Source organism: Paraburkholderia phosphatilytica (assembly GCF_003443895.1).
Classification (GTDB): domain Bacteria; phylum Pseudomonadota; class Gammaproteobacteria; order Burkholderiales; family Burkholderiaceae; genus Paraburkholderia; species Paraburkholderia phosphatilytica.
In genome coordinates, this window is sequence record NZ_QQOA01000010.1 from 169,322 (window position 1) to 226,387 (window position 57,066).

General features: G+C 65.2%; 50 protein-coding genes and 1 tRNA gene (2 of these 51 only partly in view). 26 read left to right on the forward strand and 25 right to left on the reverse strand.

The window, feature by feature from the left end:
* The 3 genes from trhA to DVS29_RS13430 form a co-directional block, all read right to left on the reverse strand.
* Positions 1-42, reverse strand: partial view of a PAQR family membrane homeostasis protein TrhA gene (gene trhA / locus DVS29_RS13420; protein WP_118180947.1) — the 5' end (the start) only. It extends 579 nt beyond the left edge of the window; 42 of the gene's 621 nt are visible here — the first part of the coding sequence; its start codon is at positions 40-42; the stop codon falls past the left edge of the window.
* A 129-nt stretch (positions 43-171) separates the two neighbouring features.
* The gene (locus DVS29_RS13425; protein WP_118180948.1) at positions 172-1,470 is read right to left on the reverse strand and encodes a c-type cytochrome; all 1,299 of its coding nucleotides are present in this window, start codon (positions 1,468-1,470) and stop codon (positions 172-174) included.
* Positions 1,471-1,491: 21 nt separating this feature from the next.
* Entirely contained in the window at positions 1,492-2,223 is a 732-nt protein-coding gene (locus DVS29_RS13430; protein ID WP_118180949.1) for a c-type cytochrome, read from the reverse strand.
* Between the two features lie 456 nt (positions 2,224-2,679).
* On the opposite strand from DVS29_RS13430, the gene DVS29_RS13435 reads away from it, so the two are divergent.
* Positions 2,680-3,612, forward strand: a complete 933-nt coding sequence (locus tag DVS29_RS13435; RefSeq protein ID WP_118180950.1) for a copper resistance D family protein — start codon at positions 2,680-2,682, stop codon at positions 3,610-3,612.
* A gap of 179 nt (positions 3,613-3,791) precedes the next feature.
* On the opposite strand, the gene DVS29_RS13440 is transcribed toward DVS29_RS13435, so the two are convergent.
* Both DVS29_RS13440 and dgoD read right to left on the reverse strand, forming a co-directional pair.
* Entirely contained in the window at positions 3,792-4,094 is a 303-nt protein-coding gene (locus tag DVS29_RS13440) for a hypothetical protein (protein WP_118180951.1), read from the reverse strand.
* Between the two features lie 256 nt (positions 4,095-4,350).
* Positions 4,351-5,499 carry a galactonate dehydratase gene (dgoD, locus tag DVS29_RS13445; protein WP_118180952.1) on the reverse strand — a complete coding sequence of 383 codons (1,149 nt, stop codon included), beginning with the start codon at positions 5,497-5,499 and terminating at the stop codon, positions 4,351-4,353.
* Between the two features lie 101 nt (positions 5,500-5,600).
* Between dgoD and DVS29_RS13450 the strand changes: the two genes are divergently transcribed.
* Positions 5,601-6,338: a FadR/GntR family transcriptional regulator gene (locus tag DVS29_RS13450; RefSeq protein WP_420816106.1), complete on the forward strand. Its 738-nt coding sequence runs from the start codon at positions 5,601-5,603 to the stop codon at positions 6,336-6,338.
* 192 nt (positions 6,339-6,530) lie between these two features.
* On the opposite strand, the gene DVS29_RS13455 is transcribed toward DVS29_RS13450, so the two are convergent.
* A complete protein-coding gene (locus DVS29_RS13455) occupies positions 6,531-6,842 on the reverse strand; it encodes a hypothetical protein (protein WP_118180954.1) in 312 nt (103 codons plus the stop codon).
* Positions 6,843-7,143: 301 nt separating this feature from the next.
* On the opposite strand from DVS29_RS13455, the gene DVS29_RS13460 reads away from it, so the two are divergent.
* The 4 genes from DVS29_RS13460 (at position 7,144) to recD (ending at position 17,967) form a co-directional block, all read left to right on the forward strand.
* Positions 7,144-7,971 (forward strand): SIR2 family NAD-dependent protein deacylase, encoded by an 828-nt coding sequence (locus DVS29_RS13460; RefSeq protein ID WP_118181014.1) that lies wholly within the window; start codon positions 7,144-7,146, stop codon positions 7,969-7,971.
* Between the two features lie 65 nt (positions 7,972-8,036).
* Positions 8,037-11,816 (forward strand): exodeoxyribonuclease V subunit gamma, encoded by a 3,780-nt coding sequence (gene recC / locus DVS29_RS13465; RefSeq protein ID WP_240655577.1) that lies wholly within the window; start codon positions 8,037-8,039, stop codon positions 11,814-11,816.
* Between the two features lie 8 nt (positions 11,817-11,824).
* Positions 11,825-15,754, forward strand: a complete 3,930-nt coding sequence (gene recB, locus DVS29_RS13470) for an exodeoxyribonuclease V subunit beta (protein ID WP_118180956.1) — start codon at positions 11,825-11,827, stop codon at positions 15,752-15,754.
* A gap of 173 nt (positions 15,755-15,927) precedes the next feature.
* Complete coding sequence (gene recD, locus DVS29_RS13475) at positions 15,928-17,967, forward strand: exodeoxyribonuclease V subunit alpha (protein ID WP_205962448.1); 2,040 nt, start codon at positions 15,928-15,930, stop codon at positions 17,965-17,967.
* A gap of 57 nt (positions 17,968-18,024) precedes the next feature.
* Here recD and pstS read toward each other — a convergent pair whose 3' ends face one another.
* Both pstS and DVS29_RS13485 read right to left on the reverse strand, forming a co-directional pair.
* Positions 18,025-19,104 carry a phosphate ABC transporter substrate-binding protein PstS gene (gene pstS, locus DVS29_RS13480; protein WP_118180958.1) on the reverse strand — a complete coding sequence of 360 codons (1,080 nt, stop codon included), beginning with the start codon at positions 19,102-19,104 and terminating at the stop codon, positions 18,025-18,027.
* A gap of 64 nt (positions 19,105-19,168) precedes the next feature.
* Complete coding sequence (locus DVS29_RS13485) at positions 19,169-20,653, reverse strand: MFS transporter (RefSeq protein WP_118180959.1); 1,485 nt, start codon at positions 20,651-20,653, stop codon at positions 19,169-19,171.
* A gap of 657 nt (positions 20,654-21,310) precedes the next feature.
* Between DVS29_RS13485 and DVS29_RS13490 the strand changes: the two genes are divergently transcribed.
* Positions 21,311-21,493, forward strand: a complete 183-nt coding sequence (locus tag DVS29_RS13490; RefSeq protein WP_124800633.1) for a hypothetical protein — start codon at positions 21,311-21,313, stop codon at positions 21,491-21,493.
* A gap of 143 nt (positions 21,494-21,636) precedes the next feature.
* Here DVS29_RS13490 and DVS29_RS13495 read toward each other — a convergent pair whose 3' ends face one another.
* From DVS29_RS13495 to DVS29_RS13515, 5 genes are all read right to left on the reverse strand, one after another.
* Complete coding sequence (locus DVS29_RS13495) at positions 21,637-21,984, reverse strand: DUF1493 family protein (protein ID WP_118180961.1); 348 nt, start codon at positions 21,982-21,984, stop codon at positions 21,637-21,639.
* 95 nt (positions 21,985-22,079) lie between these two features.
* On the reverse strand, positions 22,080-23,429 hold the full coding sequence (locus DVS29_RS13500; protein WP_240655579.1) for an MFS transporter: 1,350 nt from the start codon (positions 23,427-23,429) through the stop codon (positions 22,080-22,082).
* Positions 23,430-23,449: 20 nt separating this feature from the next.
* Positions 23,450-24,451, reverse strand: coding sequence for an amidohydrolase family protein (locus tag DVS29_RS13505; RefSeq protein WP_118180962.1), 1,002 nt, complete (start codon positions 24,449-24,451; stop codon positions 23,450-23,452).
* 87 nt (positions 24,452-24,538) lie between these two features.
* Entirely contained in the window at positions 24,539-25,573 is a 1,035-nt protein-coding gene (locus DVS29_RS13510) for a porin (protein ID WP_420816104.1), read from the reverse strand.
* Positions 25,574-25,692: 119 nt separating this feature from the next.
* On the reverse strand, positions 25,693-26,556 hold the full coding sequence (locus DVS29_RS13515; RefSeq protein WP_118180964.1) for an amidohydrolase family protein: 864 nt from the start codon (positions 26,554-26,556) through the stop codon (positions 25,693-25,695).
* 129 nt (positions 26,557-26,685) lie between these two features.
* Here DVS29_RS13515 and DVS29_RS13520 point away from each other — a divergent pair, with 129 nt between their 5' ends.
* Positions 26,686-27,648 (forward strand): LysR family transcriptional regulator, encoded by a 963-nt coding sequence (locus DVS29_RS13520; RefSeq protein WP_118180965.1) that lies wholly within the window; start codon positions 26,686-26,688, stop codon positions 27,646-27,648.
* 92 nt (positions 27,649-27,740) lie between these two features.
* Here DVS29_RS13520 and DVS29_RS13525 read toward each other — a convergent pair.
* The 4 genes from DVS29_RS13525 to DVS29_RS13540 form a co-directional block, all read right to left on the reverse strand.
* Positions 27,741-27,817 (reverse strand) — tRNA-Met (locus DVS29_RS13525).
* Positions 27,818-27,908: 91 nt separating this feature from the next.
* Complete coding sequence (locus tag DVS29_RS13530) at positions 27,909-29,567, reverse strand: MFS transporter (protein WP_118180966.1); 1,659 nt, start codon at positions 29,565-29,567, stop codon at positions 27,909-27,911.
* A gap of 231 nt (positions 29,568-29,798) precedes the next feature.
* Positions 29,799-31,391 (reverse strand): sensor histidine kinase, encoded by a 1,593-nt coding sequence (locus tag DVS29_RS13535; RefSeq protein ID WP_240655581.1) that lies wholly within the window; start codon positions 31,389-31,391, stop codon positions 29,799-29,801.
* A 9-nt stretch (positions 31,392-31,400) separates the two neighbouring features.
* Positions 31,401-32,123 (reverse strand): response regulator, encoded by a 723-nt coding sequence (locus tag DVS29_RS13540; protein WP_118180967.1) that lies wholly within the window; start codon positions 32,121-32,123, stop codon positions 31,401-31,403.
* 263 nt (positions 32,124-32,386) lie between these two features.
* Between DVS29_RS13540 and recA the strand changes: the two genes are divergently transcribed.
* From recA to DVS29_RS13585, 9 genes are all read left to right on the forward strand, one after another.
* Entirely contained in the window at positions 32,387-33,460 is a 1,074-nt protein-coding gene (gene recA, locus DVS29_RS13545) for a recombinase RecA (RefSeq protein ID WP_118181016.1), read from the forward strand.
* Between the two features lie 10 nt (positions 33,461-33,470).
* Positions 33,471-34,199 (forward strand): recombination regulator RecX, encoded by a 729-nt coding sequence (recX, locus tag DVS29_RS13550; RefSeq protein ID WP_118180968.1) that lies wholly within the window; start codon positions 33,471-33,473, stop codon positions 34,197-34,199.
* Positions 34,200-34,325: 126 nt separating this feature from the next.
* Entirely contained in the window at positions 34,326-35,120 is a 795-nt protein-coding gene (locus DVS29_RS13555; RefSeq protein ID WP_118180969.1) for a DUF2889 domain-containing protein, read from the forward strand.
* The gene (gene sucC, locus DVS29_RS13560; RefSeq protein ID WP_118180970.1) at positions 35,095-36,264 is read left to right on the forward strand and encodes an ADP-forming succinate--CoA ligase subunit beta; all 1,170 of its coding nucleotides are present in this window, start codon (positions 35,095-35,097) and stop codon (positions 36,262-36,264) included. The genes DVS29_RS13555 and sucC overlap by 26 nt, the downstream gene beginning before the upstream one ends.
* 126 nt (positions 36,265-36,390) lie before the next feature.
* Entirely contained in the window at positions 36,391-37,272 is an 882-nt protein-coding gene (gene sucD / locus DVS29_RS13565) for a succinate--CoA ligase subunit alpha (protein ID WP_118180971.1), read from the forward strand.
* Between the two features lie 223 nt (positions 37,273-37,495).
* Positions 37,496-38,236 (forward strand): TerC family protein, encoded by a 741-nt coding sequence (locus tag DVS29_RS13570; RefSeq protein WP_118180972.1) that lies wholly within the window; start codon positions 37,496-37,498, stop codon positions 38,234-38,236.
* Positions 38,237-38,512: 276 nt separating this feature from the next.
* The gene (locus DVS29_RS13575) at positions 38,513-39,070 is read left to right on the forward strand and encodes a pilin (protein WP_118181017.1); all 558 of its coding nucleotides are present in this window, start codon (positions 38,513-38,515) and stop codon (positions 39,068-39,070) included.
* Between the two features lie 175 nt (positions 39,071-39,245).
* Complete coding sequence (locus DVS29_RS13580) at positions 39,246-41,048, forward strand: PglL family O-oligosaccharyltransferase (protein ID WP_118180973.1); 1,803 nt, start codon at positions 39,246-39,248, stop codon at positions 41,046-41,048.
* Between the two features lie 102 nt (positions 41,049-41,150).
* Positions 41,151-41,378, forward strand: coding sequence for a hypothetical protein (locus DVS29_RS13585; RefSeq protein WP_118180974.1), 228 nt, complete (start codon positions 41,151-41,153; stop codon positions 41,376-41,378).
* Between the two features lie 21 nt (positions 41,379-41,399).
* Here DVS29_RS13585 and moaC read toward each other — a convergent pair whose 3' ends face one another.
* The 7 genes from moaC to DVS29_RS13620 all read right to left on the reverse strand — a co-directional run bounded on the left by moaC (position 41,400) and on the right by DVS29_RS13620 (position 46,742).
* Positions 41,400-41,879: a cyclic pyranopterin monophosphate synthase MoaC gene (gene moaC, locus DVS29_RS13590; protein WP_118180975.1), complete on the reverse strand. Its 480-nt coding sequence runs from the start codon at positions 41,877-41,879 to the stop codon at positions 41,400-41,402.
* Between the two features lie 74 nt (positions 41,880-41,953).
* Positions 41,954-42,586, reverse strand: a complete 633-nt coding sequence (locus tag DVS29_RS13595) for a DUF2946 family protein (protein ID WP_118180976.1) — start codon at positions 42,584-42,586, stop codon at positions 41,954-41,956.
* Positions 42,579-43,640 (reverse strand): hydrolase, encoded by a 1,062-nt coding sequence (locus DVS29_RS13600; protein ID WP_118180977.1) that lies wholly within the window; start codon positions 43,638-43,640, stop codon positions 42,579-42,581. Before DVS29_RS13600 ends, DVS29_RS13595 begins: the two co-directional genes overlap by 8 nt.
* Before the next feature lie 48 nt (positions 43,641-43,688).
* Positions 43,689-44,135 carry a nuclear transport factor 2 family protein gene (locus DVS29_RS13605; RefSeq protein ID WP_118180978.1) on the reverse strand — a complete coding sequence of 149 codons (447 nt, stop codon included), beginning with the start codon at positions 44,133-44,135 and terminating at the stop codon, positions 43,689-43,691.
* Between the two features lie 135 nt (positions 44,136-44,270).
* Positions 44,271-45,296: a lipopolysaccharide heptosyltransferase II gene (gene waaF, locus DVS29_RS13610; protein WP_118181018.1), complete on the reverse strand. Its 1,026-nt coding sequence runs from the start codon at positions 45,294-45,296 to the stop codon at positions 44,271-44,273.
* Positions 45,297-45,529: 233 nt separating this feature from the next.
* The gene (locus DVS29_RS13615; protein ID WP_090528136.1) at positions 45,530-45,724 is read right to left on the reverse strand and encodes a zinc-finger domain-containing protein; all 195 of its coding nucleotides are present in this window, start codon (positions 45,722-45,724) and stop codon (positions 45,530-45,532) included.
* Positions 45,725-45,818: 94 nt separating this feature from the next.
* On the reverse strand, positions 45,819-46,742 hold the full coding sequence (locus tag DVS29_RS13620) for a branched-chain amino acid transaminase (RefSeq protein WP_118180979.1): 924 nt from the start codon (positions 46,740-46,742) through the stop codon (positions 45,819-45,821).
* Between the two features lie 340 nt (positions 46,743-47,082).
* Between DVS29_RS13620 and DVS29_RS13625 the strand changes: the two genes are divergently transcribed.
* From DVS29_RS13625 to DVS29_RS13665, 9 genes are all read left to right on the forward strand, one after another.
* Positions 47,083-47,850 (forward strand): AzlC family ABC transporter permease, encoded by a 768-nt coding sequence (locus tag DVS29_RS13625; RefSeq protein WP_118180980.1) that lies wholly within the window; start codon positions 47,083-47,085, stop codon positions 47,848-47,850.
* Entirely contained in the window at positions 47,847-48,170 is a 324-nt protein-coding gene (locus tag DVS29_RS13630; RefSeq protein WP_118180981.1) for an AzlD domain-containing protein, read from the forward strand. Before DVS29_RS13625 ends, DVS29_RS13630 begins: the two co-directional genes overlap by 4 nt.
* A 283-nt stretch (positions 48,171-48,453) precedes the next feature.
* On the forward strand, positions 48,454-49,650 hold the full coding sequence (locus DVS29_RS13635) for a phosphoglycerate kinase (RefSeq protein WP_118180982.1): 1,197 nt from the start codon (positions 48,454-48,456) through the stop codon (positions 49,648-49,650).
* Positions 49,651-50,065: 415 nt separating this feature from the next.
* Positions 50,066-51,502: a pyruvate kinase gene (gene pyk, locus DVS29_RS13640; RefSeq protein ID WP_118180983.1), complete on the forward strand. Its 1,437-nt coding sequence runs from the start codon at positions 50,066-50,068 to the stop codon at positions 51,500-51,502.
* Between the two features lie 285 nt (positions 51,503-51,787).
* Positions 51,788-52,852: a class II fructose-bisphosphate aldolase gene (gene fba, locus DVS29_RS13645; protein WP_118180984.1), complete on the forward strand. Its 1,065-nt coding sequence runs from the start codon at positions 51,788-51,790 to the stop codon at positions 52,850-52,852.
* A gap of 207 nt (positions 52,853-53,059) precedes the next feature.
* Positions 53,060-53,950, forward strand: coding sequence for a phosphoribosylaminoimidazolesuccinocarboxamide synthase (locus DVS29_RS13650; protein ID WP_118180985.1), 891 nt, complete (start codon positions 53,060-53,062; stop codon positions 53,948-53,950).
* Between the two features lie 35 nt (positions 53,951-53,985).
* A complete protein-coding gene (gene purE / locus DVS29_RS13655; protein WP_118180986.1) occupies positions 53,986-54,513 on the forward strand; it encodes a 5-(carboxyamino)imidazole ribonucleotide mutase in 528 nt (175 codons plus the stop codon).
* Between the two features lie 89 nt (positions 54,514-54,602).
* A complete protein-coding gene (locus tag DVS29_RS13660) occupies positions 54,603-55,799 on the forward strand; it encodes a 5-(carboxyamino)imidazole ribonucleotide synthase (RefSeq protein ID WP_118180987.1) in 1,197 nt (398 codons plus the stop codon).
* 13 nt (positions 55,800-55,812) lie between these two features.
* Positions 55,813-56,859 carry an L-threonylcarbamoyladenylate synthase gene (locus tag DVS29_RS13665; protein WP_118180988.1) on the forward strand — a complete coding sequence of 349 codons (1,047 nt, stop codon included), beginning with the start codon at positions 55,813-55,815 and terminating at the stop codon, positions 56,857-56,859.
* 93 nt (positions 56,860-56,952) lie between these two features.
* On the opposite strand, the gene DVS29_RS13670 is transcribed toward DVS29_RS13665, so the two are convergent.
* Positions 56,953-57,066 carry the final stretch of an acylhydrolase gene (locus tag DVS29_RS13670; protein ID WP_118180989.1) on the reverse strand. The gene runs 1,221 nt beyond the window's last position, so 114 of the gene's 1,335 nt are visible here — the last part of the coding sequence; its start codon lies off the right edge, out of view; the stop codon is at positions 56,953-56,955.

The following is a 57,066-nucleotide window of genomic DNA, read 5'->3' on the forward strand; positions in this document are numbered from 1 at the left end:
GACGAGATGGGTCACGCTGTTCAACCGCTCACCGATCTGCACGATACGTTCCTCGATCCTGCCGGTTGCGTTGCTCAGTTGAGTTGTCTACGCAACCGCGCGACACACAAAAACAAAGGGCGCGGCCTTGCGAGCTTCCGCCGGCCGCGCCCCTGAGGCTTTCGTGTTCGCTTAGTCGAGCGGCGCCGAGCGCAGATCGCTGACCTGCTGTGGCGACACGGCCGCACCGTTGTTGCCCCACGACTGACGCACGTACGTCACGACCGCGGCCACTTCCTGGTTCGACAGCGCCTGCGCGAACGGCGGCATGCCGTACGGATGCGGGTTGCCGTCCGTGCTCGGCGGGTAACCGCCATTCAGCACCATGCGGATCGGGTTGACTGCCGACGGCATCTGAATGGACTGGTTGTTCGCGAGCGGCGGATAGTTCGGCGGCATGCCGAGACCGTTGTCCTGGTGGCACTTCGCACAATGATCAGCGTAGATCTTCGCGCCTTGCTGCTTCAGTTCGCTTCCGAACGCGGTCGACGTTTCCAGCTGCAGCTGTTCCGGTGCTTCCTTCTTCTGCGGGATCGTCTTCAGGTACGTCGCCATCGCGTGAATGTCGTCGTCCGACAGATACTGCAGGCTGTTGTGCACCACTTCCGCCATCGGGCCGAACACCGCGCCGCGCTCCGACACGCCGTTCTTCAGCAGCGATGAAATATCCTTGATGTCCCAGTCGCCGAGGCCGGCTTCCTTGTTCGACGTCAGCGACGGCGCATACCAGTTCTGCAGCGGGATCAGACCGCCCGCGAAGGCTGCCGAGTTCACCGGGCCGCCCATCGCGTTGATCGACGTGTGGCACATGCCGCAGTGGCCGAGGCCTTCGATCAGATACGCGCCGCGGTTCCATTCCACCGACTTGGTCGGATCCGGCTTGTACTCGCCTTCACGGAAGAACAGCGTGCGCCAGCCGATCAGCAGGTTGCGGTTGTTGAACGGGAACTTGAGTTCGTGCGGACGGCTCGGCACGTTCACCGGCGGCACCGAACGCAGGAACGCGTAGATCGCGTCGGAATCCGCGCGCGACACCTTCGTGTAGCTCGTGAACGGGAAGCCCGGATACAGCAGGCTGCCGTCCTTCGAGCGGCCCGTGTGCATCGCGCGGTAGAAGTCGTCCGAGGTCCACTTGCCGATACCGTATTGATCGTCAGGCGTGATGTTCGGGGTGTACATCGTGCCGAACGGCGTAGCCATCGGCAGGCCGCCCGCGAATTCCTTGCCGCCGCGCACCGTGTGGCACGCGATACAGTCGCCGGCGCGGGCGAGGTACTCGCCCTTCTTGATGAGTTCGGTCTGCTCGGCCGGCGTGGCGGCCATCGCGGCGCCGTTATGCAGGTTGTCGCCGCCGGACCACAGCACCGGAACGAGCGCTGCGGCTGCAACCACGACCACAGCCGACAGGGCGAAGAGGGACTTGCGTTTCATTTGGTGATCTCTCCCGGTGCCTTATTGCGGTTCGCTGCCGCAGGCAAGCGGAGTCTTCAACGATTTTGCCGGAGCCGGCACGGGGTTCTGCGGCGCGCGCTGCTGCGCCAGCCAGGCCGCGACGGCGTTCACGTCGTCATCGGTCAGGCGGGTGGCGATCTCGTGCATGCAGTCCGGCGCGATGGCGTGACGCGAGCCCGAGCGCCAGGCGCCGAGCTGCGCGCTGATGTAGTCGGCGTGCAGGCCGACCAGACCCGGAATGGCCGGCTCCATGCCGGTCAGCGCCTTGCCGTGACAGGCCGCGCAGGCCGGCACGTTCTTCGACGGATCGCCGTTCAGGACGATATTGCGGCCGCGTTCCAGCGTGCTGTTCGACACGGTGGGCGCCGCCGGCGTCGGATACGGCGGACGCTGCTGCGAGAAGTACGTCGCGATCTGATGCAGATAGTCGTCAGAGAGATACGTGACGAGGTAGTTCATCGGCGGATACTTGCGACGACCCGCGCGGAAATTTTCCAGCTGGTTGTACAGATAGTCCGCCGGTTTGCCGGCGAGACGCGGGAAATAGTCGTTGTCGGTGCCTTGCCCATGCGAGCCGTGACATGCCGTACAGCCTTGCACACGTGCTTCCATCGTGTCGGGGGCTTTGGGCTGGGTCTGCGCTTGCGCAGCGCTGTAGACGCCCGCGGCGCCAATCAGCAGAACGGCGAGCAATGGGCGGAAAATGCGTCTTGAAGACACGCGTAACTCCATCAATATCGGGGACCTGACCGAACTTCGAGCGGCTCGGTGTGAAGGCAGCCGACCTGGGCGCGAACGCGGCCGGCGCTGCGGCGACGCAGCATTCTATCATCGATGGGTGATGGTGACTATTTGCCCCATGCGACGTGGTTCCGCACTGAAGCGCCGATGCGACAACTTGCCGCACATGTGGCGGCGCCGGGCGGCGAACGGCTGTCTCAAGATTCGGAGACAGCCGATTTTTTTATGCGGCGAGCGTGAACCGATGCGCATCGCGCCCTTCGAAGTACACTCGCGGTGGCGCGTCGACCGCGCCGCCTGTCACTCAGTATTTTTCAGTCTGCCCATCACGACCCAACGTCTCATGAATCGACCTGGCTTCATCCATCCGTCGCCGAACCGCGCGACTTTCTGCGTTGCCGCAAACCTCGTTCCGTCTACGCAAGGCCATTGCGCCTTCACGATCCGATGAGGGCGGACGGCTTGTGGATCGGGCAGGTCGCAATGGCCGCGCTGATGGATGTCGCGTTCGCGTTCGCGGTCGGCTCCGCGCTGCTCGGCGCCTGGCTCGCGCGCGATGCGCAGGTTGCGGTCGCGCCGGCACGGCCCGCGTGGCTGCGGGCACAACGTTCGACCAGCATTGCCGCGCTGGTGCTCGTGCTGACCGATCTCGCATGGCTGCTGTACGAAACGGCCTCGATGGCCGGCGTGCCGCTGTCGGGCGCATTTGCTGAGCTGCCAACCGTGCTGACGCAGACGCATATCGGGTTCGGCTGGTGCGTCGCGTTCGGCGGCGCGCTCGTACTGCTGCTCGTGTCGCTGTCGCATGGCGCGAGCGCGCTGCGCCATGGCGTGCTGTGGCTCGCGGTGCTCGTGATCGCCGCGGGCAAGGCGTCGCTGGGTCATGCGGCGGATGCGGGTTTCGTGTCACCCGCGCTCGGCATGCAGACGCTGCACATCCTGACCACCGCCGTGTGGGCCGGGCTCGTGCTCGCGTCGGGCTTGTCGGTGCTGTCGGCGCTCGGTGCTTCGGTGGCGCGCGGCGTGCTGATCCGCGTCGCGGGCCAGATCTCGAGCACGTCGCTGGTCGCGTTCCTGCTCGTGATCGCGACCGGCGTGTTCAACGCATGGCGCGGCTCGGGCGGCTCGCTCGACGCGATCGCGGTCAGCAACTGGGGGCATGTGCTGATGCTGAAGGCGACGCTCGTCGCGCTGGCCGTGGTGCTCGGTGGGATGAACCGGCTGTCGGCGCTGCCGCGTCTGCGCCGCACCGCATCGACCGTCGATGCGCACACGTTCACGAACCTGCTCTATCTCGAAGCGCTCGTGATGATCGGCGTGTTCGTCGCGGCCGCCGCGCTCTCGCACAGCGTGCCGGCATCGGCGGCGATCGGCGCGTAGCGATATCAATGCGCGTGGGCGAGACGCCAGCGCGCACGACGATCGCCCGCGTAAAAATGCGCCGCACAGCATGACTGTGCGGCGCGAACACACACGGCACGCCGCTCGCGGGAGCGGAGCTGTCCGTTACTGCCTGCCTCACTGCGCGTTGCGGCTGCGTCGATGCCGATCGAAGCGCCTCATTCGTAGCCGAGCTTGTGACCGACGATCGGCGCGCAGAAGAGCGCGATCGCGCAGCCGGTGACCTTGCCTTCGAGCTCGGCGAGCGCCGTGCGCGAAACATAGAGCTGGGTCAGCAGATCGACGAGTTGCGGCACGCAGTACAGGAACGCCGCGAACAGAAACCAGCGGCCCACGGCTTCGATGCGCCACTGCCGGCCGCATGCGACGCCCGCGGCGATCACGCGGAGCACGCCGAATGCGACCAGCGCGCCGACGGCGGCCTGCTCGCGGATCAGATAGTCGGGAAGAAATCCGCCCATGGCCCTCTCGCTTTTTTCGTTGGTGTTGGCGCAACGAAAACAGCAAGGAGTGGGCCAGTCGAACGGGCGTTGAGGTTGCCCGAGGGTCGAAGCCTTATCGGGCAATGCGTTGAGGCGAATGGCGCGCGTGCACGCGTGATTCAACGAGCGCTATTGAGGCCCGCTTTGCAGCCCGGCGTAACGTAACCGCTCAAGGGGCGATTCGCGCGCGTCACGTAACGCACGTGACGCGCGCGAATCGCAGAACAGCGCTATCTCACCACTCGGCGACGCTGCCATCCGCGTGACGCCACACCGGGTTGCGCCAGCGATGGCCGGTCTTCGCCATCTCGCGGACCTTTTCTTCGTTCACCTCGATTCCGAGGCCCGGGCCCTGCGGAATCGTCACCATGCCGTCTTCGTACTTGAAGACTTCCGGGTTCTTGATGTAGTCGAGCAGGTCGTTGCCCTGGTTGTAGTGGATGCCGAGGCTCTGCTCCTGGATGAACGCGTTGTAACTGACCGCGTCGATCTGCAGACAGGTGGCGAGGGCGATCGGTCCGAGCGGGCAGTGCAGCGCGATGGCCACGTCATATGCTTCGGCCATCGAAGCGATCTTGCGGCACTCGGTAATACCGCCCGCGTGCGATGCGTCCGGCTGCAGGATGTCGACGAAGCCGTTCGCGAGAATGTGCTTGAAGTCCCAGCGCGAGTAGAGCCGCTCGCCGAGTGCGATCGGCGTGCTCGTCTGGTTCACGATGTCGCGCAGCGCCTCGACGTTCTCCGACAGTACCGGCTCTTCGATGAACATCAGCTTGTACGGGTCGAGCTCTTTCGCGAGCACCTTCGCCATCGGCTTGTGCACGCGGCCATGGAAGTCCACGCCGATGCCGACGTTCGGGCCCACCGCTTCGCGCACCGCCGCGACGTTGTTGATCACGCCCTGCACCTTGTCGAACGTGTCGATGATCTGCAGCTCTTCCGAGCCGTTCATCTTCACCGCCTTGAAGCCGCGGTCGACCACCGCGCGCGCGTTGTTCGCGACATCGCTCGGACGGTCGCCGCCGATCCACGAATACACCTTGATGCGGTCGCGCACCTGGCCGCCCAGCAGCGCATGCACCGGCACGCCGTGATGCTTGCCCTTGATGTCCCACAGCGCCTGGTCGACGCCGGCGATCGCGCTCATCGAGATCGGGCCGCCGCGGTAGAAGCCCGCGCGGTACATCACCTGCCAGTGGTCTTCGATCAGCAGCGGGTCCTTGCCGATCAGGTAGTCGGCGAGTTCGTCGACGGCGGCAGCGACCGTATGCGCGCGCCCTTCGACGACCGGCTCGCCCCAGCCGACGATGCCCTCGTCGGTGGTGATCTTCAGAAAGCACCAGCGCGGCGGGACGATAAAGGTTTCGAGCTTCGTGATCTTCATGCGGGAATCTCCGGTGAATCGCATAGCGAACCGGCCTATCCTATCGCAATTCGACCTGGAAAGTAGTATTAATAGTATTATTCGCGTGAGATTCCTGGATACTGGGTAATCCGCAACATGACGGCTGCGACCAACGCCTTCGTCACCTCGGGAGAACGGCCATTCAGCACGATCTGCACGGACGCGTCGCGTACGAACTGGGCACGGCGATCCTGCGCGGCGACTACGCGCCCGACGCGATCTTGCCGCGCGAAGCGGAATTGATGGACGCGTTCGGCGTGAGCCGCACGGTGTTGCGCGAGGCGCTGCGCACGCTGACGTCGAAGGGGCTGATCGAATCGCGGCCGCGCGTCGGCACGCGGGTGCGGCCGCGGCATGCGTGGAATCTGCTCGACGTCGACGTGCTCGACTGGTACGCGCGTGTCGCGCCGCCGGTCGCGTTCGCGCTGAAGCTGCAGGAAATGCGCGAGATGATCGAGCCGTATGCCGCCGCACTCGCCGCGCAGTCGCACGACGATGATGCGCTCGCGAAGATCGGTGCCGCGCATGCGGAGATGGTGGCCGCGCGTCACGTCGATGAATGGGTGCGCGCGGATCTGCGCTTTCATCTGAGCGTGCTGGCTGCGTGCAGCAACGAGTTGCTGATTCCGCTCGGCACGTTGATCGAACGGACGCTGGAAGCGCAGTTGCGGTTGAATGCGCGGCGCGCGGACGTCTTCAACGCGTCGCTCGCCGAACATACGGCGGTGTACGACGCGATCCGCCTGCGCAATGCGCAGGCCGCGCGCGAGGCAATGGAAGTGCTGCTTGGCGTGACGCGCAGGCGCATCGAGACCTGAACGCGAGGGACGACCGGCCGCAGCCTGAACGCGCTTAAAGACGCGCACAAAAATACGCCCCGGCCGGGAGTGATCGATACGGCACGGGGCGTCCAACTCGCTTGGTCACTCTCATGGAGCGATTTCAAAGTACTGCCGCCAAAATGGCCGGGCAATCGATCAAAAAAGTTTTTTGAGTGCGCCGCTCACGCGCTATTTTTGCGTCTGCGGCGCGGGCGCATTTTGCGGCGCCGTCGAATCGTAGGGCTCGACGAGTTCGCGACAACTGAACGGATTGGCGCTGCCTGACGAGTCCGTGCCGCGCGCGTTGCGCGGTTCGGGGCATGACATCACGTTGGTGTCGCGCTGCAGATAGTAGGTATGGTCCGTCACCGCGATCACGTGATAGCCGCTCTGCACGAGCGTCGCGAAAGTGGTGGTGGCGGGCTTCCATTGCGTGTCCGGTTCGGCGTGCGCGGTACAGGTCACGGCGAGGCCGAGCAGCGCGGGAATGAGTTTTTTCATGGCGTTCAGTCCTCGAGTCGTTGAAACGGAACGACGCCAACGCGCGGGCGGCGCCAACGCCGCGCACGCATTCGCGCCGTGCTTATTACTTTGCGACACGCGAAGCGCGCGACGGTTCGGGCAGGTTGTTTCGAAGTGTATCGGCGGGGCATGCCGGTACGCTGCGCAATGCAGTGCAGCAGCGGGAAAGCAGGCGATTCGGACGTTGCATCGCACGATGCCCGGTTCGCGGAACAACGGTACATTCGGCGGTACGATGATGCGCAATCTCGTCGGCGGGGACGGCGCAATGAATACGGACATGGATTCGACAGATCACCTGGAACGGGCGGCGGCCTGGCTGCGCGACGCGGACGGCATGCTCGTCACGGCGGGCGCCGGCATGGGCGTGGATTCAGGCTTGCCGGATTTTCGCGGCACCGAAGGCCTGTGGCATCACTATCCGGCGCTCGCCCACGCGCGTCTCGATTTCACGGCGATCGCGAACCCGGTCGCGTTCTCGTGCGATCCCGAACTCGCGTGGGGCTTCTACGGGCATCGTCTGCAGCTGTATCGCGAGACCATCCCGCATGCGGGCTTCGCGGTGCTCGCCCGCTGGGCCGAACGGATGCCGCAAGGCGCGTTCGTGTTCACGAGCAATGTCGACGGCCAGTTCCAGCGCGCGGGTTTCGCGGATGAACGCGTCGCCGAGTGCCACGGCTCGATCCATCATATGCAGTGTACGCGGCCGTGCTCGCGCGACATCTGGCCGGCCGCCGCGTTCGAGCCGCAGGTGGATGCGAAGGCGTGCCGCCTCGTCAACGCATTGCCGCGCTGCCCGAATTGCGGCGAGATCGCGCGACCCAACGTGCTGATGTTCGGCGACGGGGAGTGGCTCCCCGCCCGCACCGACGAGCAGGAAACGCGGCTCGCGCGCTGGCTGCAGGGCGTTAGCCGATTGGTGGTGGTCGAACTCGGCGCGGGGCGCGCGGTGCCGACCGTGCGGCGCTTCAGTGAACGCTTCGGCCCGCGCGTGATCCGCATCAATCTGCGTGAGCCGCAGATACCGGCATCGATCGGTATCGGCTTCGCGCAACGCGCAACCGATGTGCTCGTTCAGCTCGACGAGGCGCTGGGCCCGCGCGCTTAGTGCTAAATCCGCTCGCTTGATGTGGAACCCGCGCGCTTGATGCTGGATCCGCGCGCGTAATGCGCTTGACCTTCGCAACACTCGTCGCACACGATGTGCACCATCAGACGATACGAGGACTCGATCTTGCCGCCGCGCCGCTTAAACAAGATTCGCCCGATCCGCCCGAACCCGCCCGCATTCCCGCATCGCCTGCATGGGAGCGCTGCGTGACGGCTCGTGCGTTGCCGCCAGGCTTGATGCTCGTGCACGGCAACCGGCCGGAGCGGTTGCGCGACCTGATGGTGCACTGGATCCAGCAGCATCCGCTCGCGCCGCTCGAAAAGGAAGTCGTGCTCGTGCAGAGCAACGGCATCGCGCAATGGCTGAAGCTTGCGTTCGCTGCGGACCCTCAGGACGGCGGCTGCGGCATTTCTGCCGCGATCGAGATGTCGCTGCCGTCGCGTTTCCTGTGGCAGGTCTATCGCGCGGTGCTGGGCCACGATGCCGTGCCCGCGATGTCCCCATTCGACAAGACGCGGCTCGTGTGGCGTCTCACGCGGCTGTTGCCCGAGCTGCTCGGCGAGCCGGTCTATGCGCCGCTCAAACGCTTCATGGCGCACGATGCCGATCAGCGCAAGCGCTTTCAGCTCGCGCAGCGTATTGCCGATCTGTTCGACCAGTACCAGGTGTATCGCGCCGACTGGCTCGCCGCGTGGGCAGCCTCGCAGGACGTGCTGATCGATGCGCGCGGCGGTCGCACGCCGCTGCCCGACGAACACCGCTGGCAGGCGGCGCTATGGCGTGCGCTGCGCGACGACGTCGAAGCATCCGCATCGAACGATGTCACGGGCGGCGACAGCACGGCGTCCGCGTCGGGACGTGCGGGCGTGCACGCCGCGTTCATGCGGCGCGCGTCTGAGTGGAAGGAAGGCGCGCCGCGACCCGCCGGTTTGCCGTGCCGCGTGATCGTGTTCGGCATTTCGAGCCTGCCGCGCCAGTCGCTCGAAGTATTGGCCGCGCTGTCGCAATGGGCCCAGGTGCTGATGTGCGTGCACAACCCGTGCGCGCACTACTGGGCCGACATCGTTGCCGATCAGGACTTGCTGCAGGCGCGGCATTCGCGGCAACACCGCCGCGCCGGCGTGCCCGCGGTGATGACCGACGCCGCCATGCATGCTCACGCGCAGCCGCTGCTCGCCGCGTGGGGCAAGCAGGGGCGCGACTTCATCAGCCTGCTCGACGAGTACGACAACGACGAAGAACGCTCGCGTTACGCGCCGCTTTTCACAGGCATCGGCCAGCGCATCGACCTGTTCGAAGCCGACGATGCGTCGACGATGCTGCAGCAGTTGCAGGACGACATCCGCGATCTGCGGTCGCTGCCGGAAACGCGGGAGCAGTGGCCGGACGTGGACCCGTCGTTCGACACGTCGATCCGTTTTCATGTCGCGCACAGCGCGCAGCGCGAAGTGGAGATCCTGCACGATCAGCTGCTCGCCGCATTCGCCGCGGACCCGACGCTGCGGCCGCGCGACATTATCGTGATGGTGCCGGATATCGAGGTCTATACGCCGCATATTCAGGCCGTGTTTGGTCTCTTCGATCACGACGATCCGCGCTCGATTCCGTTCAGCGTCGCCGACCGCGGGCAGCGCGATTTCGATCCGCTGATCGGCGCGCTCGAAACGCTGCTCGGCTTGCCGCAGTCGCGCCTCGCCGTCAGCGACGTGCTCGATCTGCTCGAAGTGCCCGCGGTGCGCGCACGCTTCGATATCGCCGAAGACGATCTGTCGACGCTGCGCAACTGGATTGCCGGCGCGAACATTCGTTGGGGACTGCATGCGCGGCATCGCGAGAATCTCGGGCTGCCTGCAGCAGACACCGATGCCGCGCCGAACAGCTGGGTGTTCGGCCTGCGCCGCATGCTGCTCGGCTACGCGACGGGCGACAGCTCGGGCGCGTGGAACGACATCGAACCGTATGCGGAGATCGGCGGGCTCGACGCGGTACTGCTGGGCCCGCTGTTGCGGCTCATCGATGCGCTCGATACGACCTGGCGCACGCTGCGCGAACCCGCAACCGTCGATGCATGGTGCGAACGGCTACGCACGATGAAGGCCACGTTTTTTTCCGCCGAAGGCGCAGACGCAAGCGACGATGCGTACACGCTCGAACGCCTCGACGCCGCACTCGAAGCCTGGCGCGACGCGTGTCACGACGCGGCGCTGACGGGCGAATTGCCGCTGTCGATCGTCGCCGATTACTGGCTGTCGCAGTTCGAAGCGGGCGGCCTCACGCAGCGCTTCTTCGCGGGCGCGGTGACATTCGCGACGCTGATGCCGATGCGCGCGATTCCGTTCCGCTATGTGTGTCTGCTCGGCATGAACGACGGCGACTATCCGCGCAGCCGCACGCCCGTCGACTTCGATCTGATGCGGCGGGATTACCGGCCCGGCGACCGCTCGCGTCGCGAAGACGACCGCTATCTGTTCCTCGAGGCGCTGCTGTCGGCGCGCGAGCATTTGCATATTTCGTGGATCGGGCGCAGCGTCAACGACAACACGCCGCGGCCGCCGTCGGTGCTGGTCGGGCAGTTGCGCGATCATCTGAAGAACGGTTGGCGGCTCGAAGATGCGGAAGGCGTGGACGATCACGAACGCGACGCGCTGCTCGATGCGTTGACAGTCGAGCATCGTTTGCAGCCGTTCAGTCCGCTATATTTTCCGCTGCGAACTGATGCTTCGCCGCTCTTCACGTATGCCGCCGAGTGGGTTGGCGCAGCGTCGACGGCGCGTGGTGATGACGTCGCGCAAGACACCGCGCCGCTCGACACGCTGGAGCGCGACGAACCGCTGACGCTGCGCGAGCTCGCGGATTTCCTGCGCGATCCCGTACGCGGGTTCTTCCGCCAGCGGCTGCGCGTCGGCTTCGATGTGCATGATATTTCCGCGGAAGATCACGAGCCGTTCGAAGTGGGACCGCTCGACGCATGGCGCCTGCAGAACGAGCTGATCCGCGCGCAGATGACCGCGCTCGAACAAGGCCACGACGATCTCGACCAGGCGGCGCGCGCTCGGCTCGAACGGATGCATCGCAGCGGCGATCTCGCGTCGGGCGGCTTCGGCGAGGTGATCGCGGAAGAGTTGATGGAGCCGATGCCGGGCCTGTTCGACCGCTATCGCACTGCGCTGCAACGCTGGCCGACACTGCTCGACGAGCGGTATGAAGTGCGACTCGAAGCCACGGTCGGTGAGCGGACATTGACGATCGATGACTGGATCGATGGCGTGCGCGCAGGGCCGGACGGCGCGCGCGCGCGCGTCGTGCTCGACGCCGGCACGCTCGTGAAAGACGGCAAATATCGCGGCGAACGGGTGATCGCGTATTGGGTCGCGCATCTCGCCGCGCAGCTCGCGGTCGGTCCGACGACGACGCTCGCGGTCAGCAAGGTCGGCGACGTCGAACTCGCGCCGCTGCCCGAGGACGTTGCACGCGCGCATCTGCTCACGCTGCTGCGCGCATGGGACGAAGGGATGCGCAGGCCGCTGCCGCTCGCGGTCCGGACTGCGTTCGCCTGGCTGCGCAAGTTGCCTCCAGGGTTCGACATCGCGCACATCGAAGCGTCCGACGATGCATGGAACGCCGCGCGAGTCGCGTACGAAGGCACCTCGCATACGGACGGCGAGCGCGACACCAGCGCATATCTGTGCCGCGCGTGGCCGGATTTCGAAGCGCTGAGAGTGGGCGGAGAGTTCGCGTCGCTGGCGGCCGCGTTGCTGTTGCCGCTGCAACGCGCGATGCCTGCGGAGAAATCGCGCAGTCGCGCTGACGACAATGCGAAGCGCGCGGGGGCCGCGGAATGACTCACGACATGACCTTATCTGCCGTGCCGCCGCCGAAGAATCTCGAACCGCTGCGTTTTCCGCTGACGGGCAGCAGCCTGATCGAAGCGAGTGCCGGCACCGGCAAGACATTCACGATCGCGATGCTGTACGTGCGGCTCGTGCTGGGCCATCGGCATGTCGATGCGGGTCCCGATGTGGATATTGCCGACGATGCACCCGAGCCGCTGCGCGCGCTGACGCCGCCCGAGATTCTCGTCGTCACGTTTACCGATGCGGCGACGAAAGAGCTGCGCGACCGGATCCGTGCGCGCCTGATCGAAGCCGCCGACTACTTCCATGCGGACCCGGATGAAGTCGAATCGAGCGAGCCGGAAGCGAACCTGCTGTACGAACTGCGCGCCGACTATCCGCACGATCAGTGGGCAGGCTGTGCGCGCCGTCTCGAACTCGCGGCGGAATGGATGGACGAGGCCGCGGTCTCGACGATCCACGGCTGGTGCAACCGGATGCTCAGCGAGCATGCGTTCGATAGCGACAGCCTGTTTTCGCAGACGCTCGAAACCGATCAGACCGAGCTGCGCGCGGACGTCGCGCGCGACTACTGGCGCACCTTCATGTCGCCGCTCGATGCGCGCTCGGCGGCCGAGGTGCGTCAATGGTTCACGCAGCCCGACGCGCTGGAAGGCGCGATACGCGGTCTGTTCGCGCATGCGAGCCTGTTGCCCGATGCGCCGCCGCCGGCCGAAGCGCTGGAGGACGCGCGACAGAAGCAGCGCGCGCACCTCGACGCGCTGAAGGCGAACTGGCCGGCCTGGTGCGACGAACTACAGGCGCTGTTCGACGCCGCGCGCGCGAAGAAGCTGTTCAACGCGGTCAAGCTGAACACGAAGAACTGCGAGACGTGGCTCAACAAGCTGCGCGACTGGGCGACGAATCCCGAACTGCTGCGCCCCGCGTTCGACGACAAGGCCGCGGTGTGGGAGCGTCTGACGCCGCGCGGTATCGCCGAGATCTGGAACGACGGCAATCCGCCGTCGCACGCGGCATTCGATGCGATGGTGACGCTGCGCGAACAGCTGGCCGCGTATCCCGTCGCGCGCAACGACATCCTGTGCCATGCGGCGAAATGGATCGCGGCGCGCTTCGAGATCGAGCAGGGCCGGCGTTCACAGATGGGTTTCGACGATCTGCTGACGCGTCTGCGCGCCGCGCTCGAAGGTCCGAACGGCGAGCGTCTCGCGCAGGTCATTCGCGCGCAGTATCCGGTTGCGCTGATCGACGAGTTCCAGGATACGGACCCGGTGCAGTACCGCATTTTCGATGCGGTGTACCGGATCGGGCAGAACGATCCGGCCACCGCGATCATCCTGATCGGCGACCCGAAGCAGGCAATCTACGCGTTTCGCGGCGCCGACATCTACACGTATCTCGAAGCGCGCCGCGCGTGCGCGGGGCGGCTCTTCACGCTGAAGAAGAACTTCCGCTCGACGGTGCAGATGGTGGCCGCCGTCAACCGCTGCTTCGAAGCGGCCGAGACGCGTGAAGCGGGCGCGGGTGCGTTCCTGTTCCGCGATGAACATGCGGATGCCGATCACGCAGCGGCGAGCAATCCGTTGCCGTTCATTCCCGCCGACGCGAATGGCCGCGACGATGTGCTGCGTGCGGATCGTGTCGATCTGCCTGCGCTGAATGTATGGTGGCTGCCGCAACCCGACGACGGCAAGCCGCTCGGCAAGGATGCGTATTTCCGCGCGATGGCCGCGAGCTGCGCGAGCGAGATGGTGCGGCTGCTCGATCTCGGACAGCGTGGGCTCGCGGGTTTCGTCGGCGGTGAAAGCGCAGACGATGCGGATGGCGAATCACGGCTAAAGCCGCTCGAACCCAAACATATGGCGGTGCTCGTCAACAACCGCACCGAAGCGCATGCGATTCGCGCCGCGCTCGCGGAGCGCGATGTGCGTAGCGTCTATCTGTCCGATCGCGATTCGGTGTTCCAGACCGGCGAGGCGAGCGAACTGCGTCAGTGGCTTGCCGCATGCGCGGATCCGGACGACGGGCGGCTCGTGCGTACCGCGCTCGCCACCAGTATCCTCGGGCTCGACTGGAATGCGCTCGACACGCTCAACCGAGACGAGCTCGCATGGGAAGCGCGCGTGCTGCAGTTCCGCGGATACCGCGAACTGTGGCGCAGGAAAGGCGTACTGCCGATGCTGCGGCGCCTCTTGAACGACTTTCAGGTGCCGCAGCGGTTGCTTGGCCAGGCGGCTGCCGCCGCCGCGCTCGGCGAGCGCACGTTGACGAACGTGCTGCATCTTGCCGAACTGCTGCAGCAGGCGAGCTCGCAGCTCGATGGCGAGCATGCGCTGCTGCGCTATCTCGACGAAGAAGTGCGCGATGGCGGCGCCGGCGGCGACGCGCAGCAGCTGCGGCTGGAGAGCGATGCGGGGCTCGTGCAGGTGGTGACGGTGCACAAGTCGAAAGGCCTCGAATATCCGCTGGTGTTTCTGCCGTTCGCGTGCGCGTTCCGCGAGGTGAAGGCGAGCGACATGCCGCTCAAGTGGCACGACAAGGCGGGGCAACTGCATATCACGCTGAGCGATGAAAGCGCGGTGCCGCAAGCCGATCGCGAACGGCTCGGTGAAGACCTGCGCAAGCTGTACGTTGCGCTGACGCGCGCGCGTTACGCGACGTGGATCGGCGTCGCGCCGATCCAGAGCGTCGAACTCGGCGCGCTTGGGTATCTGCTGTCGGGCGGCCAGCCGATTGATGGCGGTACGCTGCCGGCGCTGCTCGCGCGATTGCAGGGCCCATGCAGCGACATCGTGGTCGAAGCTGCACCGGAGCCGACGCGCGAGGTGTTCGAGATGCGCGGGCCGCAAGTCGCGCGCGGCGCCGCGCGCACGATGCCGCGCCATGCGCGCGAGCCGTGGTGGATCGCGAGCTATTCGAGCCTGCGTAAGGTGAACGATGTGATCGGCGGTGCGGCGAATGCAAGTGCAAGTGCAAGTGCAAGTGCAAGTGCAAGTGCAAGCGACGGCGCAAGCGGGACGGGCGTAGTGCGTACCGGCGAAATGACCGCGCGCGATACGCGCAGCGAAGACGTCTTCCACGAACTGCTTGATGCCGCGTTGATCGATGCGTTCGACGACGCGGTGCCTCCATCGCCAGCAATTGCGACCACGCATGTCGACGCCTCGCTGCACGGCTTTTTTCGTGGCGCGGATGCGGGTAGCTTCCTGCACGAACTGATGGAATGGGCGGCAACCGAAGGCTTCGCCACGGTCGTGCAACAGCCTGACGCGTTGCGTGACGTGGTCGCGCGGCGCTGCAATCTGCGCGGCTGGGCACGCTGGATCGAGCCGCTCACCGCGTGGCTGTTGCAGCTGCTCGGCACGCCGCTGCGTCTGCCCGCTGTCGATGGCGAAGCGGTGCAGCCGGTCGTGCTCGCGAAGCTCGATGCGTATATGGCGGAAATGGAGTTCTGGGTCGCGGCGCACACGGTGGATACGCGACGCATCGACGAACTGGTGACATCGATGACGCTCGACGGTGCCGAACGACCCGCACTCGAACCCGCGACGTTGAACGGCATGCTGAAGGGTTTCATCGACCTTGTGTTCGAGCACGAGGGCCGCTACTACGTCGCGGACTATAAATCGAACTGGCTGGGCCCCGATGACGCTGCCTATACGGCCGCGAAAATGCGTGCCCAGATTCTCCACTCACGTTATGAGCTTCAGTACGTGCTGTATCTGTTCGCGCTGCATCGGCTGCTGAAAGTGCGCCTGCCGGATTACGATTACGACACGCATGTCGGCGGAGCGGTGTATCTGTTCCTGCGTGGCGGGCGCGCGCCTGGCCAGGGTCTGCATATCGAGCGGCCGCCGCGCGAGCTGATCGAGGAACTGGACCTGCTGTTCGCGCAGCACGACGATGCGGCAAGGGCAACGCTATGAGCGGACGTCGACAGAAACCGGACGGGTTGACGGGCGATCTATTTGCGGCAGCGGATGCTGATCCCGCTCGCGAGGCTGCACCGTCGCGTAGCGAGGAGGGCGCGAAGGCTGCTGGCGTTTCCACTGCGGTGTCGACACCCGTTACCGCAGTGCAGATTGATACAGCACCACGCATGCTGGACGTGCTCGATCGATGGGTCGAACGCGGCTGGCTGCGTTCGCTTGATGCGGGCTTCGCGCGATTCCTGTCGAACGAAGTGCCGCACGCGCCGCCGTTGCTGCTGCTCGCGGCGGCGCTCGCGAGCCATCAGCTCGGACGCGGACACGTGTGCCTCGATCTGCAGGCGACCATCGACGACCCGACCTTCGTGCTGTCGCTACCGCCCGAGGAGCCGAATGCATGGGCGCGGCCCGATGCAGCAGAGCCGCGCGCGCTGCCGCCGACGCCATCCGAAGTGCTTGCGGGCACCACGCTCGATCATTGGTTGCAGGCGCTGGATGAGCGAACGACCGTGGCGGACGGCGCGGGCAGCACGCCGCTCGTGCTGATCGATGCGCGGCTCTATCTGCGGCGCTACTGGCAGTACGAGCAGGATGTGCGCGCGGGCATCGAGCGACGGTTGGCGGCATCGACGAAGTTGCAGTCCGCGTTGCCGATGGACGCGGTGCGTCGCGCGCTCGACGTGCTGTTTCCGGCTGCAGCGAATACCGGTGCACGTACCGACTGGCAGAAGCTCGCCTGTGCGCTCGCCGCTCGCAGCGGCTTCAGCATCGTCACGGGCGGACCCGGCACCGGCAAGACGACGACCGTCGTGAAGCTGCTGGCGCTGTTGCAGGCGCTCGCGTTGCATGCGCCTCGTATTTCGTCGGATGCGTCATCGATGAACACGGCGCGGCCGTTGCGCATCCGTCTCGCGGCGCCAACCGGCAAGGCCGCGGCACGGCTCAACGAATCGATCGCGGGCGCGGTGGCGCGTCTGCCTGTCGATGCGTTGCCCGATGGCGAGGCCGTGCGCGCCGCGATTCCGAACGTGGTGACGACGCTGCATCGTGTGCTGGGGACGCTGCCCGACACCCGGCGCTTCCGGCACGACGCGGGCAATCCGCTGCCCGTCGACGTGCTGGTGATCGACGAGGCGTCGATGGTCGATCTCGAGATGATGGCCGCTGTGCTGGCCGCATTGCCGCCGTCGGCGCGACTGATTCTGCTTGGCGACAAGGATCAGCTCGCATCGGTGGAAGCGGGTGCGGTGATCGGCGAATTGTGCGCGCGTGCTGCCGGCGGCCACTACACGTCGCAGACCGCCGCGTGGCTCGAAGCCGCGACCGGCGAACGCATCGATGCCGCGATGATCGATGCCGACGGCACGCCGCTCGATCAGGCGATTGCGATGCTGCGGCACAGTCACCGCTTCGCGTCGGATAGCGGCATCGGCCTGCTCGCGTCGTTCGTCAATGCGGGCGATGCCGATGCGGTCGATCGCATCTGGGCCGACGCGCACGCGGACCTTGCGCTCGTGCGATGTCCAGCAGGAGACGACGCCGCGTTCCGGTCGCTGGTGATCGACGGCGGTGCTTCACACGGCGACGGCCGTGCTGAACGTCAAGGCTATCGGCACTATCTCGACGTGATGCATGCGCAGCGACCGCTGGATGACGACGTCGATGCGTGGGCGCTCGCGGTGCTCGAAGCACACGACGCGTTCCAGTTGCTGTGCGCGTTGCGACGTGGACCGTGGGGTGTCGAAGGATTGAACCGGCGCGTCGCGCGTCTGCTGCAGGACGAAAAGCTGATCGATGCGCGCGGCGAGTGGTTCGCCGGACGTCCGGTGCTCGTTACGCGCAACGACTACGAACTCGGCTTGATGAACGGCGATATCGGTATCGCGCTCGAGCTGCCGGGTGGCGCATTGCGTGTGGCCTTTCCCGCGGCGGATGGATCGGGCGGCGTGAAGTGGGTGCTGCCGAGCCGTCTGCAGGCCGTCGAAACCGTGTTCGCGCTGACCGTGCACAAGTCACAAGGGTCGGAGTTCGTGCACGCGGCGCTGGTGTTGCCCGAGTCGTTCAGCCCTGTCATGACGCGCGAACTCGTCTACACCGGCATCACGCGCGCAAAGAAGTGGCTCAGCCTCGCGGTGATGGACGGCAGCGACACGCTGCGGCTCGCGGTCGACGCGAAGGTCAGGCGCGCGAGCGGGTTAGGTGTCGTGTAGCGCGAGCGCAGCGGATGCGGGTGTGGGTGCATAAGGCACCCGCTGCGCTGCAGGCGATCACTTGATCGACTGGATCTGCTGGTAGCTCAATTCCCACGTGTGCGGCGGCAGCGGAATGAAATGCACCGACTGCAGGAACGTCGCGTTCTCGTCGGACGGCACGATCGTCCACGTGAGGAACTCGCGAATCTGCGCGGCGACAGCCGCATCCGGTTGCTGCTTCGAGACCACCGCGTATTCGTAGTTCACGAGCGGATAGGTGCCGCTCGCGGGCGAGAACACGAGACTCAGGCGTTCGTCGGGTGGCGTTCTGACCGCGAGCGATGCAGCGCCGGCCGTGATGTTGTCGCGCGTCGGCAGCACGAATTCGCCTGCGCCATTTTTCAGCGCGGCCGTGCCGAGCTTCGCCGAGTCGATGTCCGCCGCGTAGCTCACGCCGATGTAGCCGATCGAGTACGGCGTCGTCTTCAACGCGTTCACCACGCCCAGGTTGCCCGATACCGCGACCGCGCCCGGCACCGCCGGCCATGCGATGGTCGTGTCGTAGCCGAGCGCGCTTTCCCATGACGGCGTCGAGAACGTCAGGAACTGCGTGAACACGAAGGTGTCGCCGGAACCGTCGCCGCGATGCACCGGCACGATGTCGTGATGCGGCAGATGCACGCCGGGATTGAGCGCGGCGATCGCGGGCGCGTCCCACTGACGGATCGCGCCGGTGTAGATGCCGGCGAGCGTCGGGCCGTCGAGGCGCAGATGCGTGTCGTTGAGGCCCGGCACGTTGTAGTTGACCGTCTGCGCGGCGATCGCGAGCGGCACGTTGATCACCTGCGGATGCTTCATCGAGTCGGAGTCGGACATATACGCGTCGGACGCGCCGATGTTCACCCTGCCGGCGATTGCCTGCTCGATGCCCGCGGCGGAACCGGTCGAGCCGACCGTGATGTGCACCTGCGGATGCAATTTCGTGTAGGCGGCGCTCCACGTCGTGAACAGCGGGGCGAGCAGCGTCGAGCCGGTTTCGGTCAGCGTCGACTGTTGCGCGTGCGCGGATGCGGCGAACAGCACGACGCCGATTGCCATGGTGACACGAGCGGCCGTGCGCGCGACCAATTGGTCGGGATTGCAGATGGTATGCATGTGGTGCTCCTCAGGCGTTCTTTTCGGGCGAAGCCTGCAACGCCGCGCGTTGCAGGCGATCCGGTCACTTGCCGATCTGATCGAGGCTCACGCCGGTGGTTTCGATCCGGAACAGCCAGGTGACGACCGCGCCGAGCAGCGACGTCACCACGAGGATGTACAGGAGTGCGCTCGTGCCGATCCCGGCAAGCAGGATCGGGAACAGGAACGCGGTCGACACCGCGCCGATCTTGCCGATCGCCGCGGCGAAACCCGCGCCCACGCCGCGGATCGCGGTCGGGAACACCTCGCCCGCGAGCAGATAGGTCTGCGCGTTCGGGCCGAGGTTGGTCATGAAGTTGAACAGCATGAAGCCCGCGAAGATCAGCACGGTTTTCGTGCCGCCATCGAAGTTGCCGGACAGCGACGCGATCAGCAGACCGACCGCGCAGCCCACGAAGCCGACCACCTGCAGCTTGATGCGGCCCACCTTGTCCGCGAGCATCACGGCGAACACGATGCCGACGATCAGCAGCATCGTGGTGAGTGCTGCGCCCTTCGCGGCGAAGATGTCGTTGAGGATCAGGTCGCTGATGCTGCGCACATGGTCCGGCTTGTTGCCGAGCGCGATCGCGAGAATGGTCGGCGTGAAGATGCCGATGCCATAGGTGCCGAGATCCTGCAGAAACCACGGTACCGATGAGAAGATCGTCGCGCGCAGATTGCGCTTGTGGAACAGCGCGAGGAACGATTTCTCGCCGTGGCCTTCGCCGCCTTCCGCTTCGCGGAGCAGTTCGATGCTGGCGGGATACTGCGGCACGCGCCTCAGCAGCCGGCGCGCGGCGGCTTCGGCTTCCTCGACGGAACCGCGCACGTGCAGCCAGCTCGGACTTTCCGTGATGAAGAAGCGGCCGACCGTCACGATCAGCGCGGGGATGATTGCGGTTGCGTACATCCAGCGCCACGCGTCGAGCGTCGGCGTGAGCGACAGCACGAGATAGCCGATCGCGGTGCCGCCGAGCGCGCCCAGTGCCTGGAAACCGAATGCGGCCAGCACGAGGCGTCCGCGGCTCGTGCTCGGGATGCTCTCGGAGATGATCATGTGCGCGGTCGGGTAGTCGCAGCCGAGCGCGACGCCGAGACCGAACAGGCAGATCACGAGCGACAGGAAGTTCGTGCAGATGGTGAGCAGCACGAGGAACGCGCAGAAGATCACCATCTCGACGATGAACATCCGCTTGCGGCCGAAGTAGTCGGACATGCCGCCGAGTCCGATCGCGCCGACCAGAATGCCCATCAGGCTCGCGGCGGACACGAGGCCGTTCTGCGCGGCGCTGATGCCGAACTCGTGCGAGATCAGCGGCAGCGCGACGCCCGTCATGAACACGACGAAGCCTTCGAAGAACTTGCCGGCCGCGGCGAGCGACCAGATGCGCCACTGCATCCAGGTCATCGGCGCGGAGGGCAACTGCGTGCCGTCCGGCCAGATCGGGCATTCGTCGATGTAATCCTGTACCGACTTCGCGGCGGCGCGGGACAGGGGAGCGGTGGGGTCGATCGTCTGTTGCATGGGGCGGGTCCTCTGCAAGCTGCGGTCTTTCGGGCGTCGTGCCGTGGCTTCTGCGCTGCGGTGATTCGCTTCGCTTGCGGCGAATTGCGACGAATCGCGGCGGGAAAACGACGGCGACGCGATGGCTTCTTCGGTTCAGCAGGGTGGGGCGTTACAGCGTCAGTTACTGCGTTACACGGAGTGCGAAGCGGTTCAGGCTTTCGACGGCAACAGAAACGCGCGCGGCTCTGTGTGGAGTAGCGGCTGAAATTCTAGGGATGGGGACGTGTCAGGGCTGTGAACGGGGAAACGGATGAACGTTCGGTATCGTTGCGGGGTGGTGTTGTTGGGTGTTTGTAATCGGGCGGGTGGTTGCTGCGCGGCAAGCTAATTGAAGCGGTGAATTTTCCGCAAGTGAGTTGATGCGATTGCGCGCTGCGATACTGCGCAGTATTTTTCTGTCAGGTGCTTGAAAACACTTTTCCGTAGCGGTTCGCCTTCGTTGCATCGAAGCAGCGTTGGTGGCGTTTAGTTGTCCGTAGGAGAATTTAACATGGCAAGCATCGATTCACGCGTGTTTCTGTGTACGCGCCTTAATTCTCTCTGTCGTGCTCTTTCACGTGTCGCTGTTCTAAATCGACCGACGATTGGGGGCGCGGGATGATTGAGTCTGGGCACGTGAAAGACGTCGACATGAAGGACATCGTCGTCCACCTTGACTGGCTACGTGCACTTGCCGCGCTCTTGTCGCCTGAGGACGTCGCTGGTGGATTTGCGACGCTCGATACCGTGGATCAGGCGGCGATCTTCGGTTTGTTTGAGGCAACGCTCGACCGTGCGCGTTCGGTTTTGACTGTGTAGGCAAGATCATTCGTGGAATCGCTCAGGGCGATTTGACGCGCAACGCAACGTCCTGGCAGTTCATCGTTGAGAGAGCGAAAGAACGAAAACCTCGACACATTCGTCGAACGTGACCCGCGATCGATGTCGGAGAGAAGAACGGCCTACTCGGCCAATTTTTTTCTGTCCCACACGCCGAGCTCGATCACGCGTTCCAGCATGCCCACCGTGAGCGACGCCTTCTCATACTTCTTTCGCTGCTTTTTGGAGAATGGCATGGCAAGGATGGAAAAGAGGTTGAAGCCCTCTTCCGGAAAATAGCGGCCAAATTCGTAGTCACCCGGTTTCACGGGAAAGTGCTCGAAGAACTTGCCCATGAAACCGTCAGCTTCATCCCCCGTGATGTCGAGGTCGTCTTCCAGACTATCGGACGGGCTAACAGGTCTGCTGGCGCGAACGCCTACCTCTTTCCGGATGGAGGATTCGAGCGCAAGCCAGGTCGCAGACGTCATTAGAAAATCCTGTCTTCTGGTTTGACGAGCCGGTTGTAATGCTGAACCGACTTGACGCTGATCGTCACCACGTCGTGCGCGACGGCACTGCGACCTCACATCGCGCCGCGGGTCTCGCGCGTCAGCAGTGCGGTCATCAGATAAATGAGGCTCACCACCGCAACCGAGATCGCCAGCGTGACGGGCACGGCTTCGACCTGTCTCGCCATGAGCGACACGACCGAAGGCAGCGAACCACCGATCGCGAAGCCGATATTCCAGGAGATCGCGGTTCCGGTCGCACGGATCTCGGTCGGGAACCGCTCGTTCAGCACGATCAGCAACGGCGCGTAGCAAAACGTGCCGATACCGCTCAATGCGATCGTGCAAGCGGCGATAACACCGAAATCATGGGCTTGTCGCAGCACCAGGTACAGCAGCGGCAGCGACACCAGCGATACGGCGCCGTACAGCAACATGCCGCGGCGCCGGCCGATGTAATCGGTCAGTGCGCCGGACAGCACCGACGACACGATCACGCAGATTCCCGAGATGCTCATGATCAGGCCGATCTGCGTTTCCGGAAGGTGGTTCACGATCTTCAGGAAAGTCGGCAGATAGCCCGACGTCAGGTACGACAGTCCGCCGCCCGTCAACGTCAGCAGTACGCAGGCCAGAATCATGCCCTTGTAACCGGCGCGCAAGGTTTCGCGCGGTACGACCGTCCCGGCCGTCTTGCCCTTTTTCGCGGCCAGTGAGAGCCACAGCGGCGATTCCTGCAGCCGTGTGAACACGAACAGGCCGAGCAGCGAACTGGCGAGACCGGAAAAGAACATCAGACGCCAGCCCCAGGCTGCGAAGAGCGGAGCTGGGATCAGCGTGCTGACCAGCACGAAAACGAGCGAAGCGAAGAGCTTGCCAATTCCCGATCCGCCGCCGGAGATGATGCCCGACGCGAGCCCGCGTCTGCCCGGTCCGATCGATTCAGTGCCGAGCGTATGCGTTGCGGCCACCATGCCGCCCATGAACACACCTTGTACGAGGCGCAGGAACAGGAACGCGAGCGGCGCGGCAACACCGATGCTTTGATAGGTCGGCAGCAGGCCCATCAACGCAGTCGACACGCCCACGCCGACTGCGGCCGTCACGAGGGTCCGCTTGCGACCGTGGCGGTCCGAGTAGCGGCCGAAGAAGTAGCCGCCCACCGGACGCATGATCAAGGTCGCGGTGAACGCGCCGTACACCGCGGCGAGCGACAGCATCTGTCGCGACGAGTCGAAAAATACGTGCGCGAGAACCGGCGCCACGTACAGGATGATGAACAGATCGAACAGGTCGAAGGCCCAGCCGAGGCATGAGACCCCGACCGCCTGGACCATCTGCGACCGGGTCAGTTCGAGTTCCGGTGCCGGGGCCGGAGCGTGTTGCAATGGAGTCGGTTGCGCGTACATATCTTTCTGGATCATTGTGTTGTTGCGATGGCTCTTCAACCTGCGCTGCGTGGCGCGTTCAGACCGCCCCGGAACACCCGATAGCCGGTGTCGTGCAATACCTGCGCCTTTTCGGCAGGGTTCAGCAACGCGGTCGCTTCGAACGCTTCCTGGACCATGAGCTTATACGGCATCAACGTATTTCCCTGATCGGAACCCCACATCACACGGTCCGCGCCAAACACGTCGACGACGTGACGAACGAACGCCGCGGTTGAAACGTTCGCGGACTTCAACTGATTGAAAAGCAGCGACGTCACCTTGAAGTACACGTTCGTCTGCGCGGCCAGCGCGGCGTAGACGGGCGTCACGCCATAGTCCGGCGGACCCTCCGGCGCCGGCCAGCCAACGTGGTCCAGCACGATCTTCGTGTGGGGGAAGCGCTGCGCCAGTACGGCGACATGAGGCATCAGTTCGGCCGCCACGGCATGCGAGCCCGGCACGTGTATCGACGGAAAGACCACGACCGCGAGATGCAGGTCGTTGGCGACCTGCCAGACTTTCAGCGCATCCGGAGAATCGAGCCATGGGAACTGGCCGTCTTTCGTCTGCGGGCCGGTCAGGCGTATGCCTGCGATGCCATCGCGCGTCGCGAGGTCCCGCAAAGTCTGCGGCGCGGCCGGGTCGTGCGTGTCCAGCATGACGACCGGCACGATCGACGCCGGATAGGCGTGTGAGACGGCCAGCAGATAGCGGTTGTCGGTTTCGTAGGCCGCGTTGTATTGCACCCCTACGCCGGACTCGACGCCGTTGTCGTGCCACAGTTCGATGAGGTAGTCGGGCGTGTCGGGGCGTGTCCTGATGGTCTCGATGAGTTTCTCTTTCCCCATGTACGCATGTTCCGCATGCAACGGATAGTCTGCGAAGTCATCGGTGAAAAAATGTGCGTGGGTGTCGAACAGCAGCGGCCTCGCGGCCTGCGCATGGCCGAGGCAGGACACGCATGCAAGCACGCATGCCATCGTTACGCGGATCCTCGCTGCACGTGCAAAGCTCATGATTCAAGTCTCCTTGTCCTGCGTGATGAGCCTGTTTTGGCCGGTGCGCGGACGGTGTGCGGTCCGCATCGGTCCTGACGGCACACCTTAGAACGTGTGCTGCATGCCCACACCGAACGTATTGCCGGTTGGATTACCCGAGAGCCTGTCGTACGAGTACACCGCATAAACATAGGTCTGCTTCGAGAGCACGTAGTCGTAAGCGAGGCTGGCCGTATTGCGAACGGTACCGGCCTTCGACGACGTGTTGGCGCTGGTGCGCGCCCATGCGGCCAGAATCCGGTTCGTCACGTTGATGGGCACGGATATTCCGAGCGAATAAGTATGGGACCCTGTGTCCACGCCGACGTTGCTCGTCATCTGCCCCGCCGCGTACAGCTTCACGAAACCCGCGTCGTAGGTGCCGCCGAGCAGGTAGAGGTACTGCCCCGTCTGCGGCGCGACGGCCGCGGTGCGATCGCGTTGCGCCGAGAACACGCCGGTGAACGGGCCATTCACGTACGTCAGATGCAGGCCGAGATCGTCCTTGCCCTGCTGGCCCGTCGTCGAGCTCACCCCATAGATGACGGTTCCCGTCAACCCGCCCCAGGTCGGCGAAACGTACTCGGCTGCGTTCTCCCAGACCGTGTCGCCGATGACCGTGTTGCTGTAACTCGAGGTGTACGACTGGACGATCAGCGGCGAGAAGACGACCGAAGATCCGAATGGATTGACCAGTTGCTGGTTGATGTACGTGGGGTTCGTCTGCAAACCGAACTTGAACGTGCCGTAGCTGCCCGTCAGGCCGGCGTACGCGTTGCGCGAGAACAGTCCATCTGTCGTGTTGCGGCCCATCTGGCCGGTGTTCGGCCGGAAAAAGCTCTCGAGCGAAAAGATGACGGCGTTGCCGTCTCCCAGGTCCTCCCGTCCTCGGATGCCCCAGTACGACGTCGTCATACCGCCGCCTCCCATTTGCACCGTGCTTTGTTTCGCGGTACTGAGCTTCGCGCTGTCGACGTACATGCCGAGCAATCCGTACATCTCCACCTGCGAACTTCCCGACGCTTCGCCGACCGTGTCCGCATGCGCGCCGGGCGATGCCGCCATGATCGTCGCGACGATCATGGCGGCAAGCGAGCGCATTCCTGCTCTCCTCTCCGTCATTCTTCCTGTCTCCAGTTTTATTGATTTTTGGGTACGGCATACCGCGCAGTGCCTATGGCGGGCACTGCCAGTCTTTGGGAACGGACCACAGTTCCGCGTCAACGCCCGTAGAGACGCGCCGGATTCGTGACGAGCAGCTTTTCGAGCAGCTGTGCGTCGGGGCAAAACCGGAACATCAGATCGACCAGTTCGCCATCGTTGGGCATGTCTTTGCTGATGTTCGGGTGCGGCCAATCAGTGCCCCACAGCACGCGGTCGGGGGCCGCTTCGATGAGCGTACGGGCGAAAGGCATGGCGTCGTCGAATGGCCGGCGGCCCGCCGATACACGTTCAGCACCGCAAACCTTCACCCACGCCAGGGGATTGCGCATCAGTTCCAGCAATTGCCTGAACGGCTGTTGATCGAGTCCCGACTCGGACCGGACCCGACCCATGTGATCGATGACGAACGGAACCTGAAGACGTTCGATCCGGTCCGCATACGTCAAGATGTCCTGAGCATCCAGATGGAGCACGACGTGCCAGTCAAGATGCCGGATGCGATGCACGACCTGGTCGAACACGTCGAGGTCGGGCGCGCCGCCCAGATGCGCAACGAAGTTGAAACGCACACCGCGCACGCCTTGCCGGTCGAGGTCGGCCAGCTGCTCGTCGGTGACGCTGCCGTCGACGATCGCTACGCCTCGATAGCGGCCCTGGCTGCGTGCGATGGCATCGAGCATCGCGGTGTTGTCCGTGCCATGACAACTGGCCTGGACGATCACGCCGCGGCTCAGGCCCAGGAAATTGTGAAGCTGGGTGAGGCGCTCGAGCGGCGCATCCGGTGGCGTGTAACTGCGATCAGGCGCATAGGGAAAAATATCGCCTGGCCCAAAGACATGACAGTGCGCATCCCATGCGCCAGCGGGCAAAGCCTCCGCCGGACGGATGGGATTGGGATCGGGCGGCAGGCAGGACTTCATCGAGGCGTCTCCAGCTTGGTTTTCGTGCGATGACGTGGATTCCAAAAGTGAAAGGATTGTGGCCGCCGGGTCCGGGCTTTACAATGCGCATACAACACTAGTTGATATGTGAAAATCACATACCACCGCATGGAACTCAGGCAACTCGAAGCTTTCGTGCACGTCGCGGAATTCGGCAGCTTCACGCGCGCCGCCGCGATGCTGGGCACCGATCAACCGGCATTGAGCCGCCTCGTCCGGCAGCTGGAGGTGCAGGTGCGCCATACGCTGCTGGAGCGCAACGGGCGGGGCGTCACGCTCACGCCGGCCGGCCAGCTCATGCTGGCGCACGCCCAGGGCGTGCTTCAGCAGGTACAGCGAGCCGTGCAGGATCTCGACGAACTGCACGGCACGCTGCGCGGACATTTCAGCATTGGCGTCATTCCAAGCTTCGCGCGGGTCGCCACGCTCGAGCTGGTGCGCCATTTCCGCGCGTCGTTTCCGAACGCGACCATCTCGGTGACGCAAGGTCTGTCGACGTATCTGGTCGAATGGCTGGCAATGGGGCGTATCGACGTTGCCGTGATGTACGACACGTTCGAAACTCCATTGATCAACAAGCGCACCGTTCACACGGAAGAGCTCTTCCTGATCGGTCCGAGTGACGACAAGTCCAAACGCACGGCCGCGGAACGCCTTCCCAAGTCCATCGCGCTGAGTGAGATTGGCCGCTATCCGCTCGTCATTCCAAGTCGCATGCATGCGATCCGCCGCGTGCTTGAGGCGGCTGCCGAGGAGCAGGGCATCAAGCTCAATATCGAGCTCGAAATGGATGCCGTGACGTCGATTCTCGATCTCGTCGCGGAAGGCGTCGGTTACGCGTTGCTGGCACTGAATGCGACCGAGAGCGACGCGCTGAAGCGCCGCTTCCATGCGATCCGCGTGACCGGGCCGACGCTCCATACGCGGCTGGTTCTGGCCACGAGTCGCGCCCATCCCCTTTCGCGCCTCGCGACCCAGGCCACGGCGATGCTCGAGTCGCATGTCGTGCCCCTGTACGGCCGCGCGTCGGAGCATGCCGACAAGGCTCGGCGGCATCGTTCGTCGCCATAGCGCAACGGCCGGGAATGCATCGAGATTCAAGGCTGTCGGGGAGACAAAAACAAAAGGCCGCTGTCCTTTCGGAGCAGCGGCCTTTCAACAACTGGTGGCGAATCAGGGATTCGAACCCCGGACCTGCGGATTATGATTCCGTCGCTCTAACCGACTGAGCTAATTCGCCGTAAGAAGCGGAATTATGGAGATGACGGGCGGGGCTGTCAACCCCTTCCCGTCACATTCCACCTTACGAACTGCTCACGGGGCTCGCAACATCAATCCTGCGCATAGATGTTGGAGTCCTTGGTCTCCTTCACGAACAGCATGCCGATCACGAAGGTCGCGAGCGCGACCACGATCGGATACCACAACCCCGAATAGATGTTGCCCTTCGCCGCGACGATCGCGAACGCCGTCGCCGGCAGGAAGCCGCCGAACCAGCCGTTGCCGATGTGATACGGCAGCGACATCGACGTGTACCGGATCCGCGTCGGGAACATCTCGACCAGCATCGCCGCGATCGGCCCGTACACCATCGTCACGAAGATCACGAGGATCGTCAGGATCACCACCGTCATCGGCCAGTTGATCTGCGATGGATCGGCCTTCGCTGGGTAGCCGGCGGCTTTTAGCGTCGTGCTAAGCGTCTTGTCGAACGCCTTCGCCTTGTCCTTCGCGTCCGGCGCCTTGCCGTCGTAGGTGTCGATGGTCTGGTCACCCACCTTGATCTGCGCAACCGTACCCGCCGGCGCCGCCACGTTGTCGTAGTTCAGGCCGGCCTTCGAGAGCGCGCCCTTCGCGATGTCACACGAAGACGTGAACTTCGCCGTCCCCACCGGGTTGAACTGGAACGAGCACTCGTCCGGATTCGCGATCACGACGATCGGTGCGTGCATCGTCGCGGTTTCGAGCGCCGGGTTCGCGAAGTGCGTAAGCGCCTTGAAGAGCGGGAAGTACGTGAGCGCCGCGATCAGGCAGCCGGCCATGATGATCGGCTTGCGGCCGATCCGGTCTGACAGCGAGCCGAAGAACAGGAAGAACGGCGTGCCGATCAGGAGCGCCAGCGCGATCAGGATGTTCGCGCTCGTGCCGTCCACCTTCAGCGTCTGCGTGAGGAAGAAGAGCGCGTAGAACTGGCCCGTGTACCACACCACCGCCTGGCCGGCCGTCAGGCCGATCAGCGCGAGGATCACGATCTTCAGGTTCTTCCACTGGCCGAACGCTTCGGTCAGCGGCGCCTTCGACGTCTTGCCCTCCGCCTTGATGCGGGCGAACACCGGCGATTCGTTCAGCTGCATCCGGATCCACACCGACACGGCCAGCAGGATGATCGATGCGACGAACGGGATGCGCCAGCCCCACGACGCGAACGCGTCCTCGCTGATCGATGCGCGCACGCCGAGAATCACCAGCAGCGACAGGAACAGGCCGAGCGTCGCGGTCGTCTGGATCCACGCGGTGTAGAAGCCGCGTCGTCCGGCCGGTGCGTGTTCGGCGACGTAGGTCGCCGCGCCGCCGTACTCGCCGCCGAGCGCGAGACCCTGCAGGAGCCGCATCGCGATGAAGATCACCGGCGACGCGAAGCCGATTGCCGCATAGCCGGGCAGAAACCCGACCACGAACGTCGACAGGCCCATGATCACGATCGTGATGAGGAACGTGTACTTGCGTCCGACCAGGTCGCCCAGGCGCCCGAACACGATCGCGCCGAACGGACGCACCGCGAAACCGGCGGCGAAGCCAAGCAGCGTGAAGATGAAGGCGGCCGTTGGATTGACGCCGGAGAAGAAGCTCTTGCTGATGAAGGCCGCGAGCGAGCCGGCCAGGTAGAAGTCGTACCACTCGAACACCGTGCCGAGCGACGAAGCGAAGATCACCCGCTTCTCATCGTTCGTCATCGGCGCGTGCGAAATTTGCCCGCCAATGGTTGCCATGTGTCGTCTCCACGTATTGATATAGGCGCGGTCTCGCCCGGACCGACGTGACCGTGACGCCGATTATTGGTATGGAAACTTACTGCCTACTGACGTGGCGGTGCGTCAAAGCGTGTGGATTTGAATGCGTCGATCTCGCGTTAATGTGCGGCGATGTTCGTGGTTTTGTATTGCAACGTTCGGTAAATTGCTTTAATGACACGCGGTCGCCCACGCCGCTTTCGCGCGGGCTTAGGGAAAGTCCCGTGCCGCTTCCAGCGTCTTCAAGCTGACGCGAACGAGGGTGCCGGCAAGTCTCGGCGACTGCTGGTACACGTTGTCGTAGATCGTGAGCGTGCCGCCATGCATCGACGCGATCTCCCGCACGATCGCGAGGCCGAGTCCGCTGCCGTCGCCTTCGCGGCCCAGTATCCGGTAGAAACGCTCGACCACGCGCTCCCGTTCCGCGGCGGGAATGCCGAGCCCGGTATCTTCCACCTCGAGATGGACGAGGCCGGCAGCAGGCTCATCATCCACGCGCACCCGCACGGTGATCCGGCCGCCGGCGGGCGTGTAGCGGATCGCGTTGTCGATCAGGTTCGACAGCATCTCGCGCAGCATCACGGGATGACCGTCCACGCTGACGGGCGCCTCCGGCCCTTCGTAGCCCAGATCCATCTGCTTCGCGAGCGCGGGCTGCACCCAGTCGCGCACCGCGTGCCGCGCAACGTCCGTCACGTCGACGGGCGCGAAGATCTGCCCGGACATGCGGTTCTCGGCGCGCGCCAGCGCCAGCAACTGCGTGACGAGTCGTGCGGCATGCTCGGAGCTGGTCGCGATCTGCTCCAGCGAGCGGTGCACTTCCGGCGATGCATCCTGCCGCAGCGCGAGTTCGGCCTGCGTGCGCAAGCCGGCGAGCGGGGTCTTCATCTGATGCGCGGCATCGGCGATAAAGCGCTTCTGCAGCTCCATGTTCTGTTCGAGGCGCGTCAGCAGGTCGTTGAACGACGTGACGAGCGGCTCGATCTCCGGCGGCGCGCGGCGCGCCTCCAGCGGCGACAGGTCGTCCGGACGCCGCGCACGAATGTGCGACTGCAGCGCATGCAGCGGCGCAAGTCCGCGCGACAGCCCGAACCATACCAGCACGATCGCGAGCGGCAGGATCACGAACTGCGGCAGGATCACGCCCTTGATGATGTCGTTGGCGAGCTGGCTGCGCTTGTCGAGCGTCTCGCCGACCTGCACCAGCACCGGCTGCGCGCCTGCCTCATGCGGAAACTCGACCGTCGTGTAGGCGACGCGGATCTCGTTGCCGCGCAGCACGTCGTCGCGGAACTCGACGATGCCCGGCTGCGGCCGGTCGTCCTCGCGCGGCAGCGGCATGTCGCGATCGCCGCCCACCAGCTCGCCGCGCGTGCCGAGCACCTGAATGTAGACGTTGTCGATGTTGTCGCCGTGCAGGAAGTCGCGCGTCGAATCGGCGAGCGACAGTTCGGCGACGCCGTTCACCGGATGGATCTGCCGCGCGAGCACGTAGGCATCGGTCTCCAGCGCGCGGTCGAACGGACCGTTCGCGATCGACTTCGCGACCAGATACGTGACCGCGATGCTCATTGGCCACAGCAGCAGTAGCGGCGCCAGCATCCAGTCGAGAATCTCGCCGAACAGCGAGCGCGGGCGCGTTTCGGCGGCGGCTTCGGCTTCGTCAGGCGGCGCGAACGGATTCGCGTAGCGGGCGTCGCGCGCTTCGTCGTCGAGGCTGTCGGCGGTCGCGGCAGGCGGGTGCGCGCCGCCGGCGGATTGCCTGGCGTGCGCCGCCTGGGCGGCCTGGGCGCGGGCCCCCATGCGCGTCTCTTACTTGTAGTGGTGGCTGGCCGGCATCGGCGCGGCCGGCGGGGTGGCGGGAGCTTGCGGCGCCTTCTCGAGGCAGTAGCCAAGGCCGCGCACGGTCACGATCCGCACGCCGCCCGCTTCGAGCTTCTTGCGCAGCCGGTGCACATAGACTTCGATCGCGTTGTTGCTGACTTCCTCGCCCCATTCGCACAGATGATCGACGAGCTGTTCCTTCGACACCAGGCGGCCGATCCGCTGCAGCAGCACTTCCAGCAGCCCCAGTTCGCGCGCCGACAGATCGACCGCCTGGTCGTTGATCCGCGCGATCCGTCCGACCTGATCGAACGACAGCGCGCCATGCCGCACGACCGTCGGACCGCCGCCCGCGCCGCGCCGCGTGAGCGCGCGCACGCGCGCCTCGAGTTCGTTGAGCGCGAAGGGTTTCGCCATGTAGTCGTCCGCACCGAGGTCGAGTCCCTTCACGCGTTCGTCGACGCTATCGGCCGCGGTGAGGATCAGCACGGGCAGCGTGGAATTGCGCGCGCGCAGCCGCCGAAGCACCTCGAGACCGGACATGCGCGGCAGGCCGAGATCGAGGATCAACAGGTCGAACGACTGCATCGACAGGGCCGCGTCGGCCTCGGCGCCGTTCTTCACGTGATCCACGGCATAGGCCGATTGGCGGAGTGATCTGACGAGGCCGTCCGCGAGTATGCTGTCGTCTTCGGCAATGAGGATTCGCATGATCTGCCCAGCGGGCGGGCCGGCGCGAGGCGGTTCGCGACGCGCGGCGGTCTCCGGAAATTTTGCGTGGAAAGGCGTTTCGTGCCGGCGCCCGGTGCGCTGTTGTTTGCGTGCACGGGCGTTGAAACGGGCTTGCCAAAACCACTGTTTTTTTATACAGTGTCTGCATTCCGTGCGCAATGTTCATCTTCTTCATGAAGAATGGCGTGAAGATGGGTTGCACGCGTGCATCAGACGCCGTTCATCATAGCAAAGGACGATTCATGGAAGAAAGCAAGAAAGGCTCGGCTGGACTGACGGCTGAAAAGAGCAAGGCCCTCGCTGCCGCGCTTGCACAGATCGAAAAGCAGTTCGGCAAAGGGTCGATCATGCGGCTCGGTGACGGCGACGTGGTCGAAGACATCCAGGTGGTGTCCACCGGCTCGCTCGGTCTGGATATCGCGCTTGGCGTCGGCGGTTTGCCGCGCGGCCGCGTGGTCGAAATCTACGGCCCGGAATCGTCGGGCAAGACCACGCTGACGCTGCAGGTCATCGCCGAAATGCAGAAGATCGGCGGCACGGCGGCATTCATTGACGCGGAACACGCGCTTGACGTGCAATACGCGAGCAAGCTCGGCGTGAACGTGCCGGAACTGCTGATCTCGCAGCCGGACACCGGCGAGCAGGCACTCGAAATCGCGGACGCACTCGTGCGTTCGGGCTCGATCGACATGATCGTGATCGACTCGGTCGCGGCGCTGGTGCCAAAGGCCGAAATCGAAGGTGAGATGGGTGATTCGCTGCCGGGTCTGCAGGCTCGTTTGATGTCGCAGGCGCTGCGCAAACTCACGGGCACGATCAAGCGCACGAACTGCCTCGTGATCTTCATCAACCAGATCCGGATGAAGATCGGCGTGATGTTCGGCAACCCGGAAACCACCACGGGCGGTAACGCGCTGAAGTTCTACGCGTCGGTGCGTCTCGACATTCGCCGTATCGGCTCGATCAAGAAGAACGACGAAGTGATCGGCAACGAAACGCGCGTGAAGGTCGTGAAGAACAAGGTGTCGCCGCCGTTCCGAGAGGCCGTGTTCGACATCCTGTATGGCGAAGGCATTTCGCGTCAGGGCGAAGTGATCGACCTCGGCGTGCAGGCGAAGATCGTCGACAAGGCGGGTGCGTGGTACAGCTATAACGGCGAACGCATCGGCCAGGGCAAGGACAACGCGCGTGAATTCCTGCGCGAAAATCCGGACATCGCGCGCGAGATCGAAAACCGCATCCGCGAATCGCTGGGCGTCACCGCGATGCCGGCAGGTGCATCGGCGGACGTCGAAGTCGCGGACGAAGAAGAGTAATCGCTTCGCGATGCGCAAGGGTCGGCCGGAATCCGCCAGGGTGCCGGTCGCCGGGCAGAACGCCGGCGACGACCCTTGCCATTCATCGCGTGACAACGTGCGCGACGAGTTCGACTCGGGTAAAGACCCATTCGAAGCCTTCGACGCCCACGACATCGAAGCTGGGCACACCGGCCCGCGCGCCGGCGCATCTGCCAGTACCGGCACATCGTTCAGCCGCACATCCGAGCGATTCGCCAAGTCCAGCGATTCCTCAAACGATGGCGGCACAACATCCTCCTCGCGCCCAGCTCGCTCGCTGAAAAGCCGCGCCATGGGTTACCTGTCGCGCCGCGAGTACAGCCGCGCGGAACTCTCGCGCAAGCTGATTTCCTACACCGACAACGCCGACGAACTCGAGAAGCTGCTGGATCTGCTTGAAAGCGAGAACTGGCTGTCGGACTCGCGCTTCGCGGAGAGCCTGATTCATCGCCGCGCATCGCGGCTTGGCGCGAGCCGTATCGTCGGCGAGTTGAAGCGGCACGCGGTGGATGCCACGTTGATCGAAGAGGCGAGCAGCCAGTTGCGCGAAACGGAACTCGCACGTGCGCAGGCCGTCTGGCGCAAAAAGTACGGTGAGCTACCCGCCACGCCGGCGGAGCGCGCGCGTCAGGCGCGCTTCCTTGCAGCACGCGGATTTTCGACGGCCACGATCGGCAAGATCCTCAAAGGCCTCGACGAAGAATGGCTCGAAGACTGAGCGGCAAGCGTCCCACAATCCACCGCGCATCCACTGCCAGCACGGCCTTGCTGGCCTCGGCCTGTCTCGAATACCCAGTATGTTAAAATTCGGAGGTTTTCCAATCTACCGGCCGGTCGCTTTCTCATGCCGCTCTCTTCCCCCGTATCGCGTCAGTTGCGGCATCGCCGCGCAATACGAGCGGAAGCCTATGAGCGCGCGGACGGTCTGTGGGATATCGAAGCCTGCCTGACGGACGAAAAGCCGCGCGACACCCTGCTGTCCACCGGCGTCCGCCCTAAAGGCCTGCCGATCCACGAGCTCTGGTTGCGCATCACGATCGACACGTCCATGAACGTCGTCGGTGCAGAAGCCTCGTCCGACTGGGTTCCCTATCCCGGTCTCTGTGAAGTCTCCAATCCCGCCTATCGGGCCCTCATCGGGCTCAATCTGCTCCGCAATTTCCGTCGCGATGTCGCCCGGGTGCTCGGCGGCACGACTGGCTGCACCCATCTCACTGAACTGTGCGCCGTGTTGCCCACGGCCGCGGTGCAGGCGTTCGCGGGCACCGTCTGGAACACGCGGGACAGTTCGGCGGACGAGACTTCGCGGTCCGGCGCGAAAGCCGCAACGGCGTCAGGCGGCCATCAAAATGGCGTCGTAGGATCGAACGACACACCGCCGTTTCAGCTCGGCCGCTGCCACGCGCTGCGCTTCGACGGCGAAGCGGTGCGGCAGTACTACCCACGCTGGTACGGCCATCCGCCGCATCCAGCCAAAGGTGCTGGCAGCACGGATGCCCCAACCCGCGTGAATCACGCAAACGGCGCAGGCTCCAGCCCGGTCGGCGCGCAGCAAGAAAACAAGACAGACAACATCGAAGTTCAATCCAACTCTCAGACTGAAGGAATCACGCATGAAGATTCACGAGTACCAGGGTAAGGAAATCCTGCGGAAATTCGGCGTCGCGGTCCCGCGCGGCAAGCCGGTGTTCTCGGTGGAAGATGCGGTCAAGGCCGCCGAAGAACTGGGCGGCCCGGTATGGGTCGTCAAGGCACAGATCCACGCAGGTGGTCGAGGCAAGGGCGGCGGCGTGAAGGTCGCAAAGTCGCTCGATCAGGTCCGTGAGTACTCGAACCAGATCCTCGGCATGCAGCTGGTCACGCACCAGACCGGTCCGGAAGGCCAGAAGGTCAACCGCCTGCTGATCGAAGAAGGCGCCGACATCAAGAAGGAACTGTACGTCGGTCTCGTCATCGATCGCGTGTCGCAGAAGGTCGTCGTGATGGCCTCGAGCGAAGGCGGCATGGACATCGAGGAAGTCGCCGCGAAGACGCCGGAAGCGATCCACAAGGTCGCGGTGGATCCGTCGGTTGGCCTGAAGGACGCCGAAGCGGACGACCTCGCGAAGAAGATCGGCGTGCCCGACGCTTCGATCCCGCAAGCGCGCGCGATCCTGCAAGGTCTCTACAAGGCCACGTGGGAAACGGACGCATCGCTCGCCGAAATCAACCCGCTGATCCTGACGGGCGACGGCAAGGTGATCGCGCTGGACGCGAAGTTCAACTTCGACTCGAACGCGCTGTTCCGTCATCCGGAAATCGTCGCGTACCGTGACCTCGACGAAGAAGATCCGGCCGAAATCGAAGCGTCGAAGTTCGACCTCGCGTACATCTCGCTCGACGGCAACATCGGCTGTCTCGTGAACGGCGCGGGCCTCGCGATGGCGACGATGGACACCATCAAGCTGTTCGGCGGCGAACCGGCGAACTTCCTCGATGTCGGCGGCGGCGCGACGACCGAGAAGGTCACCGAAGCGTTCAAGCTGATGCTGAAGAACCCGAACCTGACGGCGATTCTCGTCAACATCTTCGGCGGCATCATGCGTTGCGACGTGATCGCCGAAGGCGTGATCGCGGCTTCGAAGGCGGTGCACCTGCAGGTGCCGCTCGTCGTGCGCATGAAGGGCACGAACGAAGACCTCGGCAAGAAGATGCTCAAGGACTCCGGCCTGCCGATCATCTCGGCGGACAGCATGGAAGAAGCAGCGCAGAAGGTTGTCGCCGCCGCTTCCGGCCAGGCCTGATCGCTACGGCGCATCTCTTACCGAATCACGAATGACGAATGGCGGCGCACGAGCGGCGCGGGCGCGCAGCAACCCGCCGCCGGATCGCCGGGACTCGTGCGACGCCAACCGAATAGAGGTCAATACATGTCGATTCTGATCAACAAAGACACCAAGGTCATCACGCAGGGCATCACCGGCAAGACCGGTCAGTTCCACACGCGCGCCTGCCGCGAGTACGCCAACGGCCGCGAAGCGTTCGTCGCGGGCGTGAACCCGAAGAAGGCCGGCGAAGACTTCGAAGGCATTCCGATCTACGCGAGCGTGAAGGAAGCGAAGGCCGAGACCGGCGCGACCGTGTCGGTCATCTACGTGCCGCCCGCGGGCGCCGCTGCCGCGATCTGGGAAGCGGTCGAAGCCGACCTCGATCTCGCGATCTGCATCACGGAAGGCATTCCGGTTCGCGACATGATCGAAGTGAAGGACCGTATGCGCCGCGAAGGCCGCAAGACGCTGCTGCTCGGACCGAACTGCCCGGGCACGATCACGCCGGACGAACTGAAGATCGGCATCATGCCGGGTCACATCCACCGCAAAGGCCGCATCGGCGTCGTGTCGCGTTCGGGCACGCTGACGTATGAAGCCGTGGGCCAGCTGACGGCGCTGGGCCTCGGCCAGTCGTCGGCGGTCGGTATCGGCGGCGACCCGATCAACGGTCTGAAGCACATCGACGTGATGAAGATGTTCAACGACGATCCGGATACGGACGCCGTCATCATGATTGGCGAGATCGGCGGTCCGGACGAAGCGAACGCCGCCTACTGGATCAAGGACAACATGAAGAAGCCGGTGGTCGGCTTCATCGCGGGCGTCACGGCGCCTCCGGGCAAGCGCATGGGCCACGCCGGCGCGCTGATCTCGGGCGGTGCGGATACGGCCGACGCGAAGCTGGAAATCATGGACGCATGCGGCATCAAGGTCACGAAGAACCCGTCCGAGATGGCCCGTCTGCTGAAGTCGATCCTGTGATGTCGACGCCGGTTGCGCGGCTTCGCTTCATCGGAGCGTAGCGGCGGTACTGGCAAAAGCGGCAACAGCGGCAACAGCGGCACGAAAGAGCAGTCGTAAGCGGTTCGGCAGATTTTCACGAATTTGCTATCCTTACGAACCTCTTTCGTCAGAGCCGGATCCAAAGCGAGGGAGTGCATTGCGCTCCCTCGCTTTTTTTCGGCCCTTCGTTCCGCACGTGTCCATGCCTGAATTCTTCACGACGCTTCATTGGGGCGCCGTCCTCCAGATCATCGTGATCGACATCCTGCTCGGCGGCGACAACGCGGTCGTGATCGCGCTCGCGTGCCGCAACCTGCCGGCGCAACAGCGGCTGCAGGGCATCGTGTGGGGCACGGTCGGCGCGATCCTGTTGCGCATCGTGCTGATCGCGTTTGCGGTCACGCTGCTCGACGTGCCGTTCCTGAAGTTCGCGGGCGGTCTGCTGCTGCTGTGGATCGGCGTGCGTCTGATGGCTCCCGCGCACGATTCGCACGACAACGTGAAGCCCGCCGACCAACTCTTCGGCGCGATCAAGACGATCATCGTCGCCGACGCGGTGATGAGCGTCGACAACGTGATCGCCATTGCCGGCGCGGCCGAAGCGGCGGACCCGGAGCATCGTCTCGCGCTCGTGATCTTCGGGCTGCTCGTCAGCATTCCGCTGATCGTGTGGGGCAGCCAGCTCGTGCTGAAGCTGCTCGACCGCTTCCCGGTCGTGATCACGTTCGGCGCCGCGCTGCTCGGCTGGATCGCGGGCGGCCTGATCATCAACGATCCGGCGGGCGACCGCTGGCCCGCGCTCGACGCGCCGCTCGCGATCTACGGCATGGAGGTCGCGTGCGCGTTATTCGTGGTGGCAGTCGGTTATGCGGTCAAGCGCCGGAACGCGGCGCGAGCGGCACGCGTCGCCACGGGCAACGGCGCTCCGCCGGGCTCTCGTTAGTCCCTTCTTCACAGCGGACGTTAGCCATTCGGCCGACTGCGCCGCAAACATCGCGCTGGATACGATCGAAGCGCCTGTTCCGATGGTCGGAGCAGGCGCTTTCGCCTCTGGAGCCCGCCGATGTCTGAAACTGCTTCCGCCGCCGTGGTGTTTTCCCACGCTCTCGTTACGTCCGCATCCGCCGTTGCGCCCGAACTGCTTTCCATTGCCGCGAGCCGATCCTCCGCGCCAGGCTCGCCCGGCCCGGTGCCTTCGGTGTCGTCGGCGCGCCTGCACATGCCGCCGCGTCCGTCCGCAAATCTCGTCGTTGGCCGCTACGTCGCGTTTGGCTTCACGCTGATCGAGCTGATGATCGTGCTGGCGATCGTCGGTGTGATCGCCGCGTATGCGATCCCTGCGTATCAGGACTATCTCGCGCGCAGCCGCGTCGGCGAAGGGCTGTCGCTCGCGAACTCGGCGCGGCTCGCGGTCGCTGAAAACGTCGCGAGCGGGAGCGCGTTCTCCGGCGGCTATGCGTCGCCCAATGCGACGCGCAACGTCGAATCGATCCACATCGACGACGACACCGGCCAGATCACCGTCGCTTTCACGACTCGTGTCGCACCGGCGGGCTCGAACACGATGGTGCTGGTGCCGTCCGTGCCCGACAACGCCGATATGCCCACTGCGCGCGTTGCGCTCGCAAAGGGTGCGGTGCAGGCCGGTTCGCTGACCTGGGAGTGCTTTGCCGGCGGGAAGGCTGCGTCGTCGCTGCCGGCGCCGGGTTCAGGTCCGATGCCCGCGGTCGCCGCCACGCTGCCTGGCAATCTCGCGCCGCCCGAATGCCGTGGATGATGCGGGCGGTTTGCATCGGGTGAAGATGAAGGTGCGGTAAGCGGGTGTGGCGTTTGCTCCGATCGAGCGATCGCGATGAGTTGTCGTGATTTGGGCGAATTTGCCCGCAGCCGGCGCACAGCGTAGGAATTTTTTTGTATAGTGCGCCGGTTGCCGATGCCCCACCCACTCATTCATGCCTACACCCCTGACGCCGATTTCGCGCTACCTCTCCCTCGTTCTGCTGGCTATTGCGTTGATCCTGCCGTACGCGGTCACGGTCCATACGTATCCGATTCCGACGTTCTACTCGGAATACACCGCGCTGGCGCTGTACCTGCTGCTGGGCGCGTCGCTCGTGCTGTTCGCCGCGTGCGCGCGCGAGCCGCTACGTGTCGGCATGCCGACGGTCGCCCTCGTGCCCTTGCTGTTCGGCGTGCTGCTGATCGCGCAGACCGTCGTGCTGCCGGTCGCGCAACCGTCGATCAACTGGCTCGGCGCGGGGTACCTGCTTGCGGCGCTGATGGCCACGTACGCCGGCTTCGTGTTCAACCGCGCGAACCTGATGGAGACCGCGCTGCGCTGGGCGGCCGTCGCGCTGGTGCTGGGCGGTCTGTTCGCGGTGTTCTGCCAGGTGATCCAGCTGTTCCATCTCGAGCCGAAGGTGTCGCCGCTCGTCGTGTCGTACAACGTGCTGATCGAACGTCGGCCGTTCGGCAACATGGCGCAGGCGAATCACCTCGCTACCTACATCGCGTTCGCGGCCGCGGGTGCGCTGTTCCTTACGCAGACGCGCCGGTTGCCGGTGCTCGTGTGGGCGGTGCTGTCCGTGATCTTCAGCGCGGGGCTCGCGCTCACGGTGTCGCGCGGGCCGTGGCTGCAGATGGGCGTGATCGTCGTGGCCGGCTTCTGGATGGCGTTCGCGGAAGGGCGCCGCAATCCGGGTCGACCGGGCAATGTGCGCGAGTGGCTGATTCCCGTGGTGCTGTTCGCGCTCTTCGTCGCGGTGAACGCGGGCATCCGCTGGGCCAACGTGCACTATCACCTCGAACTCGACGAATCCGCCGCCGACCGCTTCAAGGACGCGCGCCAGATCGCGCCGCGCATCGCGCTGTGGAAGTACGGCTGGACGATGTTCCGGATGCATCCGCTGCTCGGCGTCGGCTGGGGCGATTTTCCGCGCTATCAGTTCGATCTCGTGCGCGCGCTCGGCGGCGTCGAGATCGCGAACAACGCGCACGACATCTTCCTCGATCTGCTCGCGAAGACGGGCGTCGTGGGTGTTGCGATCGTGCTGGTCGGACTGCTGGCGTGGCTGCTGCGCGTCGTGCTGGCGCCGCATACCGCGGCGCGCATTTTCGGTGTCGCGTTGATCGGTGTGCTGGTGATGCATGCGCTCGTCGAATATCCGCAGCAGTACATGTTCTTCCTGCTGCCGGCGATGTTCGTGTTCGGCCTGCTCGAGACGAAGCCGGTGCGCGCGGCGGCACCGGGGCTCGCGTTTGGCGCGTTCGCCGTGATCGCGTTCGGCGGTATCGCGGCGCTGTATCCGGTGTATCGCGACTATGCGCGCGCCGAAGTGCTGTACTACGGATCGCGGCCCGCGGAACAGTACCAGGCCGATCCGTCGACGCTCTTCCAGGCGTGGGGCGAATACGGGATGGCGACGCTCCTGCCGATGGATTCGAACGATCTGCCGTACAAGCTCGCGATGCATCGTCAGGCGATCGCGCTGTTGCCGGGCGAGACGGTGCTGCGTCGCTATGCGGTGTTGCAGGCGCTGAACGGCGATACCGCTGACGCCTACGATACGGTGGAGCGGCTGAAAATCTTCGCGCAGGAACTGCACGACTGGCCGACGCAACTCGCGTATCTGTATCAGCTCTGCGACGAGCAGAAGACGCTGGCCGGCTTCAAGGATGAACTGGTGAAGAAGTACGGCACGCCGCCGAAGGGCATCATCGATAACAGCGATGACGAGGGTGATGACGATTCGTGATCGCGCTGCCCGGCATCGTGTCGCACCACTGATGCCGGGTTCTACCACTCGGGCCGGATACGCCATCCGCAATCGGGTTATCACCAAGGCAAAGGCGGCAGCATGAACTGGTTACTGGATCGCCTGCTGTTGATTGTGACCGCGGTTGCGCTTGGCGCTGCCGCATGGGCCTTCTATCGCTTCACCGGCGAGTGGGCTGCCCCGATCCTGCTGACCGTCACCTTCATCAGCCTGATTGCGGACAACTTCAGGTTGCGCAAGCTGTTGCGAGACAACGGCATCGACGCTCGCTCGGCCCGTCGTCAACGGTGGGAACAGCGCAAGCGCTGACGCAGTCGACACAACAACGACCTAGCCTTCCGCCACCCAATCCCCCGACTTCCCCCCATGCTTCTCCATCACCTTCACGTCGGTGATGGTCATCCCGCGATCGACAGCCTTGCACATGTCGTACACAGTCAGGAGCCCGACCTGCACCGCAGTCAGCGCCTCCATTTCGACACCGGTGCGCCCGAGCGTCTCGACCTGCGCGGTGCAGTGCACGCCGGGTAGCGCATCGTCGAACGCGAAGTCGACCGTGACGCGCGTCAACGCGAGCGGATGGCACAGCGGGATCAGGTCGGAAGTGCGTTTCGCGCCCTGAATCGCGGCGACTCGCGCAACGCCGATCACATCGCCTTTCTTCGCGTTGCCGCCGCGAATCAGCGCGAGCGTGTCGGGCAGCATGCGGATCGAGCCGCGCGCGACAGCGATGCGCTTCGTCTCGTTCTTCCCGCCGACGTCCACCATATGCGCCTGGCCGGCCGCATCGAAGTGTGTGAGATCAGGCATGACTGGTTGGGCTCCTATCGAGGGCGCCTATCTTAGCAGCGTCGCCGCGCGACACGGTCTGCTCGCGCCTCGGTTCAGCCGCGACCAGCTGAGGCTTGCGCAGGACTCGCAACGAATCCAAACCGCGTCGCGACACCGGCACGCGCGATCGGCAGCAGCTTCAGGTCGCGGCCAGCGCGCCAGTGAAACTCGCCGGCGTGTGCGCCGAGGCCATCCGCCGCATCGTCAGCCAGCGTCGCGTGCTCCGCGAACAGATCGAGATCGTGATCGTGCAGCACCGCTACACGTGCAGCAGGCGCGGCACGCGAGCCTTCGTCGGAAGAAGCCGCCTCCACGAACAGCACACCGCCTTCGTCATCGAGGTAGGCCTCTGCGGGCTCGAACCCGACGCCAGCCTGATCGGTCAGCGTGAGCGTACCGCTCGTGTCGTCTTCCGCCAGCCGCACGACCCACGGCGTGTAACCCAGCTCGACGTACACGCGCTGCGGACCGTTCTGGAAGAACCACTGTCCTCGATCGTCGCACTCGTAGTTGCGGTTGATGAACGCGAGCAGCGCGGTATGACGGATCGGCTCGCCGGCGAGGCCCTGCGCCTGCGCCGCTTCGTCGCGCATCCGCCACGTGCCGCGCCGGTCGAGCATCAGCCAGCCGGTGCAATGCGGAACGTTGGGCCAGCGCGCGAGCGCCTGTTTGACGATCTCATCCATGATGGGTGTGCGGAGCGAGGTAACCGAAGACGCGTTGCGCGAGCCAGTCGACGCGGCCCGGGAACGGTCCGGTCATGAAGCCGACGTGGCCGCCGTGCGCGGGCTGATCCAGTTCGACCGCGGCGGACACTTCATGCCGCGCGGGCAGCACCGCCGACGGCAGGAACGGATCGTTGCGCGCGTTCAGCACGAGCGTCGGCACCGTGATGTGCGGCAGCAGCGGACGGGTGGTCGCGCGGGTCCAGTAGTCGTCGGTATCGCGAAAGCCGTGCAGCGGCGCCGTGACGACGTTGTCGAACTCGTACATCGTGCGGCTCGCGCGCATCGCGGCACCGTCGAACAGGCCCGGGAACTGCGCGAGCTTCTGCTCGGCCTTCGTCTTCAGCGTTTTCAGGAAGCTGCGCGTATAGACGATGCCGAAGCCCTGCGACAGCGCGACGCCGCCCGCGTGCACGTCGAGCGGTGCGGAGATCGCGGCGGCCGCGCTGACGAAGGCCGCGTCGGCCTGCCGTTCGCCGAGCCAGCGCAGCAGCACATTGCCGCCAAGCGACACGCCCGCCGCGACGAGCGGCCCCGGGTGCGCCGCGTGCAACCGACGCAGCACCCAGTCCACTTCGTGACTGTCGGCAAGGTGATAGAAGCGCGGCAGCAGGTTGAGCGGCCCGCTGCAGCTGCGAAAGTGCGGCACGACCGCATGCCAGCCGCGCGCGCGGGCCATCGCCATCAGCGACAGCGCGTAGTGCGACGTCGAGCTGCCTTCCAGCCCGTGAAACAGCACGAAAAGCGGCGCATCGGGCGCGGGCGGCTCGGCGTGGACGAGCCAGTCGAGCTCGATGAAGTCGCCGTCGGGCGTATCCCAGCGTTCGCGACGGTAGCTGACCTGCGGCAGCCGCGCGAAGAGCGCCGGCACGATGGTCTGCAGATGGTTGTTCGGCAGCCAGAGGGGCGCGCGGTAGTCGAAGAGGGCGCCCGCGCTTTCGATCACGGTGGCAACCGCGTTCGCCGCTGCCTGTGCAGCGCGCCCAGCCGGCGTGTCGTCGCGTGTCGTGCTCATGCTACTGCTGTCCTCAAAAACCACGGCGGGATGGCCGCCGCTCCCGCGTCAGTGCAACGGCCCCTGATTGCGCCGCATCTTCGCGGCGAACTGGCCCGCGGCGTCGTCGGGCATCGGGCTCGCGTGAATGTGCGCGATCTTCCACTCGCCGCGTTCGTGGACCATCACGTAAGTCGTGAACACCATCGAAGGCAGCGCGGCCGGATCGGCCGGACGATGCGCCTCCGCGATCGCGTAGACGACGGTGCCGAGACTGTCGTACACACGGATATCGAGCGGCTCGATCGACACCGAACGCGCTTCGAGCTGAACCGCGAGCCCGTTGCGGATGTTGTCGATGCCATGCAGGTGCGAGCCGTCGGCGCAGATGCAGCTCACGAACTCTTCGTCGATCCACAGCCCCATCAGGCTGTCGATGTTCACCTCGGCAACGGCCTGGTACCAAGCGTTCAGTGTATCGGCAGCGGCTTCGAAGATGTGGGCAAAACGTGGCATGGCGCGTCAGTCTCTTTCGCGGCCTGACGGCCGCGGTTGCGGGTTCTGCGGTCGGCGTGACCACCGCGAGCATGCCAGCGCCGCAAGGCGCGAACATGACGCGGTGATGGCGCGGCGAATCAGCTGCGCGGCCCGTCAGCGTTGCGCGAGCAGGATGTCGCGCAGATCGCCGAAGACCTGTTCGGGGCTCAGTTGCCGCAGGCAGTTCAGATGGCCAAGCGGGCACTCGCGCTCGAAACACGGACTGCACTCGAGATGCAGCCATTGTACCTTTGCGAGATCGGACAGGGGCGGGGTGTGGCGCGGGTCCGTCGAGCCGTAGATCGCGACGAGCGGCCGGCGCAAGGCCGCTGCGACGTGCATCAGGCCGGAGTCGTTCGTGATCACCGCGTTGGCCCGGGCGATCAGCGCGCAGGCCTCGCCGAGCGCGGTCTGGCCGCACAGGTTGCGCACGTTGTGGGCTGCATCGGCGATGGCCTGCGCGATCGGCGCGTCTTTCGACGAACCCAGCGCGACGATCTGCGTGTAAGGGAACGACTGGCCGATCATCTTCGCGAGCGCCGCGAACTGCTCGGGCGGCCAGCGTTTCGCGGGGCCATATTCGGCGCCCGGCACGAACACCAGCAGCGGCACGCGGTTGTCGAGGTTGAAGCGCGCGGACACCCGCGACGATTCGTTGAGATCCGCTTCCAGCCGCGGCATCGGCAGGTCGTCGGGCACCTTCGCGCCGGGCGCGTACGCGAGCGCCGCGTACTGGCCGGCCATCGGCGGCCGTTCGTCCTTGCGCGGATTCGCGTGCCGCACGTTCAGGAGACCGTAGCGGCTTTCGCCGGTGTAGCCGATGCGCAGCGGAATGTTCGCGAGCCACGGGATCAGCGCCGATTTCAGCGAATTCGGCAGCACGTACGCGGCGTCGTACTTCACGTCGCGCAGGTCGCCCGCAAGTTGCCAGCGGCGCAGAAGCTGCAGCTTGCCGTGCGCGAGATCGGTCGCGTAGACGTCGCGGATCTCCGGCATGCGTTCGAGGACGGGTGCGACCCACGTGGGCGCGATCGCATCGATCGCAATACGGGGGTGCAGTTTCACGAGCCGCGACAGAAGCGGCTGCGCCATCAATGCGTCACCGATCCAGTTCGGTGCGATAACGAGCGCGCGGCGCATCGACATGAATGACGGGTTCCGGTGTCGGATGAATGCGCCGCGTGCGCTTTCGCGCGCGGCGTTCGGGTTGTGCGGGAACAGGGAGCCGCCGCGTGGGCGGACGGCATGGCGAAAGCGGTACGCGGCTGCACCGTTGCGAGCGCGTTACGGCGGCCCACCCGGCGACCCGCCGGGCTGCCGCGCAACGATCACGCAACTGCGACGCAACGGCAGCGCAACCGCGGCGGCGAGTGTCAGTGCCCCTTGACGACTTCGCCGGCGCGCAGCTTGTAGCGCGTGCCGCAGTACGGGCAGCGTGCTTCGCCGTGCGTCACGTCGATGAAGACGCGCGGATGCGTGCTCCAGCGCGGCATCGACGGATTCGGGCAATACGCCGGCAGGTCTTTGGCCGACAGTTCGACCAGCGGCATTTCCTTGATTTCGCTCATGGGGTTCTCTTGGTATGCGGGGTGCGGGCTCGCCGCGCTCATCGCCCGCCGGTTCGGGCGGGCGATGCAGGCGCGGCGCGGGCGCTGGCCGGGCTCAGATCTTCGTGAGCCAGTGCGCGTATTTCGGATTCTTGCCGAGCACGACGTCGAAGAACGCCGACTGCAGCTTTTCGGTGATCGGACCGCGGGCGCCCGAGCCGATCGTGCGGTTGTCGAGCTCGCGGATCGGCGTGACTTCGGCGGCGGTGCCGGTGAAGAACGCTTCGTCGGCCGTGTAGACCTCGTCGCGCGTGATGCGCTTCTCGATCACTTCGATGCCGGCGTCTTTCGCGAGCGTGATGACCGTGTCGCGCGTGATGCCGTCGAGGCACGACGACAGATCTGGCGTGTACAGCTTGCCGTTGTTCACGAGGAAGAAGTTCTCGCCGGAGCCTTCGGACACGTAGCCGTCCACGTCGAGCAGCAGCGCTTCGTCGTAACCGTCCGCCGTGGCTTCCTGGTTCGCGAGAATCGAGTTCACATACCAGCCGGATGCTTTCGCGCGCACCATCGACACGTTCACGTGATGGCGCGTGAACGACGACGTCTTCACGCGGATGCCCTTCGCGAGGCCGTCTTCACCGAGGTACGCACCCCACGGCCACGCGGCGATCGCCGTGTGGATGGTGTTGCCTTTAGCGGCCACGCCGAGCTTCTCCGAACCGACCCAGATCAGCGGACGCAGGTAGCACGACTCGAGCTTGTTCTCGCGCACGACTTCGCGTTGTGCGGCGGCGAGCGTCTCGTGGTCGAACGGGACGTCCATCTGGAAGATCTTCGCCGAGTTGAGCAGGCGCTTCGTGTGTTCCTTCAGCCGGAAGATCGCGGTGCCGCCGTCCGCCGTCTTGTAGGCGCGTACGCCTTCGAAGACGCCCATTCCATAGTGCAAGGTGTGGGTGAGCACGTGGATCGTGGCATTGCGCCAGTCGATCAGCTTGCCATCCATCCAGATCTTGCCGTCGCGATCGGCCATTGACATACGATTCTCCTGGCGGTGCCGTGGTGACAGTGCTAAAGACGCTGCCTGATAACGCGCTTTGGGGCACGGGTTCAGGCGCGGGTTCAGACACGAGTTCAGACGTTCTGTGACGCGCCTCCGGTGCTGCGCCGCAACGCGCGATGCGCGAGATAACAGCACGGGAAGCTGCGAAGACCGCTATTTTAGCGTCATTTACCTTTCAAACGGGCGTTTGGGCGCCTTTCGGGCGCTATAATTCCGCGCTCGCATAATACCTGTCCGGACTGGCCGCCGGACGCGGCGCGCCGCCGCGCCAATCTGACTCCGCCTCGCGTCCGGCCCGCGCGAAAGACCGTTCACGATGCTCGCCCGCCTGTCCGAAACCGATCGCCGCGCCTTCCACGAAGGTCTGCGCGCGTATTCGCCGACGCTGATGGCGATCTTCTCGTGGGGGCTCGTTACCGGCGTCGCGATGAGCAAGTCGGTGATGACCTTGCCGCAGGCGCTCGCAATGTCGCTGCTGGTGTACGCGGGCTCGTCGCAGCTTGCCGTGCTGCCACTGCTCGCCGCGAAGCTGCCGGTGTGGACCGTGCTCCTCACCGCCGCGATGGTGAATACGCGCTTCGTGATCTTCAGCGCCGGCCTCGCGCCCCACTTCTCGTACCAGCCGCTGTGGCGGCGCACGTTGATCGGCTACTTCAACGGCGACGTGATCTTCCTGCTGTTCCAGAAGAAGAGCTTCGCGCTTGGCCCGGTGCCCGGGAAGGAAGCGTACTTCTGGGGCATGGCGAGCGCGAGCTGGCTCACCTGGCAGGTGTCGTCGATCATCGGGATCCTGCTCGCGAGCCTGTTTCCGGACAAATGGGGGCTCTCGCTCGCGGGCGACCTGGCGCTGGTGCCGGTCATGGTGTCCGCGGTGACGTCGCGCTCCACGCTGGCGGCCGTGTTCGTGGCGGGCGTGATGGCAATCCTCGCGTTCGATCTGCCTTACCGGCTCGCGCTGCCGCTCGCGGTGTTCATGGCGATCGTTGCGGGCAGCGTGGTCGACCTGATGGTCGAGCGCGCCGATCTGCGGCGCATCCGCAGTGCCGGGCGCGACGGCTCCCGCCCGGCAGGAGACCCGCGATGAGCGCGACGCAGATCTGGATCGTGATCGCCGGCATGGCCATCGTCACCACGGTGACGCGCGCGTTCTTCCTGATCGGAGGCGAGCGCACGGTGCTGCCCGAGCGCGTGCAGCGTCTGTTGCGCTACGCGCCCGCGGCGGCGCTCGTCGCGGTCGTGCTGCCCGATTCGCTGATGACGCACGCCGGCGTATCGTTCGGGCTGTCGAACCACGATTTCTACGCAATGCTGGCCGGCGTCGCGTGGTTCCTGTGGCGGCGCACGATGCTCGGCACGATCGTGACCGGCATGGTCGTGTTCACGTTGTTGCGGCTGTTCCTGTAGCGCGCACGCGCGGCCGCGAGCGGTGCCGGTGCGGCGTCGCAACATGGCTGGCGGCGGCAAGGATCCGGAGGGGCGCCGCTTCCCAGATACGGGGCATTCGTGTCGGGGTGGCCTGGATCGACATGTGCATCGGCTAAAATGGTCGTTTCGCGTGCCGCAGCCTGAGGAGTTGCCAACTGAGCGCCGACTGTCCGTTACCTGAGCGTTACCTGAGCGTCAACCGAGCGCCGACCGCGCACCCATCGCGCGCACCCCGTCTTCCAATCAACCGTGCCTACTGCCCATGAACAAGGTATTGCGTCTCTCCGATCTGATCGCCGCAGGCAAGCTCGCCGGCAAACGCGTGTTCATCCGCGCCGATCTGAACGTGCCGCAGGACGATGACGGCAACATCACCGAAGACACCCGCATCCGCGCGTCGGTGCCGGCCATCCAGGAAGCGCTGAAGGCCGGTGCGGCCGTGATGGTCACGTCGCACCTGGGCCGTCCCACCGAAGGCGACTTCAAGCCGGAAGACTCGCTTGCGCCGGTCGCGAAGCGCCTCGGCGAACTGCTTGGCCGCGACGTACCGCTCGTCGCGAACTGGGTCGAGAACGGCGTGAACCTCGAGCCGGGCCAGGTCGTGCTGCTCGAAAACTGCCGCGTCAACAAGGGCGAAAAGAAGAATTCCGACGAGCTCGCGCAGAAGATGGCGAAGCTCTGCGACGTCTACGTCAACGACGCGTTCGGCACCGCGCACCGCGCCGAAGCTACCACCCACGGCATCGCGAAGTACGCGCCGGTTGCATGCGCGGGTCCGCTGCTCGCGGCCGAACTCGACGCGCTCGGCAAGGCGCTCGGCGCCCCGAAGCGTCCGCTGGTGGCGATCGTCGCCGGCTCGAAGGTGTCGACCAAGCTCACCATCCTGAAGTCGCTTGCCGAGAAGGTCGACCAGCTGATCGTCGGCGGCGGGATCGCGAACACGTTCATGCTCGCGGCCGGTCTCAAGATCGGCAAGTCGCTCGCGGAAGCCGATCTCGTCAGTGAAGCGAAGGCCATCATCGACAGCGCGAAGGCACGCGGCGCGTCGGTGCCGATCCCGACCGACGTCGTCACCGCGAAGGAATTCGCCGCCACGGCGAAGGCCGAGATCAAGGCGGTCGCCGACGTGCAGGACGACGACATGATTCTCGACATCGGGCCGGACACCGCGAAGGCGCTGGCCGCGCAGCTGGAGAAGGCCGGCACGATCGTGTGGAACGGCCCGGTCGGCGTGTTCGAGTTCGACCAGTTCGGCAACGGCACGAAGACACTCGCCGATGCGATCGCGAAGTCGTCCGCGTTCTCGATCGCGGGTGGCGGCGATACGCTCGCGGCCATCGCGAAGTACGGCATCCACGACAAGGTCAGCTATATCTCGACGGGCGGCGGCGCCTTCCTCGAGTTCCTCGAAGGCAAGACGCTGCCGGCGGTCGAAGTCCTCGAATCGAGGGCTGCCTGAGATGGCTTCACGCTCCCCGGCGGTGAAGCAGGGCAAGGCGGCCGCGAAGGTGAAAACCGCGCGGAAGACTCCGCGTAACGTGGCCACGTCTTCCGCACCGGCTGGGGAGCACAGCGCGCCTGACTCGCAGGACGGCGCGTGCAGCAAGGCGGCGGAAGCCGCCCAGGCCGTGACGGTCGCAGCCGCGACCGCGCAGGCCGACACGATGACGGTGGCGGAGCGGCCCGACGCGGCCCATCCTGACACCGTCATCGCGACAACGACATCATCTGCCGTATCCCCTCCGCGCGCGCCGGCTCCGGCCGTCGTACGTGGCGATCCTGGCGCCTCTCGTGCTGCACTTCCGGTCGGTGCGCAGCCTCCGCTGCCGGCCATTACCGCGCATCCCAGCGATCTCACCCAGACGAGGAGACTCATGCATCGCGCCACCAAGATTGTCGCTACTGTCGGACCCGCTTCCAGCACGCAGGAGACCCTGCTGCAGATGATCGAGGCTGGGCTCGACGTGGTGCGCCTCAATTTCTCCCACGGCACCGCCGACGACCACCGTCAGCGCGCCGAGTTCGTGCGCGAGGCAGCGCGTCAGGCGGGCCGCGAAGTCGGCATCATGGCCGACCTGCAAGGCCCGAAGATCCGCGTCGGCAAGTTCGAGAACGGCAAGGTCACCCTGACCGTGGGCGACGCGTTCATCCTCGACGCCGACTGCGAGCTCGGCAACCAGGAGCGTGTCGGTCTCGACTACAAGGACCTGCCGCGCGACCTGAAGCCGAACGACGTGTTGCTGCTCAACGACGGCCTGATCGTGCTGACCGTGAACCGCGTGCTCGGCAACGAGATCCACACCACGGTGAAGGTGGGCGGCGACCTGTCGAACAACAAGGGCATCAACCGCCAGGGCGGCGGCCTGACGGCGCCCGCGCTCACTGCGAAAGACATGGAAGATATCCGCACGGCGATGTCGCTCGGCGCGGACTACGTCGCGGTGTCGTTCCCGAAGAACGCAACGGACATGGAAATGGCGCGCCAGCTCGCGAATATCGCGGGTGCGCCGTACGGCATCAAGCCGAAGATGATCGCGAAGATCGAGCGCGCGGAGGCGATTCCGGCGCTGCAGGGCATTCTCGACGCGTCGGACGGCATCATGGTCGCGCGCGGCGATCTGGCCGTGGAAGTGGGCAACGCGGCGGTGCCCGCGCTGCAGAAGCGCATGATCCGGATGGCGCGCGAGTCGAACAAGTTTGTGATCACCGCGACGCAGATGATGGAGTCGATGATCCACGCGCCGGTGCCGACCCGCGCCGAAGTGTCGGACGTCGCGAACGCGGTGCTGGACGGCACGGACGCGGTGATGCTGTCGGCGGAATCGGCGGCGGGCAAGTATCCGGTGCAGACCATCGAGACGATGGCCGCGATCTGCGTCGAAGCGGAGAAGTCCGAATCGTCGGAGCTTGACAAGGATTTCCTCGACCGTACGTTCACGCGTATCGATCAGTCGATCGCGATGGGCGCGCTCTTCACCGCGTTCCATCTGGGCGCGAAGGCGATCGTCGCGCTGACGGAATCGGGTTCCACCGCGCTGTGGATGTCGCGGCACTGGACCCACGTGCCGATCTTCGCGCTGACGCCGCGTACCGGCAGCGAGCGCGCGATGCAGATCTACCGCAACGTCACGGCGCTGCATCTCGATACGATCAACGACCGCGACGTGGCGCTCCAGCAGGCGCTCGAAGTGGTGGTCAGCAAGGGCTACGCGGCGCGCGGCGACATGGTCGTGCTGACGGTCGGCGAGCCGATGGGCCAGGCGGGCGGCACCAACACGCTGAAGATCGTGCGGGTCGGCGAGCCCGTTTGATGCGACTGCGGCGGCCGGTCCGCCGCTGCAAAACCTGAAGTAACCGACGTACCCGAAGTACCTGAAACACCCACCGTACCGCGCCGCTTCCGGCTCATGATCCGGAAGCGGCGCGTACCTCGCGATCCCGAAGTCGCACCTTCCTCTGAGAGGCAGCGCACGGTGTTCAACCGGATGCGCGGGGGACGGTTTGCCGCTTCGCGATAGAATCGCGCCCAACTAAAAGATTCTGCCGAAGAGCACTTGCCGCAGAGCACAGGATTCGTGTCAATCTAGGAGTTACACATGCCTCTCGTATCAATGCGTCAGCTGCTGGACCATGCCGCCGAAAACGGCTACGGTCTGCCGGCCTTCAACGTGAACAACCTGGAGCAGGTGCAGGCGATCATGGAAGCCGCGGACAAGGTCGGTGCGCCGGTCATCATGCAGGCCTCAGCGGGTGCGCGCAAATATGCCGGCGAAGCGTTCCTGCGTCACCTGATCGAAGCGGCGGTCGAAGCGTATCCGCACATTCCGGTCGTGATGCACCAGGACCACGGGCAGTCGCCGGCGGTCTGCATGGCGGCGATCCGTAGCGGCTTCACGAGCGTGATGATGGACGGCTCGCTCGAAGCGGACGGCAAGACGGTCGCCTCGTATGAGTACAACGTCGACGTGTCGAAGAAGGTCGTCGACCTCGCGCATTCGATCGGCGTGACGGTGGAAGCCGAACTGGGCGTGCTCGGCTCGCTCGAAACGATGAAGGGCGACAAGGAAGACGGCCACGGCGCCGACGGCACGATGACGCGCGAGCAGCTGCTCACCGACGTCGAGCAGGCCGCGGACTTCGTGAAGCTCACGCAGTGCGACGCGCTCGCGATCGCGATCGGCACGTCGCACGGCGCGTACAAGTTCTCGAAGAAGCCGACGGGCGACATCCTGTCGATCCAGCGCATCCGCGAGATCCACGAACGCATTCCGAACACGCACCTGGTGATGCACGGGTCGTCTTCGGTGCCGCAGGAGCTGCTGGCGGAAATCCGCGAGTTCGGCGGCGACATGAAGGAAACCTACGGCGTGCCGGTCGAGGAAATCCAGATCGGCATCCGCCATGGCGTGCGCAAGATCAACATCGACACCGATCTGCGTCTCGCGATCACCGGCGCGATCCGCCGTTACATGGCGCAGAACCCGTCGAAGTTCGATCCGCGCGACTACCTGAAGCCCGCGCGCGAAGCGACGAAGCAGGTGTGCATGGACCGCTATCTCGCGTTCGGCGCAGAGGGCCAGGCGGGCCGGATCAAGCCCGTCGCGCTCGAAAAGATGGCCGAGAAGTACAAGTCGGGCGAACTCACTCAGGTCGTCCGCTAAAATAGAGGCTTCGCGGCCCGGAAATGTCCGCCGGAGGTTCGGAACGGACGGCCGGGCTGGCGCGGCATCGCAGTGCATGCCGTTCCCGCTTCACCGGGGAACGGCTTTTGCCTTTTCTTCACCGTTCCGCGCGGTCAATCGCGGAGATCCGCTGCTGCTTTCCCTGTCCCCGGTCAGTCCGCTGGCCCCTATTTGCGAACGACGACGATGTCTACCCTTTACGAATCCACGCTCCGCTCGCTGCCGCTGTTGGGTCGCGGCAAGGTCCGCGACAACTACGCGGTCGGCAACGATCAACTGCTGATCGTCACCACCGACCGTCTGTCGGCGTTCGACGTCATCATGGGCGAGCCGATTCCCGCGAAGGGCCGCGTGCTGAACGCGATGGCGAACTTCTGGTTCGAGAAGCTCGGCCACATCGTGCCGAACCACCTGACGGGCGTCGCGCCCGAATCCGTGGTGGCGCCGGACGAAGTAGAGCAGGTGAAGGGCCGCGGCGTGGTCGTGAAGCGTCTCGAGCCGATCCTCGTCGAAGCGGTGGTGCGCGGCTATCTGGCAGGCAGCGGCTGGAAGGAATATCAAACCTCGGGCGGCGTGTGCGGCGTGCAGTTGCCGGAAGGCCTGCAGAACGCGCAGAAGCTGCCGGAGCCGATCTTCACGCCGGCCGCGAAAGCGGAATTCGGTCACCACGACGAAAACATCACGTACGACGAGATGGAGCGCCGCATCGGCACCGAACTGTCGGCCACGATCCGCGACATCTCGATCAAGCTGTACAAGGAAGCGGCCGAATACGCGGCCACCCGCGGCATCATCATCGCGGACACGAAGTTCGAGTTCGGGCTCGACAACCACGGCAAGCTGTACCTGATGGACGAAGCGCTTACGGCGGATTCGTCGCGCTTCTGGCCGGCGGATCAATACCAGGTGGGCACCAACCCGCCGTCGTTCGACAAGCAGTTCGTGCGCGACTGGCTCGAAACGCAGGACTGGAAGAAGGAACCGCCGGCGCCGAAGCTGCCCGACGACGTGGTCGAGAAGACGTCGCTGAAGTATCAGGAGGCGCTCGAGCGCCTGACCGGCCAGAAGCTCGCCTGACCTCATCCACACGAAGCGCAAGGGAAGTCAGAACGATGAGCGAAGCACAGAACGCCCAGACAGCCCATACGCACGACGCGCCGCTCGTCGGCGTGCTGATGGGCTCCAGCTCCGACTGGGACACGATGAAGAACGCCGTGGCGATCCTGCAGGAATTCGGCGTGCCGTACGAAGCAAAGGTGGTGTCGGCGCACCGCATGCCCGACGAGATGTTCGCGTACGCCGAAGCGGCGCGCACGCGCGGCATCCGCGCGATCATCGCGGGCGCGGGCGGCGCGGCGCACCTGCCCGGCATGCTCGCCGCGAAGACCACGGTCCCGGTGCTCGGCGTGCCGGTCGCGGGCAAGTACCTGAAGGGCGTGGATTCGCTGCATTCGATCGTGCAGATGCCGAAGGGCGTGCCGGTCGCCACGTTCGCGATCGGCGAGGCGGGCGCGGCGAATGCTGCGCTCTTCGCGGTCGCGATGCTGGCCAACACTTCCGCGGATCTGGCGGACCGACTCGCCGCGTTCCGCGTGCGTCAGAACGAAGCCGCGCACGCGATGGTGCTGCCCGCGCTTTAGGCGGCGGCCTCGTTTTCGCCAGGTAGCCTCACTCATCCGCTCCACTCAACCGGCACGCGCGTGCGTGCCGGTTTCGACCGACCACTGAGATGAATTCAGACAACCATCCGGTTTCCCCCATTTTGCCCGGCGCGTGGCTCGGCATGGTCGGCGGCGGCCAGCTCGGCCGCATGTTCTGCTTCGCCGCCCAGTCGATGGGCTATCGCGTCGCGGTGCTCGATCCGGACGAAAACAGCCCGGCGGGCAGCGTCGCGGACCGCCATCTGCGCGCGCCGTATGACGACGAAGCTGCGCTGACCGAGCTCGCGCGGCTGTGCGCGGCCGTGTCGACGGAGTTCGAGAACGTGCCGGCTGCGAGCCTCGATTTCATCGCGCGCACCACGTTCGTGAGCCCGGCCGGCCGCTGCGTCGCGATCGCGCAGGACCGTATCGCGGAGAAGCGTTTCATCGCGTCGTCGGGTGTGCCGGTTGCGCCGCACGTCGTGATCGAATCGTCCGATGCGCTCGCGAAGCTCGACGATGCCGCGCTCGCCGCGGTGCTGCCCGGCATCCTGAAGACCGCGCGCCTCGGCTACGACGGCAAAGGCCAGATCCGCGTCGGCAACCCCGAGGAAGTGCGCGAAGCGCACGCGTCGCTCGGCGGCGTGCCGTGCGTGCTCGAAAAACGTCTGCCGCTGAAGTTCGAAGTCTCCGCGTTGATCTCCCGCGGCTTCAATGGCGCATCGGCGGTGTATCCGCTCGCGCAGAACACGCATCGCGACGGCGTGCTGTCGCACACCATCGTGCCGGCGCCGGACGCGAGCAGCGCGCTCGTCACGCGGGCGCAGCAGTCGGCGCTGCAGATCGCGGACAAGCTCGGCTATGTCGGCGTGCTGTGCGTCGAGTTCTTTGTGCTCGAAGACGGCTCGCTCGTCGCGAATGAAATGGCGCCGCGCCCGCACAACTCCGGTCACTACACGGTGGATGCGTGCGCGACGAGCCAGTTCGAGCAGCAGGTCCGCGCGATGACCGCAATGCCGCTCGGCGACACGCGGCAGCACTCGGCGGCGGTGATGCTGAATATCCTCGGCGACGTGTGGTACCCGGACGGCGCGCGCGGCGCGACGAAAACGCCGCCGTGGCACGAAGTGGCCGCGATGCCGTCGGCGCACCTGCATCTGTACGGCAAGGAGGAAGCGCGTCCCGGCCGCAAGATGGGTCACGTGAACTTCACGGCCGCATCGCTCGACGAAGCCCGCACGGCCGCGCGCGACTGTGCGCGCCTCTTGCACATCATCAAGAGCTGAGGCGAGCGCTGCGATGCCGGATTCCAGCCAGCCCACCGATCCTCATGATCCGCACGGTGTGACACCCGCGCAGATCGAGCACGCCGCGGCGCTGCTCGATGCGGGCGAACTCGTCGCGTTCCCGACCGAGACCGTGTACGGCCTTGGCGGCGACGCCGAGAGCCCGGAGGCGATCGCGCGCATCTACGCGGCGAAGGGACGGCCGGCGAATCATCCGGTGATCGTGCATCTCGCGCCGCACGGCGATCCGCGCTACTGGGTGGCGGACCTGCCGCCCGCCGCGCAGAAACTGATCGACGCATTCTGGCCAGGCCCGCTCACGCTGATCCTGAAACGCGCCGCGCATATTCCGGCGGCGGTTAGCGGCGGGCAGGATTCGGTCGGGCTGCGCTGCCCGTCGCATCCGGTCGCGCAGGCGCTGCTGTCCGCGTTCAGCGCGCGGCGCGGTGGCCATGGCGGCGTTGCGGCGCCATCGGCGAACCGCTTCGGTCATGTGAGTCCCACCACCGCGCAGCACGTGCGCGACGAGTTCGGCAGCGCGATTCACGTGCTGGATGGCGGCGCGTCGGACGTCGGGATCGAATCGACCATTCTCGATCTGTCACGCGGGTTTCCGGCGCTGCTGCGCCCGGGCCGCGTGACGCCGCCCGACATCGCCAACGTGCTCGGCGAAGCGCCGCGTCTGCCCGATGGCAGCGATGCGACCGCGCCGCGCGCGTCGGGCACGCTGAAGGCGCACTATGCGCCGCGCACGCCGCTCGCGCTGCTGCCGATGGAAGCGCTCGAGCCGCTGCTCGCCGCGAGTCCGAAAGACGAGCGGGTCGCGCTCGTCGCGCGTGCATCGCGGGTGGGTCGCTGGATGGCCGCGGAGAACGTGCATTTCGTCGCCGCGCCCGAGGATCCGGACGCGTATGCGCGCGAGCTGTACGGCTTTCTGCGTGCGCTCGACCGGGCGAACGTCACGCGCATCTTCGTCGAGAAGCTGCCCGATACGATCGAATGGATCGCGGTGAACGACCGGCTCGGTCGCGCGGCCGCCGCGTTCGAAGCACAGGGATAGACGTTAGCGCGTCACTGTCTGTCTTCCGATAAAAAAACACCCCACGTACCGTGAAGTACGTGGGGTGTTCTGCTTTGCGTTGCGCTTTACGCGTTACGGCGCCTTGCCGATGCCCGCAGCGGCCAGTTGCGTCTCGACGTACGCGGCGAATTGCGCATGCAGCTCGGTGGTCGGGTGGACCAGATCCGCGAACATGTACGTGGTCGG

What these genes read in the sequence shown, in the direction of transcription:
- DVS29_RS13635 (WP_118180982.1), top strand. Translation starts at nt 48,454, where the DNA reads ATGAACAAGGTATTGCGTCTCTCCGATCTGATCGCCGCAGGCAAGCTC.
- recB (WP_118180956.1), top strand. Translation starts at nt 11,825, where the DNA reads ATGACCTTATCTGCCGTGCCGCCGCCGAAGAATCTCGAACCGCTGCGT.
- DVS29_RS13660 (WP_118180987.1), top strand. Translation starts at nt 54,603, where the DNA reads ATGAATTCAGACAACCATCCGGTTTCCCCCATTTTGCCCGGCGCGTGG.
- DVS29_RS13440 (WP_118180951.1), bottom strand. Translation starts at nt 4,094, where the DNA reads ATGGGCGGATTTCTTCCCGACTATCTGATCCGCGAGCAGGCCGCCGTC.
- DVS29_RS13430 (WP_118180949.1), bottom strand. Translation starts at nt 2,223, where the DNA reads ATGGAGTTACGCGTGTCTTCAAGACGCATTTTCCGCCCATTGCTCGCC.
- DVS29_RS13595 (WP_118180976.1), bottom strand. Translation starts at nt 42,586, where the DNA reads ATGGATGAGATCGTCAAACAGGCGCTCGCGCGCTGGCCCAACGTTCCG.
- DVS29_RS13605 (WP_118180978.1), bottom strand. Translation starts at nt 44,135, where the DNA reads ATGCCACGTTTTGCCCACATCTTCGAAGCCGCTGCCGATACACTGAAC.
- DVS29_RS13625 (WP_118180980.1), top strand. Translation starts at nt 47,083, where the DNA reads ATGCTCGCCCGCCTGTCCGAAACCGATCGCCGCGCCTTCCACGAAGGT.
- DVS29_RS13520 (WP_118180965.1), top strand. Translation starts at nt 26,686, where the DNA reads ATGGAACTCAGGCAACTCGAAGCTTTCGTGCACGTCGCGGAATTCGGC.
- pstS (WP_118180958.1), bottom strand. Translation starts at nt 19,104, where the DNA reads ATGCATACCATCTGCAATCCCGACCAATTGGTCGCGCGCACGGCCGCT.
- sucD (WP_118180971.1), top strand. Translation starts at nt 36,391, where the DNA reads ATGTCGATTCTGATCAACAAAGACACCAAGGTCATCACGCAGGGCATC.
- DVS29_RS13495 (WP_118180961.1), bottom strand. Translation starts at nt 21,984, where the DNA reads ATGACGTCTGCGACCTGGCTTGCGCTCGAATCCTCCATCCGGAAAGAG.
- recA (WP_118181016.1), top strand. Translation starts at nt 32,387, where the DNA reads ATGGAAGAAAGCAAGAAAGGCTCGGCTGGACTGACGGCTGAAAAGAGC.
- DVS29_RS13505 (WP_118180962.1), bottom strand. Translation starts at nt 24,451, where the DNA reads ATGAGCTTTGCACGTGCAGCGAGGATCCGCGTAACGATGGCATGCGTG.
- DVS29_RS13665 (WP_118180988.1), top strand. Translation starts at nt 55,813, where the DNA reads ATGCCGGATTCCAGCCAGCCCACCGATCCTCATGATCCGCACGGTGTG.
- recD (WP_205962448.1), top strand. Translation starts at nt 15,928, where the DNA reads ATGCTGGACGTGCTCGATCGATGGGTCGAACGCGGCTGGCTGCGTTCG.
- DVS29_RS13620 (WP_118180979.1), bottom strand. Translation starts at nt 46,742, where the DNA reads ATGTCAATGGCCGATCGCGACGGCAAGATCTGGATGGATGGCAAGCTG.
- DVS29_RS13650 (WP_118180985.1), top strand. Translation starts at nt 53,060, where the DNA reads ATGTCTACCCTTTACGAATCCACGCTCCGCTCGCTGCCGCTGTTGGGT.
- DVS29_RS13580 (WP_118180973.1), top strand. Translation starts at nt 39,246, where the DNA reads ATGCCTACACCCCTGACGCCGATTTCGCGCTACCTCTCCCTCGTTCTG.
- purE (WP_118180986.1), top strand. Translation starts at nt 53,986, where the DNA reads ATGAGCGAAGCACAGAACGCCCAGACAGCCCATACGCACGACGCGCCG.
- DVS29_RS13515 (WP_118180964.1), bottom strand. Translation starts at nt 26,556, where the DNA reads ATGAAGTCCTGCCTGCCGCCCGATCCCAATCCCATCCGTCCGGCGGAG.
- dgoD (WP_118180952.1), bottom strand. Translation starts at nt 5,499, where the DNA reads ATGAAGATCACGAAGCTCGAAACCTTTATCGTCCCGCCGCGCTGGTGC.
- DVS29_RS13630 (WP_118180981.1), top strand. Translation starts at nt 47,847, where the DNA reads ATGAGCGCGACGCAGATCTGGATCGTGATCGCCGGCATGGCCATCGTC.
- DVS29_RS13575 (WP_118181017.1), top strand. Translation starts at nt 38,513, where the DNA reads ATGCCGCCGCGTCCGTCCGCAAATCTCGTCGTTGGCCGCTACGTCGCG.
- DVS29_RS13540 (WP_118180967.1), bottom strand. Translation starts at nt 32,123, where the DNA reads ATGCGAATCCTCATTGCCGAAGACGACAGCATACTCGCGGACGGCCTC.
- sucC (WP_118180970.1), top strand. Translation starts at nt 35,095, where the DNA reads ATGAAGATTCACGAGTACCAGGGTAAGGAAATCCTGCGGAAATTCGGC.
- recX (WP_118180968.1), top strand. Translation starts at nt 33,471, where the DNA reads ATGCGCAAGGGTCGGCCGGAATCCGCCAGGGTGCCGGTCGCCGGGCAG.
- DVS29_RS13615 (WP_090528136.1), bottom strand. Translation starts at nt 45,724, where the DNA reads ATGAGCGAAATCAAGGAAATGCCGCTGGTCGAACTGTCGGCCAAAGAC.
- DVS29_RS13425 (WP_118180948.1), bottom strand. Translation starts at nt 1,470, where the DNA reads ATGAAACGCAAGTCCCTCTTCGCCCTGTCGGCTGTGGTCGTGGTTGCA.
- DVS29_RS13510 (WP_420816104.1), bottom strand. Translation starts at nt 25,573, where the DNA reads ATGCGCTCGCTTGCCGCCATGATCGTCGCGACGATCATGGCGGCATCG.
- DVS29_RS13460 (WP_118181014.1), top strand. Translation starts at nt 7,144, where the DNA reads ATGGATTCGACAGATCACCTGGAACGGGCGGCGGCCTGGCTGCGCGAC.
- DVS29_RS13535 (WP_240655581.1), bottom strand. Translation starts at nt 31,391, where the DNA reads ATGGGGGCCCGCGCCCAGGCCGCCCAGGCGGCGCACGCCAGGCAATCC.
- DVS29_RS13570 (WP_118180972.1), top strand. Translation starts at nt 37,496, where the DNA reads ATGCCTGAATTCTTCACGACGCTTCATTGGGGCGCCGTCCTCCAGATC.
- DVS29_RS13555 (WP_118180969.1), top strand. Translation starts at nt 34,326, where the DNA reads ATGCCGCTCTCTTCCCCCGTATCGCGTCAGTTGCGGCATCGCCGCGCA.
- moaC (WP_118180975.1), bottom strand. Translation starts at nt 41,879, where the DNA reads ATGCCTGATCTCACACACTTCGATGCGGCCGGCCAGGCGCATATGGTG.
- DVS29_RS13600 (WP_118180977.1), bottom strand. Translation starts at nt 43,640, where the DNA reads ATGAGCACGACACGCGACGACACGCCGGCTGGGCGCGCTGCACAGGCA.
- DVS29_RS13530 (WP_118180966.1), bottom strand. Translation starts at nt 29,567, where the DNA reads ATGGCAACCATTGGCGGGCAAATTTCGCACGCGCCGATGACGAACGAT.
- DVS29_RS13585 (WP_118180974.1), top strand. Translation starts at nt 41,151, where the DNA reads ATGAACTGGTTACTGGATCGCCTGCTGTTGATTGTGACCGCGGTTGCG.
- waaF (WP_118181018.1), bottom strand. Translation starts at nt 45,296, where the DNA reads ATGCGCCGCGCGCTCGTTATCGCACCGAACTGGATCGGTGACGCATTG.
- pyk (WP_118180983.1), top strand. Translation starts at nt 50,066, where the DNA reads ATGCATCGCGCCACCAAGATTGTCGCTACTGTCGGACCCGCTTCCAGC.
- DVS29_RS13485 (WP_118180959.1), bottom strand. Translation starts at nt 20,653, where the DNA reads ATGCAACAGACGATCGACCCCACCGCTCCCCTGTCCCGCGCCGCCGCG.
- fba (WP_118180984.1), top strand. Translation starts at nt 51,788, where the DNA reads ATGCCTCTCGTATCAATGCGTCAGCTGCTGGACCATGCCGCCGAAAAC.
- DVS29_RS13455 (WP_118180954.1), bottom strand. Translation starts at nt 6,842, where the DNA reads ATGAAAAAACTCATTCCCGCGCTGCTCGGCCTCGCCGTGACCTGTACC.
- DVS29_RS13435 (WP_118180950.1), top strand. Translation starts at nt 2,680, where the DNA reads ATGAGGGCGGACGGCTTGTGGATCGGGCAGGTCGCAATGGCCGCGCTG.
- DVS29_RS13500 (WP_240655579.1), bottom strand. Translation starts at nt 23,429, where the DNA reads ATGATCCAGAAAGATATGTACGCGCAACCGACTCCATTGCAACACGCT.